At 71.4% G+C, this 57,288-nt stretch carries 52 protein-coding genes and 5 pseudogenes (1 of these 57 cut by a window edge); 43 read left to right on the top strand and 14 right to left on the bottom strand.

Annotation, left to right across the window (positions count from 1 at the left end; translation table 11 throughout):
- From V2W30_RS09580 to V2W30_RS09545, 8 genes and pseudogenes are all read left to right on the top strand, one after another.
- On the top strand, positions 1-641 hold the 3' portion of the coding sequence (locus V2W30_RS09580; protein WP_338695299.1) for a DUF3616 domain-containing protein. 679 nt of this gene lie to the left of the window's left edge; the window shows 641 of its 1,320 coding nt (coding positions 680-1,320); the start codon falls outside the window, past its left edge; its stop codon occupies positions 639-641.
- A 112-nt stretch (positions 642-753) separates the two neighbouring features.
- Positions 754-915: pseudogene (locus tag V2W30_RS09575) on the top strand (sulfotransferase); the annotation flags it as partial.
- 139 nt (positions 916-1,054) lie between these two features.
- On the top strand, positions 1,055-1,375 hold the full coding sequence (locus V2W30_RS09570) for a multidrug efflux SMR transporter (RefSeq protein ID WP_338695298.1): 321 nt from the start codon (positions 1,055-1,057) through the stop codon (positions 1,373-1,375).
- Positions 1,375-1,911 carry a TetR/AcrR family transcriptional regulator gene (locus V2W30_RS09565; RefSeq protein WP_338695296.1) on the top strand — a complete coding sequence of 179 codons (537 nt, stop codon included), beginning with the start codon at positions 1,375-1,377 and terminating at the stop codon, positions 1,909-1,911. Before V2W30_RS09570 ends, V2W30_RS09565 begins: the two co-directional genes overlap by 1 nt.
- Before the next feature lie 60 nt (positions 1,912-1,971).
- Positions 1,972-2,130, top strand: a complete 159-nt coding sequence (locus tag V2W30_RS09560) for a hypothetical protein (protein ID WP_338695294.1) — start codon at positions 1,972-1,974, stop codon at positions 2,128-2,130.
- 92 nt (positions 2,131-2,222) lie between these two features.
- The gene (dapD, locus tag V2W30_RS09555; RefSeq protein ID WP_338695292.1) at positions 2,223-3,212 is read left to right on the top strand and encodes a 2,3,4,5-tetrahydropyridine-2,6-dicarboxylate N-succinyltransferase; all 990 of its coding nucleotides are present in this window, start codon (positions 2,223-2,225) and stop codon (positions 3,210-3,212) included.
- A gap of 166 nt (positions 3,213-3,378) precedes the next feature.
- On the top strand, positions 3,379-3,954 hold the full coding sequence (locus tag V2W30_RS09550; RefSeq protein ID WP_338695290.1) for a SigE family RNA polymerase sigma factor: 576 nt from the start codon (positions 3,379-3,381) through the stop codon (positions 3,952-3,954).
- Positions 3,951-5,171, top strand: coding sequence for a WD40 repeat domain-containing protein (locus V2W30_RS09545; RefSeq protein ID WP_338695288.1), 1,221 nt, complete (start codon positions 3,951-3,953; stop codon positions 5,169-5,171). Before V2W30_RS09550 ends, V2W30_RS09545 begins: the two co-directional genes overlap by 4 nt.
- On the opposite strand, the gene dapA is transcribed toward V2W30_RS09545, so the two are convergent.
- Positions 5,158-6,051 carry a 4-hydroxy-tetrahydrodipicolinate synthase gene (gene dapA, locus V2W30_RS09540; RefSeq protein ID WP_338695286.1) on the bottom strand — a complete coding sequence of 298 codons (894 nt, stop codon included), beginning with the start codon at positions 6,049-6,051 and terminating at the stop codon, positions 5,158-5,160. The genes V2W30_RS09545 and dapA overlap by 14 nt on opposite strands.
- Before the next feature lie 219 nt (positions 6,052-6,270).
- On the opposite strand from dapA, the gene V2W30_RS09535 reads away from it, so the two are divergent.
- The 6 genes and pseudogenes from V2W30_RS09535 (at position 6,271) to V2W30_RS09510 (ending at position 8,461) form a co-directional block, all read left to right on the top strand.
- Positions 6,271-6,591, top strand: coding sequence for a hypothetical protein (locus V2W30_RS09535; RefSeq protein WP_338695284.1), 321 nt, complete (start codon positions 6,271-6,273; stop codon positions 6,589-6,591).
- Positions 6,588-6,734, top strand: a complete 147-nt coding sequence (locus V2W30_RS09530) for a hypothetical protein (protein WP_338695282.1) — start codon at positions 6,588-6,590, stop codon at positions 6,732-6,734. Before V2W30_RS09535 ends, V2W30_RS09530 begins: the two co-directional genes overlap by 4 nt.
- Positions 6,731-7,410, top strand: a pseudogene (locus V2W30_RS09525) (hypothetical protein). Before V2W30_RS09530 ends, V2W30_RS09525 begins: the two are co-directional and overlap by 4 nt.
- 54 nt (positions 7,411-7,464) lie before the next feature.
- Positions 7,465-7,875, top strand: coding sequence for a phage holin family protein (locus tag V2W30_RS09520; protein WP_338695280.1), 411 nt, complete (start codon positions 7,465-7,467; stop codon positions 7,873-7,875).
- A complete protein-coding gene (locus tag V2W30_RS09515; RefSeq protein WP_338695278.1) occupies positions 7,872-8,195 on the top strand; it encodes a DUF3618 domain-containing protein in 324 nt (107 codons plus the stop codon). Before V2W30_RS09520 ends, V2W30_RS09515 begins: the two co-directional genes overlap by 4 nt.
- Entirely contained in the window at positions 8,192-8,461 is a 270-nt protein-coding gene (locus tag V2W30_RS09510; protein ID WP_338695277.1) for a DUF4235 domain-containing protein, read from the top strand. Before V2W30_RS09515 ends, V2W30_RS09510 begins: the two co-directional genes overlap by 4 nt.
- A gap of 107 nt (positions 8,462-8,568) precedes the next feature.
- Here V2W30_RS09510 and V2W30_RS09505 read toward each other — a convergent pair whose 3' ends face one another.
- Positions 8,569-10,392, bottom strand: coding sequence for an endonuclease/exonuclease/phosphatase family protein (locus tag V2W30_RS09505; RefSeq protein ID WP_338695275.1), 1,824 nt, complete (start codon positions 10,390-10,392; stop codon positions 8,569-8,571).
- Between the two features lie 371 nt (positions 10,393-10,763).
- Here V2W30_RS09505 and V2W30_RS09500 point away from each other — a divergent pair, with 371 nt between their 5' ends.
- Positions 10,764-12,194 carry a hypothetical protein gene (locus V2W30_RS09500; RefSeq protein WP_338695273.1) on the top strand — a complete coding sequence of 477 codons (1,431 nt, stop codon included), beginning with the start codon at positions 10,764-10,766 and terminating at the stop codon, positions 12,192-12,194.
- 121 nt (positions 12,195-12,315) lie between these two features.
- Here V2W30_RS09500 and V2W30_RS09495 read toward each other — a convergent pair whose 3' ends face one another.
- The 3 genes from V2W30_RS09495 to V2W30_RS09485 all read right to left on the bottom strand — a co-directional run bounded on the left by V2W30_RS09495 (position 12,316) and on the right by V2W30_RS09485 (position 14,245).
- Complete coding sequence (locus V2W30_RS09495) at positions 12,316-12,762, bottom strand: hypothetical protein (RefSeq protein ID WP_338695270.1); 447 nt, start codon at positions 12,760-12,762, stop codon at positions 12,316-12,318.
- 12 nt (positions 12,763-12,774) lie between these two features.
- On the bottom strand, positions 12,775-13,938 hold the full coding sequence (locus V2W30_RS09490; protein WP_338695268.1) for a hypothetical protein: 1,164 nt from the start codon (positions 13,936-13,938) through the stop codon (positions 12,775-12,777).
- Positions 13,939-13,999: 61 nt separating this feature from the next.
- The gene (locus V2W30_RS09485; RefSeq protein ID WP_338695266.1) at positions 14,000-14,245 is read right to left on the bottom strand and encodes a hypothetical protein; all 246 of its coding nucleotides are present in this window, start codon (positions 14,243-14,245) and stop codon (positions 14,000-14,002) included.
- A gap of 303 nt (positions 14,246-14,548) precedes the next feature.
- Here V2W30_RS09485 and V2W30_RS09480 point away from each other — a divergent pair, with 303 nt between their 5' ends.
- Positions 14,549-16,000 carry an alkaline phosphatase PhoX gene (locus tag V2W30_RS09480; RefSeq protein ID WP_338695264.1) on the top strand — a complete coding sequence of 484 codons (1,452 nt, stop codon included), beginning with the start codon at positions 14,549-14,551 and terminating at the stop codon, positions 15,998-16,000.
- 2 nt (positions 16,001-16,002) lie between these two features.
- Here the strand turns inward: V2W30_RS09480 and V2W30_RS09475 are convergent, their stop codons facing one another.
- Positions 16,003-17,502, bottom strand: coding sequence for an amino acid permease (locus V2W30_RS09475; protein WP_338695262.1), 1,500 nt, complete (start codon positions 17,500-17,502; stop codon positions 16,003-16,005).
- A gap of 221 nt (positions 17,503-17,723) precedes the next feature.
- Between V2W30_RS09475 and V2W30_RS41535 the strand changes: the two genes are divergently transcribed.
- Entirely contained in the window at positions 17,724-17,897 is a 174-nt protein-coding gene (locus V2W30_RS41535) for an LAGLIDADG family homing endonuclease (protein ID WP_425244513.1), read from the top strand.
- A gap of 258 nt (positions 17,898-18,155) precedes the next feature.
- Here V2W30_RS41535 and V2W30_RS09470 read toward each other — a convergent pair whose 3' ends face one another.
- Positions 18,156-19,592 carry an MFS transporter gene (locus V2W30_RS09470; RefSeq protein ID WP_338695260.1) on the bottom strand — a complete coding sequence of 479 codons (1,437 nt, stop codon included), beginning with the start codon at positions 19,590-19,592 and terminating at the stop codon, positions 18,156-18,158.
- Positions 19,593-19,742: 150 nt separating this feature from the next.
- Between V2W30_RS09470 and V2W30_RS09465 the strand changes: the two genes are divergently transcribed.
- The 3 genes and pseudogenes from V2W30_RS09465 to V2W30_RS09455 all read left to right on the top strand — a co-directional run bounded on the left by V2W30_RS09465 (position 19,743) and on the right by V2W30_RS09455 (position 23,005).
- Positions 19,743-20,333, top strand: coding sequence for a TetR/AcrR family transcriptional regulator (locus V2W30_RS09465; protein WP_338695259.1), 591 nt, complete (start codon positions 19,743-19,745; stop codon positions 20,331-20,333).
- A gap of 95 nt (positions 20,334-20,428) precedes the next feature.
- A pseudogene (locus V2W30_RS09460) lies at positions 20,429-21,657 on the top strand (TerD family protein).
- A gap of 85 nt (positions 21,658-21,742) precedes the next feature.
- Positions 21,743-23,005 (top strand): amidohydrolase, encoded by a 1,263-nt coding sequence (locus V2W30_RS09455; RefSeq protein WP_338695258.1) that lies wholly within the window; start codon positions 21,743-21,745, stop codon positions 23,003-23,005.
- Positions 23,006-23,094: 89 nt separating this feature from the next.
- Here the strand turns inward: V2W30_RS09455 and V2W30_RS09450 are convergent, their stop codons facing one another.
- Positions 23,095-23,943 carry an NAD(P)-dependent oxidoreductase gene (locus tag V2W30_RS09450; RefSeq protein ID WP_338695256.1) on the bottom strand — a complete coding sequence of 283 codons (849 nt, stop codon included), beginning with the start codon at positions 23,941-23,943 and terminating at the stop codon, positions 23,095-23,097.
- 217 nt (positions 23,944-24,160) lie between these two features.
- Between V2W30_RS09450 and V2W30_RS09445 the strand changes: the two are divergent.
- The 21 genes and pseudogenes from V2W30_RS09445 to V2W30_RS09345 all read left to right on the top strand — a co-directional run bounded on the left by V2W30_RS09445 (position 24,161) and on the right by V2W30_RS09345 (position 49,467).
- Positions 24,161-25,125: pseudogene (locus tag V2W30_RS09445) on the top strand (5-dehydro-4-deoxyglucarate dehydratase).
- Positions 25,122-26,282 (top strand): hypothetical protein, encoded by a 1,161-nt coding sequence (locus V2W30_RS09440; RefSeq protein WP_338695254.1) that lies wholly within the window; start codon positions 25,122-25,124, stop codon positions 26,280-26,282. The pseudogene V2W30_RS09445 and the gene V2W30_RS09440 overlap by 4 nt, the downstream one beginning before the upstream one ends.
- A 79-nt stretch (positions 26,283-26,361) precedes the next feature.
- Positions 26,362-26,940, top strand: coding sequence for a TIGR03086 family metal-binding protein (locus V2W30_RS09435; protein WP_338695252.1), 579 nt, complete (start codon positions 26,362-26,364; stop codon positions 26,938-26,940).
- Positions 26,941-27,312: 372 nt separating this feature from the next.
- On the top strand, positions 27,313-27,984 hold the full coding sequence (locus tag V2W30_RS09430) for a GntR family transcriptional regulator (RefSeq protein ID WP_338695250.1): 672 nt from the start codon (positions 27,313-27,315) through the stop codon (positions 27,982-27,984).
- Positions 27,981-28,910 (top strand): dihydrodipicolinate synthase family protein, encoded by a 930-nt coding sequence (locus tag V2W30_RS09425; protein WP_338695248.1) that lies wholly within the window; start codon positions 27,981-27,983, stop codon positions 28,908-28,910. The genes V2W30_RS09430 and V2W30_RS09425 overlap by 4 nt, the downstream gene beginning before the upstream one ends.
- Positions 28,907-30,643 (top strand): L-arabinonate dehydratase, encoded by a 1,737-nt coding sequence (gene araD / locus V2W30_RS09420; protein WP_338695247.1) that lies wholly within the window; start codon positions 28,907-28,909, stop codon positions 30,641-30,643. The genes V2W30_RS09425 and araD overlap by 4 nt, the downstream gene beginning before the upstream one ends.
- Positions 30,644-30,786: 143 nt before the next feature.
- A complete protein-coding gene (locus V2W30_RS09415; protein WP_338695245.1) occupies positions 30,787-31,734 on the top strand; it encodes a sugar ABC transporter permease in 948 nt (315 codons plus the stop codon).
- 20 nt (positions 31,735-31,754) lie between these two features.
- Complete coding sequence (locus V2W30_RS09410; protein WP_338695243.1) at positions 31,755-32,657, top strand: carbohydrate ABC transporter permease; 903 nt, start codon at positions 31,755-31,757, stop codon at positions 32,655-32,657.
- A 5-nt stretch (positions 32,658-32,662) separates the two neighbouring features.
- Entirely contained in the window at positions 32,663-33,988 is a 1,326-nt protein-coding gene (locus V2W30_RS09405; RefSeq protein WP_425244512.1) for a pectate lyase family protein, read from the top strand.
- Entirely contained in the window at positions 33,985-35,178 is a 1,194-nt protein-coding gene (locus V2W30_RS09400) for a Gfo/Idh/MocA family oxidoreductase (RefSeq protein ID WP_338695239.1), read from the top strand. The genes V2W30_RS09405 and V2W30_RS09400 overlap by 4 nt, the downstream gene beginning before the upstream one ends.
- Positions 35,175-36,093: pseudogene (locus V2W30_RS09395) on the top strand (PmoA family protein). The gene V2W30_RS09400 and the pseudogene V2W30_RS09395 overlap by 4 nt, the downstream one beginning before the upstream one ends.
- Entirely contained in the window at positions 36,090-37,640 is a 1,551-nt protein-coding gene (locus tag V2W30_RS09390; RefSeq protein WP_338695237.1) for a glycoside hydrolase family 43 protein, read from the top strand. The pseudogene V2W30_RS09395 and the gene V2W30_RS09390 overlap by 4 nt, the downstream one beginning before the upstream one ends.
- Positions 37,641-37,672: 32 nt before the next feature.
- On the top strand, positions 37,673-39,640 hold the full coding sequence (locus tag V2W30_RS09385) for a pectinesterase family protein (protein ID WP_338695235.1): 1,968 nt from the start codon (positions 37,673-37,675) through the stop codon (positions 39,638-39,640).
- A 114-nt stretch (positions 39,641-39,754) separates the two neighbouring features.
- A complete protein-coding gene (locus V2W30_RS09380) occupies positions 39,755-41,098 on the top strand; it encodes a sugar ABC transporter substrate-binding protein (RefSeq protein ID WP_338695233.1) in 1,344 nt (447 codons plus the stop codon).
- A gap of 130 nt (positions 41,099-41,228) precedes the next feature.
- A complete protein-coding gene (locus V2W30_RS09375) occupies positions 41,229-42,050 on the top strand; it encodes a rhamnogalacturonan acetylesterase (RefSeq protein WP_338695231.1) in 822 nt (273 codons plus the stop codon).
- Between the two features lie 34 nt (positions 42,051-42,084).
- Positions 42,085-43,380 (top strand): polysaccharide lyase family 1 protein, encoded by a 1,296-nt coding sequence (locus V2W30_RS09370; protein WP_338695229.1) that lies wholly within the window; start codon positions 42,085-42,087, stop codon positions 43,378-43,380.
- Positions 43,381-43,633: 253 nt separating this feature from the next.
- Positions 43,634-44,776, top strand: a complete 1,143-nt coding sequence (locus V2W30_RS09365; RefSeq protein WP_338695227.1) for a pectinesterase family protein — start codon at positions 43,634-43,636, stop codon at positions 44,774-44,776.
- A 37-nt stretch (positions 44,777-44,813) separates the two neighbouring features.
- A complete protein-coding gene (locus tag V2W30_RS09360) occupies positions 44,814-45,800 on the top strand; it encodes a pectinesterase family protein (RefSeq protein ID WP_425244669.1) in 987 nt (328 codons plus the stop codon).
- Positions 45,793-46,953, top strand: a complete 1,161-nt coding sequence (locus V2W30_RS09355; RefSeq protein WP_338695225.1) for a dienelactone hydrolase family protein — start codon at positions 45,793-45,795, stop codon at positions 46,951-46,953. Before V2W30_RS09360 ends, V2W30_RS09355 begins: the two co-directional genes overlap by 8 nt.
- A 45-nt stretch (positions 46,954-46,998) precedes the next feature.
- Positions 46,999-48,333 (top strand): pectate lyase, encoded by a 1,335-nt coding sequence (locus V2W30_RS09350; RefSeq protein ID WP_338695223.1) that lies wholly within the window; start codon positions 46,999-47,001, stop codon positions 48,331-48,333.
- A gap of 18 nt (positions 48,334-48,351) precedes the next feature.
- Positions 48,352-49,467 carry a right-handed parallel beta-helix repeat-containing protein gene (locus V2W30_RS09345; RefSeq protein ID WP_338695221.1) on the top strand — a complete coding sequence of 372 codons (1,116 nt, stop codon included), beginning with the start codon at positions 48,352-48,354 and terminating at the stop codon, positions 49,465-49,467.
- Positions 49,468-49,536: 69 nt separating this feature from the next.
- Here the strand turns inward: V2W30_RS09345 and V2W30_RS09340 are convergent, their stop codons facing one another.
- Positions 49,537-49,743: a hypothetical protein gene (locus V2W30_RS09340; protein ID WP_338695219.1), complete on the bottom strand. Its 207-nt coding sequence runs from the start codon at positions 49,741-49,743 to the stop codon at positions 49,537-49,539.
- 237 nt (positions 49,744-49,980) lie between these two features.
- On the opposite strand from V2W30_RS09340, the gene V2W30_RS09335 reads away from it, so the two are divergent.
- Together V2W30_RS09335 and V2W30_RS09330 are read left to right on the top strand one after the other, a co-directional pair.
- Entirely contained in the window at positions 49,981-50,784 is an 804-nt protein-coding gene (locus V2W30_RS09335; RefSeq protein WP_338695217.1) for an HAD family acid phosphatase, read from the top strand.
- A gap of 176 nt (positions 50,785-50,960) precedes the next feature.
- Entirely contained in the window at positions 50,961-52,109 is a 1,149-nt protein-coding gene (locus tag V2W30_RS09330; protein ID WP_338695214.1) for a right-handed parallel beta-helix repeat-containing protein, read from the top strand.
- A gap of 180 nt (positions 52,110-52,289) precedes the next feature.
- On the opposite strand, the gene V2W30_RS09325 is transcribed toward V2W30_RS09330, so the two are convergent.
- The 5 genes from V2W30_RS09325 to V2W30_RS09305 form a co-directional block, all read right to left on the bottom strand.
- Positions 52,290-53,120, bottom strand: a complete 831-nt coding sequence (locus V2W30_RS09325) for a pectate lyase (RefSeq protein WP_338695212.1) — start codon at positions 53,118-53,120, stop codon at positions 52,290-52,292.
- A 180-nt stretch (positions 53,121-53,300) separates the two neighbouring features.
- A complete protein-coding gene (locus V2W30_RS09320; protein ID WP_338695210.1) occupies positions 53,301-54,134 on the bottom strand; it encodes a hypothetical protein in 834 nt (277 codons plus the stop codon).
- On the bottom strand, positions 54,131-54,709 hold the full coding sequence (locus tag V2W30_RS09315; protein ID WP_338695208.1) for a SigE family RNA polymerase sigma factor: 579 nt from the start codon (positions 54,707-54,709) through the stop codon (positions 54,131-54,133). The genes V2W30_RS09320 and V2W30_RS09315 overlap by 4 nt, the downstream gene beginning before the upstream one ends.
- A gap of 145 nt (positions 54,710-54,854) precedes the next feature.
- Entirely contained in the window at positions 54,855-56,315 is a 1,461-nt protein-coding gene (locus V2W30_RS09310) for a penicillin-binding transpeptidase domain-containing protein (RefSeq protein WP_338695206.1), read from the bottom strand.
- 95 nt (positions 56,316-56,410) lie between these two features.
- On the bottom strand, positions 56,411-57,193 hold the full coding sequence (locus tag V2W30_RS09305; protein WP_338695203.1) for an IclR family transcriptional regulator: 783 nt from the start codon (positions 57,191-57,193) through the stop codon (positions 56,411-56,413).
- Positions 57,194-57,288: the final 95 nt, after the last annotated feature.

Here is a 57,288-nt window from a genome sequence, read left to right as displayed (position 1 = left end):
ACGCGCACTCCTACAAGAAGCTGCGCGACCAGCTCGTCGCGTGGGACGAGGCCAACGGCGACCGGTACGGGTTCGCCGCGGGTACCGCCGACGGCGAGGCGCCCAAGCAGATCGACGGGTTCAACGTCGAGGGCCTCGAATTCGCGCCGGGGTCCACGTCCACCGCGTACATCGGGTTCCGGGCGCCGCTGGTGCCGCCGAAGGACGGGGGCAAGGCGCTGATCGTGCCCGTCACCAACTTCGACAAGGTCCTGTCGAGCGGTTCGGCCCCCGTCTTCGGCACGGCGATCGAGCTGGACCTGGGCGGCCTGTCGGTCCGCGACCTCCGCAAGAACTCCGCCGACCAGTACCTGATCCTGGCCGGCAGCTGGGCCGCCGACGACAACAGCGACCCGTACGCCCTGTACGAGTGGGACGGCGTCGCCGGGCACGCGCCCGTCAAGCGCGCCGACCTGCCGACGAGCGACCCGGGCGGCTGGGAGTCCGTCGTCGCCGTGCCCGACCTGTCCGTCCCCGGGCAGCGGGTGCAGCTGATCACCGACAGCGGCTCCGCCGACCTGTACGGCGACGGCACCGAGGCCAAGGACCTCACGCACGCCGAGTGGAAGAAGTCGCGGGCGGCCTGGTTCACGGTCTCGTAGCCACGCGCGTGCACCGGCACGGGTGGGGGATTCGTACGGGATTCTCAGGCCGCGACACGGGTCCGCCCAGCGGCGGGCCCGAGGACGGGCCCGCGTCGGCTCGCCGCTGCGGATGCCGTGGGGGCACAGCGGGTTCCACGAGGCCGTCGCCACCTGGGCGCAGGTGAGGCATCCGGCCGACAAGTGGCGCACCCGACCGAGGAGTTCGCGGTGGCGCGAGGTGCGGTTCGAGGACCTCGTCGCCGACCCGGAGACGCGGCTACGGGACATCTGCCGCTCCGTGGGCGAGGTTCCCCAGAGGTGCGAGCCGTATCGGCGCGCTCCAGGGCGTGACGCGGTCGGCCTGAAGGGCGGCATCAGGCCGACCCCGTCGTTGTGTACGGGTGTACGCAACGATATGTACCCTCGTACACATGGGATACGTACTGCTGGCCGGTGCCATCGCCGCCGAGGTGGCCGCCACCACGGCCATGAAGTACAGCGAGGGGTTCAGCAGGCTCTGGCCCTCGCTGATCACGGTCACCGGGTACGTGATCGCGTTCGTGCTCCTCGCGCAGACGCTGAAGACCGTCCAGATCGGCACCGCGTACGCGATCTGGGCGGGCACCGGCACCGCCGTCATCGCCGCGATCGGCATGATCTTCCTCGGTGAAGGGCTGACCGCGGCGAAGGTCGCGGGCATCGCCCTCGTCATCGGCGGCGTCGTCCTGCTGAACCTGGGCGGTGCCCACTGATGGCCCGGCGCTACGACCCCGACCGTCGCCGGCGCATCATCGACGCCGCGATCCGGGTGGTGGGCAGCAAGGGCATCGGCGGGCTCAGCCACCGCACCGTCGCGGCCGAGGCCGATGTGCCGCTGGGCTCGACGACGTACCACTTCGCGACCCTCGACGAGCTGATGGTGGCCGCGCTGCGGCAGGCCAACGAGGGGTTCGCCAAGATCGTCGCCGCGCGCGGCGCCTTCCGCGACCCGGACCGCGACCTCGCCGACGAACTGACGGCCGTGCTCGGCGAATGGCTCGCCGGGGACCGCGTCGGCGTGGAGCTGGAGTACGAGCTGTACCTCGCCGCGCTGCGCAGGCCGGCGCTGCGGCCCGTCGCCGCCGAGTGGTGCGAGGAACTGGCCGAGGCCGTGGCGGACCGCACCGATCCCGTCACCGCGCGCGCCCTGGTCGCTCTGATGGACGGCATCGCGCTCCAAGTCCTGCTCACCGGAGGAGAGTTCGACGCGCCGTACGCGCGGGAGATGCTGGCACGGCTGATCCCCTGAGCGCGTGAACCGCTGCGGCGGCTGCGGGGAACAAGGCGGCTGTGGGGAACAAGGGGTGACATGCTCGCGCCCGTCCGCGGACGGAGGACCCGTGACCGGACCACCACGAAGGTCGACGACGATCGCACGCCCGACCAGGTCCGGAAGGGGGGCGACCGCATGCTCCGGGACGCGCGGCTCGCCGCCGCCGTCGTCGATGGCAAGGGGCAGCGCCCGTGAGCCACGGAGAGGGAAACCGAGGGGGCCCGGCTGCTGAGACGGGCTCCCCGCCGGTTCGCTTCGGCGGGGGCCCGCCGATTAGGTTGGCCTCCATGACCGACACCATTGCTCCTCGTTCCACCGGCGCCGTCGCCGCAGGCCTTGCCACCGTCACCGCCGACGGCACCGTTCTCGACACCTGGTTCCCCGCGCCCGAGCTCGTCGCTGAGCCGGGCCCCGCCGGGACCGAGAAGCTCTCCGCCGAGAAGGCCGTCGAGCTGCTCGGCGAGGGGGCCGCCAAGGCGATCGGTCCCGACGCCCGGCGCGGTGTCGAGGTCGTGGCCGTGCGCACGGTCATCGCCTCCGTCGACGACAAGCCGCTGGACGCGCACGACGTGTACCTGCGTCTGCACCTGCTCTCCCACCGCCTGGTCAAGCCGCACGGCGTGAACCTGGACGGCCAGTTCGGCTTCCTCGCCAACGTCGCCTGGACCTCGCTCGGCCCGGTCGCCGTCGACGACGTCGAGAAGGTCCGCCTGAACGCCCGCGCCGAGGGCCTGCACCTCCAGGTGACGTCCATCGACAAGTTCCCGCGCATGACCGACTACGTCGCCCCCAAGGGCGTGCGCATCGCCGACGCCGACCGCGTCCGCCTCGGCGCGCACCTCGCCGAGGGCACCACGGTGATGCACGAGGGCTTCGTGAACTTCAACGCCGGCACGCTCGGCACGTCGATGGTCGAGGGCCGCATCTCCGCGGGCGTCGTCGTCGGCGACGGCTCGGACATCGGCGGCGGCGCCTCCACCATGGGCACCCTCTCCGGTGGCGGCAACGTCCGCATCGTCATCGGCGAGCGCTGCCTGGTCGGCGCCGAGGCGGGCGTCGGCATCGCCCTCGGCGACGAGTGCGTCGTCGAGGCGGGCCTGTACGTCACCGCCGGTACGCGCGTGACCATGCCCGACGGCGAGATCGTCAAGGCCCGCGACCTGTCCGGCGCCTCGAACATCCTCTTCCGCCGCAACTCGGTGACCGGCACGGTCGAGGCCCGCCCGAACAACGCGGTCTGGGGCGGCCTGAACGAGATCCTGCACAGCCACAACTAGCGGTCCGCACCAGCGAGCGGCCCGCGCCGGGATCCCGGCGCGGGCCGCTCGTCCGTGTGCGCGGGAAAATCTTTCGGGGGCGCAGGCATAGCGGCGGTGGGGTGCGGTCGTCATGAGGGGAGAGAGCGGAAACAGCCGGGGGTGCCCGGGGGGAAGAGAGGTGGCGATGGATGCCGTACGCGAGGGGTTCGGCGAGAGCGCCGAGAGCTTCCGGGAGTTCGTGTCCGGGCGGTCGTCGGCGCTGTTGAAGACGGCCGTACTGCTGTGCGGCGGCGACCGGCACGCCGGTGAGGACCTGCTGCAGAGCGCGCTGATCAAGGTCGCCGGGCGCTGGAACCGCGTGGAGGACCCCGAGGCGTACGTGCGCCAGGTCCTCTACCGGCAGCAGGTCAGCCGCTGGCGGCTCAAGTGGCCGAGGCGGGAGGTGAGTTACGGGGACGTGCCCGACGCGGCCGGAGGTGACGGGGGTACTTCCGCCGCGGAACTGCGGGTCGTGCTGCGTGCCGCGCTGGCACGGCTCACCCCGCGCCAGCGCACCGTCCTCGTCCTGCGCTACTTCGAGGATCTGCCCGAGGCCGACGTGGCCCGGGTGCTCGGCTGCACGGTCGGCACCGTGCGCTCCACGACCCACCGTTCCCTGGCCAGGCTGCGCAGCCTCGCGCCGGAGCTGGGCGCGCTGGGCCTCGCCGACGGCGAACAGCCGCCGACCCGTGACTACGCGCCCGTGGAGGTGCGCCCGTGAACGTCGACGACATGCTCAAGGACGCACTGCTGGAGCAGGCCGACCGGGTCGAGCCCGCGCCCGCCGACCTCGCCGACCGGGTGCTCGCGGCCCGGCGCAGGCGGCGCGGGCGCGGTATCGCCGTCGCCGCGGTTGCGGTGACCGCCGTGGTCGCCGGAGCCGTCGTGGTGCCGCGGATCGGGGGCGGCGAGGACATCAGGCCCGCCGGTGTGACCGGTACGCAGGACGTCATCGCGCACCCGGACCAGTCGCCGCCCAAGGACGTGATCGCGGCGGGACGCACGGCGCTCGCGTCGTTCGCCACGTACAAGAACGTCGTGTACGAGAACGGTGACGGCCGGCTGGAGCGCACCTACGGCGTCATCGACCCGACGACCAAGCGGTACCGCAAGATCACCGAGTGGTCCTGGCTGACCGTCGCTCCCGGGCTGCGCACCGCCGCCGTGCTGGAGAAGAAGTGGCCCACCGACCGGATCGGGCTGCTCGACCTGGCCACGAACAAGGTGAAGCGGTGGATCCCGGTGAAGGAGGGGGTCGCCGGGGTCGAGTTCTCGCCGGACGGGAGCAAGCTGGTCGGCACGACCTACGCGAAGGACCCGGACCACCTGTACAAGAGGAACAGGGTCGACGACGGCAGCGGCAAGATCATGCCCGGCATGGACTACCAGTCGTCCAGGAACGGCTTCTCCGTCGTCGACGTCAGGACGGGGCACAGCGACTGGCACGAGGTCACGGACAACGAGGACATCAACGCCCGGCAGGACTTCTCGTTCAGCGGCACCGGCACCCTCGTGCACGCCGGTGTCATGACGGGCGGAGTCCCGGAGCAGTACTACGACCTCCAGGGACGCAAGGCGGCCGTGCCCGCCGCCGAGCGCCACGTGAGCTGGTTCGTCGAGGCGGGCCTCTCGCCCGACGGCGAACTCGTCGCCGGTGACTTCGCCGGCAAGGGCGACACGATCGCCGTCGCCGTGAACGACGCGCGGACCGGCAAGTTCGTCGAGAAGCTGCCCGCGCAGCAGCTCGTCGCCTGGGCCGACGACAAGCGCGTCGTCGCCTGGGGCTGCGCCCCGGGCAAGTGCAACGGCAAGGGCGAGTTCCGCAACCAGCTGCTGCTGATCACCCTCGGCACCCACAAGGTCGTCCCGCTCAGCGACTTCCGCAAGGCGTCGGCCGACTATCCCGGGCGCTGGTACCCGCAGTTCACGACGCGCTGACCAGCGCGTCGTACGCCGCCCGCAACCCGTCGACCGTGCTCCGGTCGGCGGGTCGCAGCGGTGCCCGGACCGGGCCGCCGCCCGGCAGGCCGAGGTCCGCGAGGAGCGCCTTCACCGTCACGGTGCCCGGCAGCCCCGCGTTCATCATCAACTCGGTGAGGGGGACGGTGAGTCGCTGGAGGCGGGCGGCCTCCTTCGTGTGTCCCGCGTCGTAGGCGTCGACGATCGCGCGGAACGCCGCCGGGACGCAGTTCGCCACCGTCGAGACGTAGCCCGCCCCGCCGAGCGCGTACAGGGCGAGGACGTACTCGTCGCAGCCCGTGTAGTACGCCAGGTCCGTCGCCGCCATGACCTTCTGGGTGCCGAGCAGGTCGTACGCGCAGTCCTTCACGGCGACGATCCGGGGGTGCTCCGCGAGCCGGATCATCGTGGCGGGCTCGATCCGGGTGCCGGTGCGGCCCGGGATGTCGTAGAGCATGACCGGCAGGTCCGTCGCGTCGGCAAGGTCGCGGAAGTGGGCCTCCACGGCGTCCTGCGGCGGGCGGCTGTAGTACGGGGTGACCGCCAACAGGCCGTCGGCGCCCGCCTGCTGGGCCTGCGCCGCGAGGGCGATCGTGTGCCGGGTGTCGGACGTGCCGATGCCCGCGACGATCGACGCGCGCCCGTCGGCCGCCGCCCGCACCGCCCGCACGAGGTCCGCCTTCTCGGCGTCCGTCGTGGTGGGGGACTCCCCGGTCGTGCCGGAGAGGACCAGGCCCTCGCAGCCCTCGCCGATCAGCCGGTCGGCCACCTTCTGGGCGGCGTCCAGGTCGACGGCGCCGTCGTCGGTGAAGGGCGTGACCATGGCGCACAGGGCGCGGCCGAAGTTCATTGAGCTCATGAGGGCAGTGTCGGCCGCCCGACGGTGAAGCTCCACTTAAATCTTCTACGAGGTGGGGCGGAGAGCTGCTGAAGAGTGTGAGGGTTAGGACACGCTTTCGGTCGTTCTCGGGCGATTTTGGCGTAGAGATGGTCTTCAGTCCGGCCGCCCGGAACCCGATGAACTGCACAGAGCACGTGAGTGTGTTGTTCGTTTCATACGGGTCTTGAGGGGTTTGTGGTGCGAGACGTGGTGATGGCCGTGGCCATGCCCGTGCTGATGTGCGCGAGCGGGATCTACGCGGCGGGCGCGGCCTGGTGGCGGCGCAGGTGCCCGGTGGTGCCGCCGTACTCGCAGACGGGGATGCGCCTCGCGGGCGAGCGCGCGGTCGCCGTGGCCGAGGCGGTGGTGGCCGACCAGTACGCGCTGCTCATGGGGGAGGCGGGCGACAGGGCGGGCGCCTGCGCGGGCACTGGTGCCAAAACGTCCGGGATGCGCCACCATGAGAAGTCGGCGGCCGACGACCGGGTCGCCGAAGGCCGTTCAGGGGAGGCAGCATGAGGCTCGGCAAAGCACTCGCCACCGGGATCGCCGAGGAGACACCGTACGAGGAGGCTCCGTACGAGGACGCCACTGAAGTAGCCCTGCAGGAGCCCGAGTTGACGGAGCCGGCGGAGCACGCCGAGGTCCCGGCCGTCCGATGAGGCTGCGGCTCCCCGAGGAACGCCCCACGGAGCCGCCCACCGGACACAAGATCGCCCACCCCGTGCTCGACGCGGACGGTGGGCGCGCCGGCTTCCTGGGCGTCTCGCTGGGCGCGGCCGCACCGTACCGGGTGCTCGACGACGCGCGCTGCGTCTACGGGCGCAGACACCGCGCCCCGCACCGCCGTTGCGACTGCGGCTTCCACTGCGTGCACGAACGCCGCGTCGCCGAGGGGCTGTTGACGAGCGCCGAACACCGTAAGGCCGTGCTTCTCGACGTGTCCGTGCTCGGCCCGTACATCCGCTTCGAGCAGGGGTTCCGCTACGGCAGGCAGCGGGTGCGGACCGCGACCGTGGGGCCCTGCCCGTGCGGCGCGCAGGCGTCCGTGCTCGCCGACTCCGGATGGGGCCGCGCGGGGCGCCGCGTCCTCGAAGCCGCGTGCGGCGGCTGCGTGGGCGGCAGGCCCCGCTGGACCCTCGCCACGTTCGCCCGCCTGGCCGGCGACGGTCTGCGGGTCGTGGCCGCGCCCGGCGCCGGCCCCCGTTCGGCGCGGCGCCCGGCATCGCGGAACTGGCCGCGGAGGCGACGCTGCTCCAGGCCAGGCTCGACTGGTTCCAGGGCCAGTTGGGGCGGCTCGGCCGGGCGATGGGACGCGGCCGCGACGCGGAAGGATAGCGCGGCCTTCGGCGGGTACCCGGCCCCTCCACGCACGGAAGGAGGCGGGACACGGTGACCGGGACCACCGACCAGTACACGGAGCGACGCTCCGTCAGTGAACTCGTCGAGCGGGCGACCGAACAGCTCTCCACGCTCGTACGGCAGGAAATGGCGCTCGCGCGCTGGGAGTTGACCGAGAAGGGCCGCCGCGCCGGACGCGGCGGCGGACTGCTCGGCGCCGCCGGCGCCGTCGCCTACGTGGGATTCATGGTCCTCGCGGGGGCCGGGATCGCCGCTCTGGCCCTGGTGCTGCCCGTCTGGGCGAGCGCCCTGATCGTGTCGGGCGTGCTGTTCGTCGTGGCCGCGGTGCTCGGCACGCTCGGGCGCCGCGAACTGAAGCAGGCCGCCCCACCGGTGCCCAGCGAGGCCCTGGCGGGCATCAAGCACGACGTCGACGAGATCAAGGGAAGGGCGCACCGATGAGCCGTACGCACGACACGCCCGGGACCAAGGGGCCCGAGGAACTGCGCCGCGACATCGCGCACAGTCGCGGCGAACTCGCCGACACGGTCGGCGAGTTGGCCGAGCGGGCCGATGTGAAGGGCCGGGCGCGCGAGAAGGCCGTCCAGGTCGCCCACCGCGTCCAGGACGGCACACCGCGCCCCGTACGGCAGGCGACGTCGACCGTCGTCCGGGCCGGCCGCGACCACCGCCGCCCGGTGCTCGCCGCGGCCGCCGCTGCCGGGGCCGCCGCGGCCGTCGTCGTGGTGCGCCACCGCGTCCGGGCGGGGCGTCGCCGATGAGCCGCGCGGTCAAGATCGTCTACCGCCCGCTGGGCATGGCCACCGGCCTCGCGGGCGGCCTGCTCGCCCGCGCGGTCTTCAACCGGACGTGGAAGGTGCTGTTCGGCGAGGACGACGCCCCCGACGCCATGGACGAGGAGCGCGGCTGGGGCGAGGTGCTCGGCGCGGCCGTCGTCCAGGGCGCGATCTTCGCCGTGGTGAAGGCCGCGGTGGACCGCGGTGGCGCGGTCGGCGTGCGCCGGGTGACCGGAGTCTGGCCCGGCTGAGCGCCGGGCCCACCGGCGCGGGCGGCGGTCCGAGGGCGGTGCCCGTACCGGACCGCCGCCGCGTGAGCCCGCCGGGCGGGGAGTGCGGCCCCCGCCCGGCGGCCCCGTCACGGCCGGAAGCGCAGGACCTGCGGGTCGTGGTCGCTGATCTGGTCGTGGAACTCGCTGTTGATGTGCACGCTGTCGTACGCGAACCCGCCCTTGCGGATCGACGGACTCACCAGGATCTGGTCGAGGACCTGGCTGTTGCCCTGGTAGACGTACGTGTAACGCTCCTTCTTCGGCAGCGACTTGATGCCCGAGTACAGGTCGCCGTCGCCTTCGAGGATCTTCGCGGTGTCGGAGAACTCGAAGTCGTTGATGTCACCGAGGGCGATGACGTCCGCGTTCTTCTGGGCCGCGTAGACGCTCTTGACGAAGGTGTTGACAGCCGTCGCCTGTGCGTGGCGCTGGGTCTCCGAGCTGCGCGGCACCGGCTGGTACTGCGCGGTCAGCGCGTAGTCGCCGCCCTTGGAGTTCAGGTGGTTGGCGATGACGAAGACCGTCCGGCCGCGGAAGACGAACTCCCCGGCCAGCGGCTTGCGGCTGGCGTCCCACGCCGTGTTCGTGGGGTCGACACGGCCGGGCGACGCCGTCAGGTGCGCCTTTCCGCCGACCTTGGTGACTCCGACGGCCGTCGTGGCGTCGCCGCCGGCGCGGTCGGTGAACGACACCCGCTCCGGGTTGAACAGGAACACCTGGCGGATGTTGCCGCCGGGCTCGCCGCCGTCCTTGCCGTCGGCCGGGTCGATCGAGCGCCAGTCGTAGGCCGGGCCGCCCGCCGCGACGATCGCGTCGATCAGCTTGCTCATCGTGACGTCGGCGGCGACCGTGCCGTCGTTCTTCGCGCCGTTGTTGTCCTGGATCTCCTCCAGCGACACGATGTCGGGCGACCGCAGGTTGTTCACGATGGCGCTCGCGTGGTCGGCGAACGTGGTGTCGGACGGGTCGAGGTTCTCGACGTTGTACGTCGCCACCGCCAGTTCGTGCGCCGACGGCGCCTTCGTCGTCTCGCGCTCGATGCCGCCCGGCGTGGCCGTGCCGATGGTGGACGCGGAGATCGTGTAGCCGCCGTACGAGTTGAAGTCGAGCGGGCCCTCGGTGGTGCCGGTGAGGCGGTCACCGACGTCGGCGACCGGGAACTCCTGCGTCGAGTTGAGCGGCATGACCTGGAGACGGCCGGTGTTCTGGTCGTCGTAGGAGCGGTAGAGGGAGCCGCCGCGCGCGGTTCTGTTCTCGTGCGGCTTCACCGTCACCCACAGCTCGTCGTACGCGTTCGAGGCGGTGACCACGCGCGACGAGCCGATCGCGACGCTCATGCCTTCGAGGGATTCGTAGTAGTCGAGGGCGTACGCCGACGGCTGGAGCGTGAGTCCGTTGACGGAGTTGCCGGCGGCGGGGTCGCCGGCCGGGGTGTACGCGTCTGGGACCGACTTGGCGTCGATCACCGTGGCGGCGGGCAGCGCGTTGCCGGACGAGACGACCGTCACCGTCGGCCTGCTGATCTCGGTCAGCGACTGGTTGCCGGTGCTCACCACGTACTCGGTGACGGTGCCGGAGACCGTCACCGCGTCGCCGACGGCGACCTTCGGCGCGGAGCCGGTGTAGACGAAGACGCCCTCACTGGTGGCGGGGTCGTCGTCCGGGTTCGGGTCCTGGATCCAGAAGCCCTTGGAGGAGCCGGTCGTACGGACGGCCGTGACGATGCCCGCGACATCGGTGACCGCCTGGCCCTTGTACGGGGATATCCGGGTGGTGCCCTGGATGTCGTGGACGGCGACCGTGGCGGCGTGCGCGGTGCCGGTCAGGGCGACGGCGTACGTCGCGCAACTGGCGGTGGCGACGGCGAGCGCCGCGATACGGGAGCGGCGGTGAGTGGACTTGCTCGGCAAGGGTTCCCTCCGGGGACGTGCGTGTGGTCGGGCGGGACCGAGGAGGTGCGGGTTCCGTCGGCCCCGCCTGGCGCCGGGACGAGGGTGGAGCAGGGCGTACGCGGCGGGCGGGCGGTGGGGCGCGTCCCGGCCGGCGTACGGGTCGAACTCGGTGCTTCTACGCGCGTAAATCTCTTGTGTGGACAGGGGAGTTGTCAAGGTTTCGCGGGTGTCCGTGAGCCGAGCGGAAACCGACGAGTGCATGAACCGATCAAAAGGGGCGCCCTGAAGGGCTCGGGTAGGCTGGTGGCGGGCGACGGGAGGGCGGGTCGAATCCGTCTAGGCTGAGCGGTCGCAAAGCCAGGCTCACAGCCCCTGAGGAGAACCAGCCGATGTCAGACAGCTCCCCCCTGCCGCCGGTGCGGCTGCCCGCCGAAGCGGAGCTGGCGCGGGACGCCCTTGCCACCCCCCTCCTGTCGCGCGCGGTGCGGCTCGCCCGCTGGGCCGGGCCCGACACCCGCGTCGGCGCGGGAGGCGAACTCGTCGACGAGCAACTGCCCGGCGCCGCAGCCGAACTGGGGCTGAGCGACGACGAGGACGGCGTCGCGTACGCGAGCGAGGCCTGGCGCGTCGCCGTCGACACCGGCCTGGTCGACGTGGTGGACGAGGAGGCGGGGACGGTCACCGTGGGCGAGGAGCTCGGCACCGTGACCTCCGGCGGCCCCGCGGACGTGCTCGCGCTCTGGCTCGGCGCGCTCGACACGGTCCTGGCCGACGCGACCGTGCCCGATCTCGACGACCTGGTCGACGCCATGGAGGACGGCGGCGAGATCGACTTCTCGCAGCTCGACTGGGACCCCGAGGCGGAGGCCGAGTTCCTGGAGGGCGTGCTCGGCAACCTCTACCTGCTGACCGTCAGCGAGGGCGGCGCGGGCGAGGGCCCGGTGCCGCTGCCCGCGCTCGCCGCGTCGATGATCGTGCCCGACGACATGGGCGAGCCGACCGACGACGTCCTGGAACAGGTGTCGGACGCGATGATGCGCCTCGACGACCAGTTCCGGCTGCTCGACCCCATCGGCCTCGTGGAGTTCCAGCCGGTCGACGAGGCGCTGATGGCGGACATCGACGACCAGACCCCCGCCGAACCCTTCGACGAGTCCGACGTCTCCCGCTACGGCATGGTGCGGCTCACCCCGCTGGGCCTGTACGGGATCCGGGCGCGGATGCTCGACGCGGGCGTCGACGCGCCGGCCGTCGGCGACCTCGCCGGCAAGGGGGCCGACGTGCTGCTCGACAGCACGTCCGGGTTCCCGCAGGCGGCCGCGCAGGCCGAGATCGAGCAGTGGCTCGCGCGGCGCGAACCGCTGGGCGCGGCACGGGAGTTGCTCGGCGCCGCACGCGGCGCCGACGCCGGGGCCCCGCTGCGGCGGCTCCGCTGCCAGCAGGCCCTGTCGCTGGTCGGCGCCGAGGCCGAGCCGGCCCTGCGCGAGGTCCTCGACGACCCCGAACTCGGCGGGCTCGCCCGGGTCTGGCTCGCCGAGCACGGCGCGGCGGACGTGCCGCCGCCCTCGCAGGACCTCGTCTTCTGGCTGACCGTCGACACGATCGCCGCGCAGCTCTCCCTGGAGGGCAACTCGGACGAGTTGCAGGCCCTGGTGGAGGGCCTCGCCGCGCAGCACAGCGGGTTCTTCGCCTCGGCGTGGCGGGTCGAACACCCCGCCACGGCCGACGTGCTCGAGGCCATGGGCCGCCTCCACCCGGACAAGAAGGTGGCCAAGGAGGCCCGCAAGGCGGCGTTCAAGGCACGTTCGGCGGCGCAGTAGCGGCCGCGCGCCCTGAGCCGCCGCACGAGGTGCGCGTCTCAGGGGCGCGGTGCCGCCCGCCGGCGGGTGCCGGTCCTGACGGCGGACGCCGCGTCCGGCACGGGCATGGGCGATCAGGCGGCTAGCAGAGATACCGCGTCGTGTGCTTGAACGACGACGTCGCTCCGTCGAACCCGTACGTCCCCCGGTACGACGGCGGGTTCTGGTACTCGCCGACCACGGTGATCGTGCTCGCGCACGACCCCTGACCGGCCCGCTTCGCGTCGAGCCGCAGCGAGTCGCCGATGAATCCACCCGTGATGTCCCACGGGGCCCCGCAGATGCCGGACGTGATCTGACCGCCGGTCACCACGTAGGGGTGCGTGTTCGGGTTGACCTTCGCGGTGATGGCGAAGGTCACCGAGCCGTTGTTCAGCTCCAGCGTGCACTCGACGGTCACCGCCTCCGCGGACACCTCGCGCGGCGCCGCGAACGCCTCGTCGCGCGTCTTGACCTCCGCGCCCTGCGGATTGTGGAAGCGGTGCTCGGCCTGCGACCGACTCTTCTGCTTGCGTGCCTGAGTGGTCATGACGTCACCTCCCTATGCCAGCTGCTCGGAGACCTCGACGCGCAGCAGCGCGCGGACGTTCTCGATGTGGTTGATGACCGTGACCTGCGACGAACCGGCGAACAGCAGACCGATCGCGACATCGTCGAGGGAGGTCACCAGCGACCCGGAGTCGCCGCCCGCCGACATGTTCGTGGTGAGGATCTGGTCCTTGAAGCGGGCCGTGCCCGCGGTGCCGTAGTTGACGTCGACCGTCGCGTCGACCGCGATGATCCGGCCGAAGGAGATGTTCGTCGTACGGCCCGACTTCTTGAGGTTGTCGCCGACCGCGACGTTCGCCTTGCGGCGCCAGGCGCGCGGCGCGCCGCTGAAGTACTGCTCGCGCGTGGCGTCCTGGAACGGGACCTCGGCGAGCGCGCAGTCGACCACGTTGTTGTGCTGGTCGAGCGGTGTCTGCGGGGCGAACTGGATGGTGATGAAGCGGGACAGGGTGGCGATCCGGTCCGTCGGGTCGGTGCCGCCGTCGAACCTGCCCGGTTGCAGCACCGAACTGCCCAGCTGCGCCCGGTTGGAGTCGGCGAGCACGTGGTTGTTGGACAGGACGTAGAACTTCGACGGGGTGCCGAGGCCGGGGCCCGGCGGGTCCACGGTGGCGCCCGGCAGGAAGTCGTAGACCACGCTGCCGAGGGTGCCCGCGGTGATGGCCACGTTGCCGACCGAGAAGCCCGAAGGGCACGGCCGCATCCGGTGGTTGAGGACCTGCGGCTCGAAGGACGGGGCGCCGCCGAAGTCCTCCACGAGGGGCTGGCCGAGGCCGGCCAGCTGCTGGGCGCTGCCGCCGTCGGGGCCGTAGGAGAGACCGCGCGATTCCTCGGGGCGGCCCGAGGAGGGCCGGGTCTGCCGCCGCTGGGCGGAGATCTGGCCGACGGCCACGATGTCGGTGGGGGTGCCGTCGTCCATCTGACGCGGAATCACATCCCGTTCGGGGAGCATCGATTCCGGCAGCTTCTGGGTGACGAAGACGACGACGGCCTGCTCGCCGGTGGGCTCCCCGTTCACCCATTTCACGCCGTGGCCGTAGCCGACCACGTTGGCCAGCGGCGACTCGCGCCGCAGGAAGTCGCTGGTCGCCTGCCGGCGGGAGCTGTCGCTGAGCTGCCCTCCGGCGGGTCCTCGCATCAATTCGGGTTGGCTCACGCCAGACCACCTCTTCCCCTGACTGTGGGGGTCCCCTCACAACCCGCGGGTCCGGCCGGGCCTATGAGTCCAACGGGTCGTCCTGGGCGCGGACTTCACCGATCGCGAGAACGCGCACCGGTACCCCGTCGAGTTCCTCGGGAACCACGTCTTGCGCGCGGAGCCGGTCGCGGGGCACCTTCCGGGAGACGAAGACGACGATCACGTCCGCCCCCGAGTGCTCGTCCCGTCCCGTGCCGACCCCGGTGACATTGGCCAGCTCCATGAGCCGGCTCTCATGGAGGGTGCGCGCCCGGTGTACGTCCACGCGGTTCGCCACCCCCTCGTCGGGTGATGCGGTGATGCAGGTAGGACTCTGTCTATTGCCGCGGGCCAGGGCGGTCAAGTCGTTCTGCGTGAAATCTTGGGTTTCCTTCCGAGCTGCCCTTGTTGACCTTCTTCACGAAGATTCTTCCCCGGTTCGTCCGGGAGAAGGTTCACGGAAGTCATGGAATCGGGCCCCCGGGCGTCGGACGGTGTTCAACCGCCGTTCAGGAGCGAGAGAGAACGTGTGGCCGAAAACAGGGTCAGCCCCCCGCACCGCCTTCACCTCAACCGGGAGACAGCCACCATGCCGCTCACTCGCAGGGACTTCGCCAGACGCTCCGCCGCCACCGGCGCGGGAGTCGCCCTGGCCGGCTCCGTCGGCGCCCTCGCCACCGCGCCGGGCGCCCTCGCGGCCACCGACGACAGCGCCACCGCCGACGCGCACGCCGAGGGCAAGGGCCACCGGCCCGGCGTCGGCTACGGACCGCTGGTGTCCGACCCCGCCGGCATCCTCGCGCTGCCCAAGGGCTTCTCGTACAAGGTCATCACGTACTGCGGCAGGACCAAGCTGGAGTCGGGCGAGTTCACCCCGTCCAACCACGACGGCACCTCCACCTTCGAGGGCCCGCGCGGCACCACCCTGCTCGTCAACAACCACGAGTTGGCCGGCGCCCGCGCCAACTGGCCGCACCCGGTGCCGCTCACCGAGGGCCTCGTCTACGACCCGATGGCGGCCGGCGGCTGCACCGTCGTCGAGGTGCGCCGTGGCGGCGAGGTCGCGGAGTGGGTCGGCATCGCCGGCACCGCCACCAATTGCGCCGGCGGCAACACCCCCTGGGGCACCTGGCTGACCTGCGAGGAGACCGAGGACAAGGCCGGCAAGAACGGCTTCACCAAGGACCACGGCTACGTCTTCGAGGTCGACCCGTACGACCGTCGCGCCAACCGCGCGCCGAAGCCCATCAAGGCGCTCGGCCGCTACGCCCACGAGGCCGTCGTCGTCGACCCCAAGCGCGGTCACCTGTACCTGACCGAGGACGCGTCGGGCCCCAACGGCCTGCTCTACCGCTGGACCCCGCCGCGCGGCTTCGAGCACGGCCGCGGCAAGCTCCGCACCCTCGCCGACGACGCCGGCACGTACGAGGCGTTCAAGTGCTTCGACTCCGGCGGCCGGTTCGTCGACGACCTCTCGCGCGCCACGAAGATCGGCACCGTGTACGGCGTCGACTGGATCGAGGTGCCGGACCGCGGCGCCAGGACGGTCTCCGTGCGCAAGCAGTTCGCGGAGGGCGAGATCACCCGCGCCCGCAAGCTGGAGGGCATGTGGTGGGGTGACGGCGGCGCGTACATCGTCGCCTCGTTCGCCCGTGCCGAGAGCCCCGTCCAGCACGACGGACAGGTCTGGTTCTACGACCCCAAGCGCCGCACCCTCACCCTGAAGGTGCTGCTCGGCGTGAACCCGGACCCGTCGGTCGACGGCGCCCTCGACGGACCGGACAACATCACCGTCTCGCCGTACGGCGGACTCGTCATCGCCGAGGACGGCGAGGGCGTCCAGCACCTGTTCGGCGCGACCGACGGCGGGCGCACGTACCCGATCGCCCGCAACGAGCTGAACATCGGCACCGCGGAGGAGCCGGAGTACAGCGAGTTCACGGGCGTGACCTTCTCGCCCGACGGCCGCACCCTGTTCGCCAACATCCAGACCCCCGGCATCATGCTCGCGATCACCGGGCCCTGGAAGCGCCAGAAGTAGGGCTACTGCAGCGGGTCCACCGGCGGAGCCTCCTGCTCGTCGGCGATGCGGTGGACCCGCCCGCGCACCGCGTACCAGCCGCCCGTCAGACACAGCGCGATCGGGATGAGCATCAGCACGGTGTCGCGGCCCGCGCCGTCCTTGTCGAACCACATCATCACGATCACGCCGAGCAGGAACGCGATCGTGATCAGCTCGATCCACGGCGACCACCACAGCCGGAACGACGGCCGGTGCACCAGGCCCTCCTTGGAGCGGCGCACGAACACCAGGTGACAGAGCATGATCATGCACCAGGTGGAGATGACGCCCAGCGAGGAGATGTTCGTGACGATCGCGAACGCGTCCTCCGGCAGCCACGCGTTCAGCGCGACACCGAACAGCGCCGCCGTCGCCGTCAGCAGGATGCCGCCGTACGGGACATGGCTGCCGCTCATCCGCGCCGTGAACGACGGCGCCGAGCCCGCCATCGACATCGAACGCAGGATGCGCCCGGTCGTGTAGAGGCCGGAGTTGAGCGACGACATCGCCGCGGTCAGCACCACCAGGTTCATGATGCCGCCGGCCGACGGCACGCCGATCTTCGACAGGACCGTCACGAACGGGCTCTGGTCCGCCGAGTACGCCGACCACGGCAGCAGCAGCGTCAGCATCACGACCGAGCCGACGTAGAAGATGCCGACCCGCCACATGATCGAGTTCACGGCCTTCGGGACGAGCACCTCCGGGTTCTCGGTCTCGCCCGCCGTCACCCCGACCATCTCGACCGCCGCGTACGCGAACACGACCGTCTGCGTGATCAGGACGACCGGCAGCACGCCCAGCGGGAAGAAGCCGCCGTTGTCACTGATCAGCGAGAAGCCCGGGTCGTTGCCGTCCACCTCGCGGCCCGTGGCCAGGAAGAAGATGCCGATCAGCAGGAACAGCACCAGCGCGGCCACCTTGACGATGGCGAACCAGAACTCCATCTCACCGAAGGTCTTCACGGAGATCAGGTTCACGGTCAGCACGACCGCCAGCGCGATCGCCGCGAGCACCCACTGCGGGATCGACGTGAACATCGACCAGTAGTGCACGTACAGCGCCACCGCCGTGATGTCGGCCATCCCGGCGGTCGACCAGTTCAGGACGTACATCCACCCGGCGATGAACGCACCCCGCTCGCCGAGGAACTCCCGCGCGTACGACACGAACGAACCGGACGACGGCCGGTGCACGACGAGTTCGCCCAGCGCCCGCACCACGAAGAACGCGAACATGCCACAGATGGCGTAGGCGAACGCGAGGGCGGGGCCCGCCTTGGCGAGGTTGCCGCCCGCGCCGAGGAAGAGTCCGGTGCCGATCGCGCCACCGATCGCGATCATGCTGATGTGGCGTGGTTTCAGGGACTTGGCATAGCCGAGGTCGCCGGCGTCGGCAACGCCTTCCGCGGTGAGCGGGTCGTCGAGTTGGAGTTCATGGTGCGGATGTTGGCCGGGGTTCTCGTCTTTGTGCAGGTTCACGCCGCGAACTCTGCCCGAGTTGGCCGCAAATACCATGCATCACACCGTGGTGCGCCCTTATCCGAGGGAGGGAAGCTCCTTTCGAGTGCGCTTCGTGCGAGTTTCCGCTGCACATTCCGGGAGTGAATGGCGTGTGTGCGTGTGTGCGTGCCACGGGATGTCGGACAGGCAGGGGAGACCAGGACTGCCTAGGCCCTGAAGCCCGGTTCAGCCAGGAATTTATGGCTGGGGGCCTGGCTGGGCTCATCGATACCGACGGCTGTGGGCGTCGTCGTGTCAACGCCAAGGGGACCGTGCACGGCTCTGTCGAATACGCGACGGAATCCTGTGAATTGGCGCGGCAGGTTTCCGACATGCTGCTCGAGTTCGGGGTCGTGAGTCTGATCCGTGTCTGATCCGTGAGTGTCGAAGGATGGGGGAGCGTGCTCGCGTTTCGAAGGCCGGATATGCGATCGTCCACAGGCGCCCGCTCTGTCGCGTCGAGGTCTCACGGGCCACCGCCTTGATCCGGCTGTCCGACATCCTGAAGTTGCGAATCAGCCCCAAGGCGGACCATTTGGCAGAGCTGGTGAGAAGAACGCGCCAGGTGAGGTGCCGGAGGTGGCGCGGCGGGTGCTGCCCGGTATGCGCCACCGGCGGCACGTTCCGCGCCGCTACTCGCTGGTCCGGGACCTGTAGCCCCGCAGCACCGTCACGATCACGGCGAGTGCGATCACGGCGATCCCGGCTCCCACCTCGAAGGCCCTCGTCGCGCCATGCACCAGGACGGCGTCCGCCGAGCCGTGCGCGCCGCGCGTCGCCGTGCCGTACACCGTGACCAGCACCGCGAGGCCCAGCGTGCCGCCGAGCCACTGGAAGGTCTGCAGCAGGCCCGAGGCCGCGCCCGCCTCGCGCGGGGTGACGCCCGCCAGGATCGTCGCGTTCAGCGGCATGAAGCTCAGGCCGACGCCCACACCGAGCAGCAGCATCGGGCCGAGCAGCCCGGTCGCGTAGCCGTCCCCGAGGTCGAGCCGGGAGAGCCAGCCGCCGGCGGCCACCATCAGGAGTGAACCGGTGAGCAGCAGCGGCTTCGCGCCGAAGCGGGCGAGCAGCCGTGGCACGACGCGCACCGTCGCGAACACACCGGCCGTCAGCGGCATGAAGGCGAACCCCGCCCGCAACGGGCTGTAGTCCAGGACCTGTTGGACGTACAGGGTGAGGAAGTAGAAGGCGCCGAAGTTCCCCGCGGGCAGCAGCAGGATCACCGCGTAGGCGGCCGCCCTGCCCCGGTCGCGGAAGAGGGTGAGCGGCGCGATGGGCTGCCGGGCGCGCGACTCGACGCGGAGGAAGCCGACGAGCAGCGCGGCCGCCGAGGCGAAGCAGGTGAGTGCGCGGGTGTCGGACCAGCCGCTGTCGGAGACCCGGATGAAGGCGTAGACGAGGAGGAACATCCCCGCGGTGCCGGTGATTGCTCCCACCGCGTCGAACCGCCCGGTGTGGCGGGGCGTCTCGCGGACCGCGCGGGGCAGGGCCGCGGCCAGGGCGACGCCGATCGGTACGTTGACGAGCAGCGCCCAGCGCCAGGACGCGAGGTCGGTGAGCGCGCCGCCCACGACGAGCCCGATGGAGGCGCCGATCCCGGCCATCGAGGAGTAGACGGCGAGGGCCCGGTGCCGGGCGGGTCCCTCGGCGAAGTGCGTGGTGATCAGGGCGAGGGTGCTGGGCGCGATGAGTGCGGCGCCGGCGCCCTGCACGGCTCGCGCGGCGAGCAACGGCCCGCTGTCGGCGGCGAGCCCGCCGGCCAGGGAGGCGGCGGCGAAGAGCAGGACGCCGATGGTGAGCGCCCTGCGCCGCCCGACGATGTCGCCGATCCGGCCGCCCAGCAGGAGCAGGCCGCCGAAGGCGAGGGTGTAGGCGTTGAGGACCCAGGACAGGCCGGTCGGCGAGAAGTGCAGGGTGCGCCGGATGTCGGGCAGGGCCACGTTCACGACGGTGGCGTCGAGGCCGACCATCAGATACGCGGTCACGATGAGGGTGAGGACGGTGCCGGGGCGCGCTACGGTGCGCCGTGAGGCCGAGGCGGACTCGGTGGCGGGCGGTGCGGAGGACATGCTCGACTCCCGTACGAGGACGGCGGGTTGAGGGAACGCGCGGGCAGCCCGGACTGCCCGCGAGATGAAGCGGGGACTGTCTCCGTTTAGCTCCGGATAACATACGGAGACCGTCCCCGGTTGTGCAAGGCGTTCTGGCAGGAGTGGTGAATGACCCAGGTGGGAGCGGGCCGCCCGGCGAAGCCGAAGCGGGCCGACGCGCGGCGCAACTACGAACGGCTCGTCCAGGAAGCCGGGTTGGCGTTCGCCGAGAAGGGCGCCGAGGCCTCCCTCGACGACATCGCCAAGCGGGCCGGTGTCGGCTCGGGCACGCTCTACCGGCACTTCCCGACACGGGAGGCCCTCATGGAGGCCGTCTACGTCGACCAGTTCGAGGAAATCGCCGGACGGGCGAAGGAGCTGGCGGACGCACTGCCGCCCGGCGAAGCCCTGTTCGCGTGGCTGGCCGACCTGGGGGAGCAGATCGTGCGGGTGCGCGCGCTCAAGACGCTGCTCGGCGCGGCCGTCGCCGAGGGCGGAGCCCCCGTCGTCGTCCAGTGCGGCGAGGTCCTCAAGGCCGCCGCCGCCGAGCTGCTCGCGGCGGCCCAGGCGTCGGGCGACGTCCGCGAGGACCTCACCCATCTGGAGCTGCTGCGGCTCAACCACGCCATGGTCACCGCGGCCCAGCTCGCGGGCGACGGACCCAAGGACATCCGCCGCTACCAGCAGCTCCTGCTCGACGGGGTGCGCGCGAAGCCCTGACGGCGCCCGCGTGCGGCCGGACGGGTGCTCATGAGAAAAGTCTTCGGTAAGGGAACGGTAAAGCGGAGCCGCTCGTTACCCCTGGCATGACAGCTATGACCCCCGGCTCGAACATCCCGCTCACGGCGCAGCGTGTGGCGGTGGACGTCTCGGCCCCCGTGCGGCTCGACGTATCGGGCCTGCTGCTCACCGCCGACGGCAAGGTGCGCTCGGACGACGACTTCATCTTCTACAACCAGCCCGCGGGCCCCGGTGTCACCTACGCGTCGGGCGGTGGCACCAGCCCCGACTCGATCACGGTGGACACCGGCGCGGTCCCGCCCGGCATCGAGAAGATCGTCGTCACCGCGAGCCCGGACGCCGCGGGGCAGACGTTCCAGGGCATCGAGCCCACGGCCACGATCCGCAACGCGGACGACGGCTCGGTCCTCGCCACGTTCACCCCGCCGCAGCTCGGCACCGAGACGGCCCTGGTGGTCATGGAGGTGTACCTGCGCAACGGCGCGTGGAAGGCGCGCGCCGTGGGCCAGGGCTATGCGAACGGGCTGGCGGGCATCGCCACCGACTTCGGCGTGAGCGTCGAGGAGCCGGCCGCCCCCGCCGCCACGCCCGCTCCCGCCGCGGCCCCGGTCGCGCCGCCCGCCGCCATGCCCGCGCCGACCACGCCCCCGGTCGACCCGCGCATCGCCCCGCCCCCGCCGCCGGCCGCGGCCCCGCCGCGCCCGCCGCCCCGGCCCCCGGCGCCGGCAAGATCAACCTGGACAAGGGGCGCGTCTCCCTCCAGAAGAACCAGACGGTGTCCCTGGTCAAGGGCGGCAAGCCGCTGCTCAGCCAGGTCAAGATGGGCCTCGGCTGGGAGCCCGCGTTCCGCGGCAAGGACATCGACCTGGACGCGTCGGTCATCGCGTACGGGCCGCAGCGCAACCACATCGACACCTGCTACTTCGGCAAGCTGTCGATCGTGAACGGCGCGATCAAGCACTCCGGCGACAACCTCACGGGCGAGGGCGGCGGCGACGACGAGGTCATCGTCGTCGACCTCGGCCGGCTCCCGCAGGACGTCACGGGCCTGGTCTTCACGGTGAACTCGTTCTCCGGCCAGAAGTTCACCGAGGTCGCCAAGGCGTACTGCCGCCTGCTCGACGCGGCCACCGGCGAGGAGCTGGTCCGCTTCGACCTCACGAACGCGGAGGCGCAGACCGGCGTCATGATGGCCAAGCTCATCAAGCAGTTCTCCGGCGAGTGGGAGATGACCGCGATGGGTGACTTCGTGAAGTCCCGCACCGCGCGCGGCATGGTCAAGCCGGCGGCGCAGGCCCTGTAGCCGCCACCGGTCCGGCCCTCGTGGCCGGGCCGGACGCCCGGCCCGGAGGTACCGTGCCCGCAAGGGACACGAGGAGGGCCGGGCCATGGCGCAGCCGCAGGTGCAGTCGGTGATCGACGGACTCGCGGGCATCCGCGACGATCTCGCCGCGTTCTACCGGGACCTGCACCGGCATCCGGAGCTGTCCCTCCAGGAGACCCGCACCGCCGGCCTGCTGGCCCGACGGCTGCGCGACGCCGGCTGCGACGAGGTCGTCGAGGGCGTCGGCACCACCGGCGTCGTCGGCGTCCTGCGCAACGGCGAGGGGCCCGTGGTCATGCTCCGCGCCGACTTCGACGCGCTGCCCGTCGAGGAGAAGACCGGACTGCCCTACGCGTCCACGGAGCGCGGCGTCGACCAGGACGGCCGCGACGTCCCCGTCATGCACGCCTGCGGCCACGACATGCACGCCACCTGCCTCGTCGGCGCGGCCACCCTGTTCGCACGGGCCCGCGACGCCTGGTCCGGCACGCTCCTGATCGTCTTCCAGCCCGCCGAGGAACTCGTCGTCGGCGCCCAGGGGATGATCGACGACGGCCTCTTCGAGCGGTTCCCCGTGCCCGGCATCGTCCTCGGCCAGCACGTCGGCCCGCTGCCCGCCGGGTTCCTCGCGTACGGCACCGGACCGGTCATGGCGGCCTCCGACTCGCTGCACGTCACCCTGCACGGGCGCGGCGGCCACGGCTCACGCCCGGAGTCGACCGTCGACCCGGTCGTGATGGCCGCGCACGTCGTGACCCGGCTCCAGGGCATCGTCGCCCGCGAGGTCCCCCCGGCCGAGCCCGCCGTCGTCACCGTCGGGCGGCTCCAGGCGGGCACCAAGGACAACGTCATTCCCGACAGCGCCGAGCTCGGGATCAACATCCGTACGTACACCCCGCAGATCCGCGACCTGGTCCGCACCGCCGTCGAGCGCGTCGTACGCGCCGAGTCGGCGGCCGGCGGTGCCGTCGCCGAACCCGACCTGACCTGGTCGGGCGCCGCGCCCGCGCTGGTCAGCGACCCCGCGGCGACCGAGACGACGGTCGCCGCGTTCGCCGGGCACTTCGGGGAGCAGCGCATCCGGACGCTGCCGCTCGTCACCGCCAGCGAGGACGTCGGCCTGTTCGGCGAGGTGCTCAAGGTGCCCACCGTCTTCTGGTTCTGGGGCGGCCTCGACCCGGAGCCGACCGTCGCCGCCTTCCTGGCCGGCCGCGTGGACGACCTCCCCGGCAACCACTCCCCGCACTTCGCCCCGGTCGTCGAGCCCACGCTCAGCACGGGCGTGGAGGCGCTGGTGGTCGCCGCCCACACCTGGCTGAGCCGCTGACGGCTACGGCACGTCGACGGTCCTCAGGTCGTCGTCCAGCGGCAGCCCGTCGCTGATGCGCGCGCCGGGGCCGGGTCCGTGAGGCGGTGTCAGTACGGCCAGACCGGCGGATCGTTGACGAAGCGGCCGCCCATGTGGAGGTGCGCCGGGTCGGTGTCGCTGAGCGGGCCGAACTCGGCGAGGAGCTTCTCCGCGTACTCCTCCGAGTCGTCCTGCGGCTCGTAGCCGAGGGCGCGGGCGGTCGAAAGGTCCCACCACAGGCGGGTGTTGGCGGACGAGCCGTAGACGACGGTGTGGCCCACGTCCCGCGCGCTCAGCGCCGCGTGGAAGAGGCGGGCGCCGTCGGCCGGGCTCATCCACACCGACATCATGCGGACGTCGGTGGGCTCCTTGAAGCAGGAGCCGATGCGGACCGAGACCGTCTCCAGGCCGTGCTTGTCCCAGTAGAACTGGGCGAGATCCTCGCCGAACGACTTCGACAGGCCGTAGAAGGTGTCGGGGCGGCGCGGCGTCCCGACCGGGACGAGCGGGTCGCCGTCCTCCACGCGCGGGCGCGGCGTGTAGCCGATCGCGTGGTTGGAGGAGGCGAAGACGACCCGGGGCGCCGTGCCGTCCGCGCGCGAGGCGGCCTCCGCGCGCACCGCCTCGTACAGCTGGTAGGTCCCCTTGATGTTCGACTCCAGGATCTTGTCGAACGTCGACTCCAGGGAGATCCCGGCCAGGTGCAGTACGCCGTCGACGCCGCGCACGGCCTCGCGCAGCGCCTCCGTGTCGTTGAGGTCGGCGACGATGGCGTCCGGCGCGCCCTCGACCGGGCGCACGTCGAGCAGCCGGAGCGCGTAGCCGTGCCGGGGCAGCAGCTCACGCATCAGGGTGCCGAGGCCGCCGGCGGCGCCGGTGAGCAGGATCGTGCGAGGCCCAGAGGGGGCTGCTGACATGTACGTCGTCTCCGTGTCCGTGAGCTGCATTCACATGCGTGGATGCGCGGGGCCACGCTAAGGAGGAGTCGTCCGGGCCGTCAAGAGTCCCGCGAATGCAGCGAGTTCGGGCGCTTGACCGTCCCCTTTGGGGCGGCTTACGGTGAGCGCGTTCAGAAATATAGACGCAGATCAGAAACATGTACATGTCTCAGTGTCTCAGGGAGAGCCCGTGACGATGCCCCCTCTTGGCCCCCTCGCCGACCGGCTCCGCATCCCCAGCGGGCCGCTGTTCTTTCCCGTCACCGCGTACGGGCCCGACGGCGCCGTCGACCTGGACACCTACCGCACCCATGTGCGGCGCGGCGTCGAGGCCGGGGCCGCCGCCGTGTTCGCCTGCTGCGGCACGGGCGAGTTCCACGCGCTCACGCCCGAGGAGTTCGAGGACTGCGTCGCCGCCGCCGTCGAGGCCACCGAGGGCGCGTCCCCGTCGTCGCGGGCGCCGGATACGGCACCGCGCTCGCCGTCCGCTACGCGCGCGCGGCCGAACGCGCGGGCGCGGACGGCCTGTTGGCGATGCCGCCCTACCTCGTGATCGCCGGGCAGGAAGGGCTTCTGCGGCACTACACCGAGCTGGCCGACGCCACCTCCCTCGACCTCATCGTCTACCAGCGCGACAACGCCGTGTTCACCCCCGAGACCGCCGTCGCCCTCGCCCGCCACCCCAAGGTCCTCGGGCTCAAGGACGGCCTCGGCGACCTCGACCTGATGCAGCGCATCGTCAGCGCCGTGCGCGCCGAAGTGGGCGACGACTTCCTCTACTTCAACGGCCTGCCGACCGCCGAACTGACCGGCCTCGCCTACCGCGGCATCGGCGTCACCCTCTACTCCTCCGCCGTCTTCTGCTTCGCGCCCGACATCGCGCAGGCCTTCCACCGGGCGCTGAACACGGGTGACGACACGACGGTGAACCGGCTGATCGACGGCTTCTACCGGCCGCTCGTCGAACTCCGCAACCAGGGCCGCGGCTACGCCGTGTCCCTGGTGAAGGCCGGCGTACGGCTGCGCGGGCTCGACGTCGGCGAGGTCCGCCCGCCGCTGCACGAGCCCACCGGGGAACACGTCAAGCAGCTCGCCGAACTCGTCGAACGCGGGCGGGCGTTGCTCGAAGGCCCCACGGGCAGCGAGGATGACGCCGCATGAAGACCTCCGCCTTCGTCTATCCCTGGGACGTCAACGGCGACCCGGACGCCGCCCGCCGCATCGCCGACCTCGGCGTCCAGCAGGTCACCCTCGCCGCCGCCTACCACTCCACCCGGGCCCTCACGCCCCGCCACCCGCGCCACCGCGTCGTCACCGCCGAACACGCCGCCGTGCTCTACCCGGCCGACGAACAGCGTTGGCAGGGGCGGGAGTTGCGGCCCTACTCGGCAGGGGGCTGGGCCCCCGGGGACGCCTACGGCGAGGCCGCCACCGCGCTCGCCGACGCCGGACTCGACGTCCACACCTGGGTCGTGCTCGCCCACAACTCCCGGCTCGGCGCCGAGCACCCGGACACCTCCGTCGTCAACGCCTACGGCGACCGCTACCCCTGGGCCCCCTGCATCGCACAGCCCGCCACCCGCGCGTACCTCGTCGACCTCGCCGCCGAGGCCGCCACCCGGCCCGGCGCGCACGGCACCGAACTCGAATCCCTCGGCTGGTACGGCCTCGCGCATCTGCACGCCCACGACAAGACGGCCGGCGTCGGCCTCGGCGAGGCCGGGCAGTACCTGATGTCCCTGTGCTTCTGCGCCGACTGCCGCGCCGGATACGGACAACACGGCCTGGACGCCGATGAGTTGGCGCGCGCGGTGCGGGCCGCCCTGGAACCCGTATGGCGAGGGGAGGCGACGGACGACGGCTGGCCGACGGTCGAGAAACTGCTCGGCGCCGACCCGGCCGCAGCCACCCGCGCCCACCGCGACGCCACGGCCCGCTCCCTCCAGGAAGCGGCCGTCGCGGCGGTACGGGAAGCGGCCCCGGCCGGCTTCCAGGTGCTGCTCCACGCCGACCCGGTCTCCTACCACTGCGGAGCCAACGCCGGCGTCGACCCCGCGCACATCCTCTCCGTCGCCGACGGCGTCGTCGTGCCCTGCACGGGCGGCGCGGCTCCCGTACGCCCCTTCGCCGAACAGGGCACCGGGATCGTCGCCGCGAACCTCACCGTCGTACGGGGGATGGGCGGCAGCCCGCACACCCTCGCGGCGGACGCGCGCGCCGCTCGCGAGCTGGGCGCCACCGAGCTGCGGCTCTACCACGCGGGCCTCGCGTCGGACGCCGACCTCGACGCCGTACGGGAGGCCCTCGCGCACGTGTGACCCGCGGCACCGATGAGTTTCGGGCGGCGGGCCGGTCCACCGGTGACAGGGACATCCACCCGAACCGGAAAGGTCACCCATGAGTGACGCGACAGTGGACATCGGCCCGCAGGCCCGCATCGTGGCACGCCTCGCCCACGGCGTGCGCGAGGACCAGCTGGACCTGCCCACCCCCTGCCCCGACTACGCGGTACGCCATCTCCTCGGGCACGTCGCGGGGCTCGCCGTCGCCCTGCGCGGTGCCGCGCTCAAGGAGACCGGGGAGCGGACCGCGACCGACCCCGGCAGCGCGCTGCCCGACCTCGCGCCCGACTGGCGCTGCACCCTGCCCGGCACCCTGGACGCGCTCGCCCGCGCCTGGGAGGACCCCGCGGCCTGGGAAGGCATGACGCAGGCGGGCGGCCTCGACCTGCCCGGTTCCGTCGCCGGCCTGGTCACCGCCGACGAACTCGTCGTCCACGGCTGGGACCTCGCCCGCGCGACGGGCCAGGACTACACCGCCGACGAGCCCGCGCTGGGGGCCGCCCACGCGCTGCTCTCCCCGTCCGAGGAGGGGCCCGACGGACTGTTCGGCCCGGTCGTACCGGTCCCGGACGAGGCCCCGTTCCTCGACCGGGTCATCGGGCTGAGCGGCCGCGACCCGCACTGGAAGCCGTAGCCACCGTCGTCACCCGCGCCGCGCGCACTCTCGTGCCCGGCCCTGCCCCGCCGTACCGGCGGTGTGCGGGGCCGGGCACGTGCTTTTTGTCCTGCTGTGGTCCGGCTGGTGTTCGGCCGGTCGACCAGGCGGGCCAACTCGCTTGCAGAACAACGGACTTCTTTTGTCGGAAGCGTTGACGAAACATGCCGGTGCTTCTAGCTTCAACGCGTCGTACTTCGTACGTCATATATGAGACGCGATACGAGATACGACAGACATCAGACGCCAGACACCAGACATCAGACGTCAGATATCAGAGGTCGGAGAGCAGTGATCAGACCTCATGGACCGGACGCCGGATGCCACCCCACGCCCGACCGAGAGGCGCGCATGACCTCTGTGCCCACGCCGATCCCCTCCCGTACCCAGTACGTCCAGGAGGAGATCAAGCACCGCATCCTGACCGGCCAGTTGAGGCCAGGGCAGGCCCTGGTGGAGACCGACCTCGCCGCCCAGTTCGGCGTCTCCAAGACACCGGTGCGCGAGGCGCTCAAGACCCTGGCCGGGACCGGGCTCGTCGTGATGAACCAGTACAAGGGCGTCACGGTGCGCATGGTCGACGCGGACATGGCGCGCGAGGTCTACGACGTGCGCCTCCTCCTCGAACCGGAGGCGCTGCGCCGCACCGTGCGCCGCCGGGCCTCCCTCGACGCGGCCCGCGACGCCCTGCAACGAGCCGCCACCGCGACCGACACGGCCCAACGCTCCCTCGCCAACCGGGAGTTCCACCGCGCCCTGTACGTACCGTGCGGCAACCCGCTGCTCGGCAAGATGCTCGACGAGGTCCGCGACCAGGCCGCGCTGGTCTCCGCGGTGGCCTGGGCCGCCGACCCGTCCTGGGAGCGGGAGGCCACCGAGCACCGGGAGATCCTGGAGCTCGCCCTCGCCGGTGACGCCCAGGGCGCCTCGCGCGCCCTGCGCGACCACATCGCGTCGTTCGTGCGGCGGGCCTTCCCCGAAACCTCGCAGGCCCTGGAAGAAACGGGTGAGCAGGACTCATGACAGCCCCCACGCCCCCCACGGCGTCCTCCTTCGAGAATCAGCGGGCCGCGCTCGCCGACGTCGTCGCGATCCCGGTGACCCCGTTCGCCGCCGACGGATCCGTCGACGAGCCGGCGCTGCGCTCGCTGCTGAGGCGTCTGCTCGACGGCGGCGTCCGCGTCCTCACGCCGAACGGCAACACCGGCGAGTTCTACGCCCTCAGCCCCCAGGAGCGGATCCTGGTCACCGAGGTGACCCTCGCCGAGGCGGGGGAGCGGGCCGCGATCCTCGTCGGCGTCGGCCACGACCTGCCGACCGCGATCGACACCGCGCGGCACGCCCGCGACCACGGCGCCCACATGGTGATGGTGCACCAGCCCGTGCACCCGTACGTCTCCGAGGGCGGCTGGGTCGACTACCACCGCGCGATCGCCGAGGCCGTCCCGGAGATCGGCGTCGTGCCCTACATCAAGAACGCCACGCTGTCCGGTGCCCGGCTCGCCGAACTCGGCGCCGCCTGCCCGAACGTCATCGGCGTGAAGTACGCCGTCCCGGACGCCGCGCGCTTCGCGGGCTTCGCCCGGGACGCGGGCCTCGACCGGTTCGTGTGGGTCGCGGGCCTCGCCGAGCCGTACGCGCCCTCGTACTTCTCGGCCGGCGCCACCGGCTTCACCTCCGGACTCGTGAACGTCGAACCGGGCATCTCGCTGTCCATGATCGAAGCGCTTCGATCCGGCGACTACCCGGCCGCCATGAAGGTCTGGGAGCAGATCCGCCGCTTCGAGGAGCTGCGCGGCGCGGACGCCTCCGCCAACAACGTCACCGTCGTCAAGGAGGCCCTCGCCTCCCTCGGCCTGTGCCGCCGCGAAGTCCGCCCGCCCAGCGCGGAATTGCCCGAGGCGGAGCGCGCCGAGGTCGCCCGGATCGCGGCGGGGTGGTCCCTGTGACGGCCCGCCGCAGACTCGCCCCCGAAGAGCTCCGCTCCCACCTGTGGTACGGCGTCGAGGGCGCCCTGCGCACCTGGTCGCACAACGCCCGGATGCGTCAACTCGGCTACGAGGACGAGGAGTACCGGGGCCGCCCGGTGATCGCCGTCCTCAACACCTGGTCCGACATCAACCCCTGCCACGTCCATCTGCGCGAGCGCGCCGAGGCCGTCAAGCGGGGCGTGTGGCAGGCGGGCGGCTTCCCGCTCGAATTCCCCGTCTCCACGCTCTCGGAGACGTACCAGAAGCCGACCCCGATGCTCTACCGCAACCTCCTCGCCATGGAGACGGAGGAGCTGCTCCGCTCCTACCCCGTCGACGCGGCGGTGCTGCTCGGCGGCTGCGACAAGTCGACCCCGGCGCTGCTCATGGGCGCCACCTCCGCCGACGTGCCGTCGGTCTTCGTCCCCGCCGGGCCGATGCTCCCCGGGCACTGGCGCGGCGAGACCCTCGGCTCCGGCACCGACATGTGGAAGTACTGGGACGAGCACCGCGCGGGCAACCTGACCGACTGCGAACTGCGGGAGCTGCAGGGCGGGTTGGCCCGCTCACCCGGTCACTGCATGACCATGGGCACGGCGTCCACGATGACCGCGGCGGCCGAGGCCCTCGGCATGACGCTGCCGGGCGCGTCCTCCGTCCTCGCCGTCGACTCCGCGCACGAGCGGATGGCCGCCGCCTCCGGGCGCCGCGCCGTCGAACTCGCCTGGACCGCGCTCAAGCCCTCCGAGATCCTCACCCCCGACGCCTTCGAGGACGCCGTCACCACGGTCCTCGGGCTCGGCGGCTCCACCAACGCCGTCATCCACCTGATCGCGATGGCCGGACGCGCCCGCGTGCCCCTGTCCCTCGACGACTTCGACCGTATCGCCCGTACCGTCCCGGTCCTCGCGAACGTACGCCCCGGCGGACAGACGTACCTCATGGAGGACTTCTACTTCGCCGGCGGACTGCCCGCCTTCCTCTCCCGGATCACCGACCTGCTGCACCTGGAACGGCCCACGGTGAACGGGACGCTCGGCGAGCAGCTCGAAGGCGCCGTCGTGCACGACGACGACGTGATCCGCCCCCGCGAGAACCCGGTCGCGGCGGAGGGCGGCGTCGCCGTCCTGCGCGGCAACCTCTGCCCCGACGGCGCCGTCATCAAGCACATCGCCGCCGAGCAGCACCTGCTCAAGCACACCGGACCCGCCGTCGTCTTCGACGACTACAGGACGATGCAACGCACCATCGACGACCCGGAGTCGGGCATCACCGCCGACAGCGTCCTGGTGCTGCGCAACGCCGGCCCCAAGGGCGGCCCCGGCATGCCCGAGTACGGCATGCTCCCCATCCCCGACCACCTGCTCAAGCAGGGCGTACGCGACATGGTCCGGATCTCCGACGCCCGGATGAGCGGCACGAGTTACGGGACGTGCGTGCTGCACGTGGCCCCCGAGTCGTACGTCGGCGGACCCCTCGCCCTGGTCCGCACCGGCGACAGCATCACCCTCGACGTCGGCTCGCGCACCCTGCGACTCAACGTGGACGACGAGGAGTTGGAGCTCCGCAGGAGCGCGTGGACGGCGCCGCCCGAGCGGTTCGAGCGCGGGTACGGGGCGCTCTACAACGACCAGATCACCCAGGCCGACACCGGCTGCGACTTCGAGTTCCTGGCCCGGCCGGGCAAGGCCGCCGACCCGTACGCGAGCTGACCGCAAGGGCACCGGACCGTCCCGGCGCCCCCTGTCCGACATCTCGAACGACTTTCGGGGATGGGGGCGGGACCTTCACCCCCTGCACGCGCACACCACCCGACCTCCCCTCCGCCCCACCCCGTACGAACGGAGAGCCGACCATGGCAACGACCACCGCCGTGGCCAAAGCACCAAGGCCCGAGGGACCGCCGAACGCGCGCAAGCGCCGCTCGGCCACACCGAAGAAGCTGCCCTACCTGCTCATCGCGCCGGCCGGGCTCCTCATGCTCGGCTTCATCGCGTATCCCGTACTGAACGTCTTCTACACGGCGTTCCAGAACGAGAACCCGACCAAGCCCTGGCGCAACGGATTCGCCGGCTGGGACAACTTCACCCGGATCTTCACCGAGGACGACCAGTTCTGGTCCACGCTCGCCTTCAGCGGCAAGTGGGTCGTCGTCGAGGTCGGCCTCCAGCTGCTCTTCGGCCTCGCGCTCGCCCTCATCGTCAACCAGACGTTCGTCGGCCGCGCCCTGTCGCGCGCCATGGTGTTCTCACCCTGGGCCGTCTCCGGCGTCCTCACCAGCGCCATCTGGGTGCTGCTCTACAACTCCCAGACCGGCATCACCCGTTACCTCGCGGACATGGGCCTCGCCGAGTACGGCTCCAGCTGGCTCTCCGACCCGAACACCGTCTTCTCCGCGGCCGTCGTCGCGGACCTGTGGCGCGGTGTCCCCTTCTTCGCGATCCTCATCCTCGCCGACCTGCAAACGGTCTCGAAGGACCTGTACGAGGCCGCCGAGGTCGACGGCGCCTCGCGCCTCCAGCAGTTCTTCCACATCACGCTGCCGCACCTGAAGGACGCGATCGTCCTCGCCACGCTGCTGCGCATGGTGTGGGAGTTCAACAACGTCGACCTGCTCTACACCCTCACCGGCGGCGGCCCCGCGGGACAGACCACGACACTCCCGCTGTACATCGCCAACATCTCCGTCGACGCACACGACTTCGGCTACGCCTCGGCCCTGACCACCGTGGCCTTCGTGATCCTCCTCTTCTGTTCGATCCTCTACCTCCGGCTCAGCAAGTTCGGGGGCGACGACAAGTGACCACCGCCCAGGAGGCACCCGTGGCCGTCACCGACAAGCCGCAGGCCGCGCACACCGGCACCCCCGCGGGACCGGGCGGCACGCCCGCCCGGACCCGCAAGGAACGCCGCGCCTGGGACGAGGCGCCCCGCTGGCAGATCTACCTGCCGCTCGGCGTGTACCTCGTCTTCACGCTCGTCCCGTTCTACTGGATGATCCTCTTCGCCCTGCGCCCCGCGGGCACCACCGGCATGCTGCCCTGGCCGATCACCCTCGACCACTTCGAGAAGGTGTGGACCGAGCGAAGCTTCGGCGTCTTCTTCCAGAACAGCCTCATCGTCGGCGTCGTCACGCTGTTCATGACGACCCTCGTCTCGCTGGCCGGCGGCTACGCCCTCGCCCGCTTCAACTTCAGGATCAAGCGGGGCTTCATGCTCGCGCTGCTGTGCTCCCAGTTCGTCCCGGGCGCCCTGCTGCTCGTCCCGCTGTTCAAGGTGTTCGCCGGCATCCAGATGATCAACTCGCTGGGCAGCGTGATCATCGCCGAGACCGTCTTCCAGCTGCCGCTCTCGATGATCCTGCTCAGCAACTTCATCAAGAACGTGCCGTACTCCCTGGAGGAGGCCGCCTGGGTCGACGGCTGCGGACGCTTCCGCGCCTTCTGCGCGATCGTCCTGCCGATGCTGCGGCCCGGCCTCGTCGCCGTCGGCTCCTTCGCCTTCGTGCACAGCTGGAACCACTTCCTGTTCGCCCTGATGTTCCTGTCCAAGCAGGACCTCCAGACCATCCCGGTCGGCCTGAACACCCTGCTCTCCGCCGACTCCGTGGACCTCGGGGCGCTCGCCGCCGGCGGCGTCATCGCCGCGCTCCCCGTCGTGATCGTGTTCGCGTTCATCCAGAAGTACCTCGTCACGGGCTTCAGCGCCGGGGCGGTGAAGGGATGAGAACCATGCCGGTATCCGTACGCAACCGCCCCCTCCAGGCCGCCCTCGCCTGCGCCTTGCTGGCCCTCGGGCTCGGCGCCTCCGGATCGGCGGGCGCGCAGGGCCGCGACATCAGCCGTGACGTCCTGGCCGCCGACGACGGCTGGGCCGCGGCCGACGGCGGCACCACCGGCGGCGCCGCGGCCGACGACGCCCACGTCACCACCGTCACCGACCGCGCCGGACTGCTCCGCGCCCTCGACGGCGGCAGCGCCACCCCGAAGATCATCAAGATCGCGGGCACCCTCGACGCCAACGTCGACGACCGCGGCAGGCACCTGTCCTGCGCCGACTACGCCACCGACGGCTACGACCTCAAGAAGTACCTGGCCGCCTACGACCCCCGCACCTGGGGCGGCGCGGGACCGGCCGGCCCCCAGGAGGAGGCCCGCGCCGCGTCCGCCGCACGGCAGGCCGAACGCGTCACCTTCAAGGTCGGCTCCAACACCACGCTCGTCGGCCTGGGCGCGGGCGCCGTGCTCAAGGGCGCGAGCCTCCAGGTCGCCAACGCCGACAACGTCATCGTCCGCAACCTCGACCTGCGCGACGCCTACGACTGCTTCCCCGTCTGGCAGCCCAACACCGGCGGCCTCGGTGACTGGAAGACCGCCTACGACACGCTGTGGCTCAAGGGCGCCACCCACGTGTGGGTCGACCACGTCACCGCCTCCGACGAAGGCCACCCGGACGAGGACGAGCCCACCTACTTCGGCCGCAACTACCTGCGCCACGACGGCCTCATCGACATCACCAACGGCTCCGACCTGGTCACCGTCTCCTGGAGCCGGCTCGTCGGCCACGACAAGGCGATGCTCATCGGCAACGGCGACGGTGTCACCGGCGACCGCGGCAAGCTCCGCGTCACCCTGCACCACAACGCGTTCGAGGGCATCGTGCAGCGCGCCCCGCGCGTCCGCTTCGGCCAGGTCCACCTCTACAACAACCGGTACGTCGTCCCGGCCGACGCCCACGACCACCGCTACAGCGTCGGCGTCTCCACCGAGTCGCGGATCCACGCCGAGAACAACGCCTTCACCACGCCCTCGTACGTCGAGGCCGCCGACCTCGTCAAGAGCTGGAACGGCACCGCGCTGCACGCCGAGGGCACCCTCTTCAACGGCTACCCCGTCGACCTGGTGACCATCTACAACGCCTACAACTCCGGCAGCGAGCGCGATCTGACGACGGACGTCGGCTGGACCCCGTCACCCTCGCTGCACGGCCCGATCAGCAGCGCCGCGCAGGCCGACAAGGACGTGGCGCGCGGCGCGGGGACGGGGAGGATCCGATGAGTACGCCCGTCACCGGAGCCGGCACCGCACCCGTCCCGGTCGTCCTCGCCGGCGCCCGCGGACACGGCCGCTGGCACCTCGCCAACCTCCGCCGCCTCGCCGACGCGGGCCGCGTCACGCTCGCCGGCGTGTGCGAGCTGACGCCGCTGACCGACGAGGAGTCGGCCGGCTTCACCGGCGTCGCCCAGTCCGCCGACCTCGGCGCGCTCCTCGACACCACCGGCGCCCGCGTCGCGATCGTCTGCACCCCGATCCCCACCCACACCGACCTGGCCCTGATCGCCGCGGAGCGCGGCGTCCACCTGCTCCTGGAGAAGCCGCCCGCCCCCTCGTACGGGGAGTACCGGCGGATGGCCGACGGGGTGGCCGCGGCGGGGATCGCCTGCCAGATCGGCTTCCAGTCCCTCGGCTCGCACGCCGTGCCCCACATCCGGGCCCTCGTGCGCGACGGCCTCATCGGCGAGCCGCTCGGCATCGGCGCCGCCGGAGCCTGGGCCCGCGACGAGGCCTACTACCGGCGCGCCCCCTGGGCCGGGCGCCGCCGCTTCGACGACGGCAGCGACGTCCTCGACGGCGTGCTCACCAACCCCCTCGCCCACGCCGTCGCCACCGCCCTCGCCCTCGACGGGGCGACCGGCGCCGACGACCTCACCGACATCCGCACCGAACTGTTCCGTGCCAACGCCATCGAGGCCGACGACACCTCGTACGTCGAACTCGGCACGCGCCACGGCTCCCGGATCACCGTCGCCGCCACGCTGTGCGCCGAGCGGCCCGACGAGCCGTACGTCGTCGTGCACGGCAGCCGCGGCCGGATCACCTTCTGGTACAAGCAGGACCGCGTCCTCGTGCAGCGCGCCGGACACGGCCCCGAGGAGACCGTCCACGGGCGCACGGACCTCCTGGAGAACCTCCTCGACCACCTCGCCACCGACGGCGCGACACCGCTCCTCGTCACCCCCGCCACGACCGGCGCCTTCATGCGGGTCGTCGAAGCGATTCGACGCGCCCCCGACCCGCTCGCGCTGCCGGCCGAGGCGTGGAGCGCGCTGCCCGGCGACCGGGACGGCACCGTCCGCCGCGTCGTGCACGGCATCGACGGACTCGTCGCCGCCAGCGCCGACACCCTCACCGGCTACACCGGGCTCGGAGCGTTCTGGGCCCGGCAAGGACTGGAGGCCGCATCGTGAACCGCCTCGCCACCGCACCCCTGACCCTGAGCTGCGCCGGCCGCCCCGTCGCCCGCTACGAGATCCCCGCGCACGCCGACGAAGCCGCGCTCCGGCTGTCGCCGCGCCCCTACCTCCACCCGGTCACCACCCTGGCCGGCACCCCCGTCACCGAGTTCGCCCCCGCCGACCACCGGCACCACCTCGGGGTGAGCGTCGCCGTGCCGGACGTCGCCGGACACAACTTCTGGGGCGGCCGCACCTACGTCCGCGACCAGGGCCCCACCGAGCTCGACAACCACGGGGAGCAGCGCCACCGCGAGTTCAAGCTGTGCGATCCGGACGGGTTCGTCGAGGACCTGGAGTGGATCGCCGACGGACGGCTGCTGCTGCGGGAGCGCCGCACCGTCGCCGCGACCCGGCTCACCGACGACGCCTGGGCGTTGGACCTCACCTTCGCGCTCACCAACCCGGCGGCCGAGGAGCTGACCATCGGCAGCCCGGCCACCAACGGCAGGCCCGGCGCCGCCTACGGCGGGTTCTTCTGGCGCGCCCCCAAGGAGACCGCGCCCCCGACGGTCTTCAGCGCGAACGGACCGGCCGACGGCCGGGAGCCCGGAGGCCGTCCCCGGGAGCGGACGGCACGGCCGCCGCCGCGGGTGAGCCCGCCGCGCACGGCCGTACCGCCGCCTGGCTCGCGATGGCGGGGAGACCTGGACCCTGGTCTTCGCCGGCGCCACCGCCGAGACCCGCCGCGACCCGTGGTTCGTGCGCACCGGCGAGTACCCGGGCGTCGGCTCCTCCCTCGCCTCCGCGGACCGCCTGGCGATCGGCCCCGGCGACACCGCCGTACGCCGTCTCGTCACGGTCGTCGCCGACGGCCGGCTCGACCGGGCCCGCGCCGAGACCCTCGTACGCAAGGCGGTGACCGCATGACCACGGCCCACAGGACAGGTGACCTGGGCGACGGGACCTACCGCAACCCGATCCTGCCCGCCGACTGGTCCGACCCCGACGTGGTCCGCGTCGGCGACGACTTCTACCTCACCGCGTCCAGCTTCGGCCGGGTGCCGGGGCTGCCGCTCCTGCACTCCCGCGACCTCGTCAACTGGACGCTGATCGGGCACGCCCTGGACCGCCTCGAGCCCGCCGAGGCGTTCGCGAGCCCGCGCCACGACTGCGGCGTGTGGGCACCGTCGATCCGCCACCACGACGGCCGGTTCTGGATCTTCTGGGGCGACCCCGACCACGGCGTCTTCCAGATCAACTCCCCCTCCATCAGGGGCCCGTGGACGGCGCCGCACCTCGTCAAGGCGGGCAAGGGCCTCATCGACGCCTGCCCGCTGTGGGACGAGGAGAGCGGCGAGGCGTACCTCGTGCACGCCTGGGCCAGGTCCCGCTCCGGCGTCAAGAACCGGCTCACCGGCCACCGGATGAGCGCCGACGGACGCGAACTCCTCGACGAGGGAAGGCTGTTGATCGACGGGGACCGCATCCTCGGCTGGTTCACCCTCGAAGGACCCAAGCTGTACCGGCACGACGGCTGGTTCTGGATCCTCGCCCCCGCCGGGAGCGTGGAGAGCGGCTGGCAGGGCGCGTTCCGCTCCCGCTCGTTCTTCGGCCCCTACGAGGAACGGGTCGTGCTCGAACAGGGCGACACCGCCGTCAACGGCCCCCACCAGGGCGGCTGGGTGCGCACTCCTCAGGCCGACGGAATCACGGACTGGTTCCTGCACTTCCAGCAGCGCGGCCCGTACGGACGCGTCGTGCACCTCCAGCCGATGCGGTGGGACGCCGCGGGCTGGCCGGTGATGGGCGACGACGGCAGCCCGGTGACCGTGCACACCAAGCCCGCGCTGCCGCCGCAGCCGCCCACCGCCCCCGCCACCGACGACGACTTCCCCGGCGGCCGGCACGGCAGGCAGTGGCAGTGGACCGCCAACCCACGTGACGGGTGGTCGAGTTCGCACGGCGGGGACGGACTCCGGCTGGCCTGCGTGCGCTCCGCCGACGGGGTGCGCGACCTGCGCCGCGTCCCGCACCTGCTCACCCAGCGCCTCCCCCTGCTGCCGTCCCGCGTCGAGGTCGACCTCCGGCTGACCGGCACCGCACCCGGCGCCAGGGCCGGGTTGACCGTGCTCGGCGACGCGTACTCCTGGATCGGTCTGGAGCGCGGCACCGACGGCAGCACCCACCTGGTGCACCGGTTCGCCGAACTCACCGCCGAACAGGAACGCGACGCCGCCCACTCGCGCGAGGCGCCCCACGGGACGGCGCGCCTGCGCATCGACATCGCCGACGGAGCCCGCTGCCGCTTCTCCGCCGACACCGGCGACGGATTCCGGCCCTCGGGCCAGGTGTTCACGGCACTGCCGTGGCGCTGGGTCGGCGCGCTGCTCGGCCTGTTCGCCGCCGCGCCGACCGGTGAGTCGCAGGCCGGTACCGCCCTGTTCACGCACTTCCGGATCAGCACCGACAACTGACTCCACCCGCACGCCTGTTGGGAGCCGCAACGATGCACCTCCACCGCAACAAGCGCCACAGAACCCGCGCCGTCCTTCTCGCGCTCGGTACCGCCGTCGGACTCGGGATCGCCGGACCCGCCCCCGCCGGGCACGCCGCGCAGCCCGCCGCGCCGCCCGACCGGCTCTCCGCCACCCCGCACGGTTTCGCCGCGCTCGCCGGAGGCACCACCGGCGGGGCCGGCGGCAAGGTGGTCACGGTCACCACCCAGGCCGACCTGGAGAAGTACGCCGCCGCCCCGGAGCCGTACATCATCCGGGTGGCCGCCACGATCACGGCCGAGCCGTTCGGCGCGAACGTCGTCGTGGCCTCGGACAAGACGATCGTCGGCGTCGGCACCCGGGGCGAACTCGTCCAGGGCGAACTGCACCTGAACCCCGGCACGAGCAACGTCATCATCCGCAACCTGACGATCCGCGACTCGGCGGTCGCGGGCAACTGGGACTGCAAGGACACCGACTTCGACGGCGTCCAGATGGACACCGCCGACCACGTCTGGATCGACCACAACCGCTTCTCGAACATCTGCGACGGCCAGCTCGACATCCGCAAGGACAGCGACTACATCACCGTCTCCGACAACCGCTTCGAGAACAACAACAAGACGTTCGGCATCGGCTGGACCCCGAACGTCGTCACGAAGATCACCATCGACCACAACTGGTTCAGCGGCACGAAACAGCGCAACCCGTCCGCCGACAACTGCGCCTACGCACACCTCTACAACAACTATCTGACGGCCCAGGCCGACCCCGGCGACCCCGTATGGACGTACGGGAACTGGTCCCGCGGCAAGACCAAGATGGTCATCGAGAACAGCTACTACGACAGCGTCCAGCACCCCTACCAGGCCGACGCCACGGCCGAGTTGGTGCAGCGCGGCTCCATCCTGAAGAACACCACCGGGCGCACCGACGCCTGGGGGACGGCGTTCGCGCCGCGGGACTTCTACGCGTACCGCCTGGACCCGGCGGCGGCCGTGCCCGCGCTGGTCGAGCGGTTCTCGGGGCCGCAGCGGACGATCGGCACGAGCACGACCCTGAGCGTCCCCGGCGACTACCCGACGGTGCAGGCGGCGATCGACGCCGTCCCCGAGGGCAACGACGGGCGGATCACCGTGGCCGTCGCCCCGGGCACGTACCGCGAGAAGGTCTACATCCCCGCGTCGAAGCCGAAAATTGATCTGCGCGGGACTGGACACGACCGGTCCGACACCGTCATCGTCTTCGACACACCGGCCGCGTACGGAGGCTCCACGGGGAGCGCCACGGTCCGGATCGCCGCGAACGACGTGACGGCGCGCCACCTCACCTTCAGCAACGACTTCGACGAGGCGGCGCACGAACTCAGCGGCGAGCAGGCCCTCGCCATGAAGACGACCGGCGACCGCATCGTCTTCGAGGACACGGCCTTCCTGGGCAACCAGGACACCCTGATGACCGACAGCCCCAAGCTGAAGCAGATCGCGCGCGTCTACGTCCGCGACGCGTACATCGAAGGCGACGTCGACTTCATCTACGGCCGCGCCACCACGGTGATCGAGCGCTCCGTGATCAAGGCGCTCAGCCGCGGCTCGGACACCAACAACGGCTACATCACGGCCGCTTCGACCTGGAAGGAGAACCCGTACGGCTTTCTGATCACCGACTCCCGCATCGTGAGCGACGCGCCCGCCGGGACCTTCCACCTCGGCCGGCCCTGGCACCCCGGCGGCGATCCCGACGCCGTCGCCCAGGTCCTGATCCGGGACACCGAACTCCCCGCCGCGATCAAGGCGTCGCCGTGGACCGACATGAGCGGTTTCTCCTGGCGCGACGCCCGCTTCAGCGAGTACCGCACCTCGGGCCCCGGCGCCGACGTCACCGCCGACCGGCCGCAGCTGAGCGACGCGGACGCGGCCGGCCACACCGTCGCCGACTACCTGGGCGGCACCGACGGCTGGGCCCCGCAGCGCCACTGACGCGCCCCGCTCCCGCCTCTTCCGTACAGCTCCATCGCGTAGCCGCCCATCCCGTACAGCCCCATCCCGTACAGCCCCATCCCCATCACACCGAGCAACAGAGAGCCGACCATCATGAACAAGCAGCGCAGCCGCCGTCTCGTCGCGGCGATCTCCCTGGTGTCCGCCCTGGCCCTGACCGCGACCGCCTGCGGTGACGACGGCTCCTCGAAGGGCGGCGACGAGGGCGGCAAGGGATCCGGCAAGGGCAAGATCGTCTTCTGGGACAACAACGGTGGTGTCCGCACCGCCGTGTGGAAGGAGATCATCGCCGACTTCGAGAAGGCGAACCCGGACATCGACGTCGAGTACGTCGGCGTCTCCGCCACCGAGTACCAGTCGAAGGTCGAGACCGCCCTCCAGGGCGGCGGCCTGCCGGACGTCGGCGGTGTCGGCACCACCATGGTCTCCGCGCTCAACCTCCAGGGCGCCCTGGAACCGCTCTCCGCGCGCTACGAGAAGTCGCCGCTCAAGGGCAAGCTCAACGAGGGCTTCGTCGAGTCGGTCAAGGCCGCGGCCGGCGGCGGCGACGAGATGTACACGATCCCCACCTCCGCCAACAACGGCACCCTGTACTACCGCAAGGACCTGTTCGACAAGGCGAACCTGCCCGAGCCGATCACCTGGGACGCGTTCTACAAGGCGGCCGACAAGCTGACGAACGCCAAGAAGAACGAGTTCGGGTACACGATCCGCGGCGGCGCGGGCTCGGTCGCGCAGGCCTTCGACGCGATGTACGGACAGTCGGGCCTCACGTCGTTCTGGGACGCCTCCGGCAAGAAGACGACGCTCAACGACGCCAAGAACGTCGCCGCGCTGGAGAAGTACGCCGCCCTGTACAAGAAGGTCACGCCCTCGGCCGACCTCAACAACGACTTCACCAAGATGGTCGCCCAGTGGGACTCGGGCACCATCGGCATGCTCAACCACAACCTGGGCTCCTACCAGGACCACGTGAAGGCCCTCGGCGCGGACAAGTTCCGCGGCATCCCGCAGCCCACCGGCCCCGGCGGCAAGCGCGTCCAGGTCTCCAACCCGGTCGACGGCGTCGGCATCTTCAAGGCATCCAAGAACAAGGACGCCGCCTGGAAGTTCGTCCAGTACGCCGCCTCGCACGAGGCCAACTCGAAGTGGAACGAGTCGGCGGGCTCGATCCCCGCGAACAACGACGCCGCCAAGGACGCCTGGATCTCCAAGGCCGAGCCGACCAAGCTCGCCGCCGCGGCCCTCACCGACGGCTCGACCACGATCCTCCAGCTCCCGTACTACCTGCCGGACTGGAACACGATCACGAAGACCGACGCCGAGCCCGACTTCCAGAAGCTGCTCCTCGGCAAGACCAGCGCCAAGGACTTCCTCGACAAGATGGCCGACGCGTTCAACAAGGCGCAGGCCGAGTGGGACGAGCAGAAGAAGTAGCAGCCTGACGGCCCCCGTACCGGGGCGGGGCTTTCGAGGGGAGGGCCCCGCCCCCCTGCTCCACCATCCGTCCGACGCCACGCGTCGCGACGTCACGCGTCCCGCGTTCACGAAAGGACGGCACACCGACGTGTCGACCAGAAGAACCGCTCTCGCCGCACTCGCCGCCGTGCCGCTCGCCGCGGCCGTCGCGGGCCCGGCCGCCGCCCGCCCCGCCCGCGACACCGGGCGGACCCTGTTCATCGCCGGCGACTCCACCGCCGCCCAGAAGTACGTCGACGCCAAGCCCGAGACCGGCTGGGGCATGGCCCTCCCGTTCTTCCTCGCCGACCGCGTCAGGGTGGCCAACCACGCGGTCAACGGGCGCAGTTCGAAGAGCTTCCTCGACGAGGGCCGGCTCGAACCGATCCTCGCCGCGATCCGCCCCGGCGACCTGCTGCTCGTCCAGTTCGCGCACAACGACGAGAAGAGCGCCGACCCCACCCGCTACACCGAGCCCTGGTCCACGTACCAGGACTGTCTGCGGCGCTACCTCGACGGGGCCCGCGCGAAGGGCGCCCGCCCGGTCCTCGCCACCTCCGTCGAGCGCAGGAAGTTCGACGCGAGCGGCAACGCGCTGCCCACCCACGGCGACTACCCGGCGGCGATGCGCGCCCTCGCCGACGAGGAGGGCGTCGCGCTCCTCGACATCCAGGCGCTGTCCCTCGCGCTGTGGCAGCAGCTCGGCGTCGAGGAGACGAAGGTCTACTTCAACTGGACCGCCACCGAGCAGGACAACACCCACGCGAACCCGCCCGGCGCCATCGCCGTGGCCCGGCTCGTCGCCGCCGAGCTGCTGCGTACGCGCGTGCTGCCGGCCCGTGACGTGCGCCGCCTCGGCGACGAGATCGACGAGCTGTCCGCGGTGTGGGCCTCCCGGCTGACGTGGCTGTCCGGCACCACTCCCGCCTGACCCCGATGAGTTCACCCGCTTGAGGAGCCGTACAGTGAAGACACAGAAATGTCATGGGCGCGTCATTACCGGGCTGGTCGGCTGCACTGCCCTCGCCCTCGCCGTCACCGGCACGACCGCCGCGCAGGCGCACGGCCGCGACACCGCCCGCCAGACGCTGGCCGCCGGCGACGGCTGGGCCTCGGCGACCACCGGCACCACGGGCGGCGCCGCCGCCGACGCCGCGCACGTCTACACCGTCACCACCTGGGCCGAACTGAAGGCCGCCTTCGCCGACGGCGGCACCGCCCCGAAGATCATCAAGGTCCGGGGCACGCTCGACGCGGACGGCGACACCTGCGCCGACTTCGCCGCCGACGGCTACGACTTCGACCAGTACCTCGCCGACTACGACCCGGCCGTCTGGGGCTACGAGAACGAGGTGACCGGCGAGCAGGAGAGCCTGCGGGCCGCCTCCGCCACCGCCCAGGCCAAGGCCATCAAGGCGAGCGTCCCGGCCAACACCACGCTCGTGGGCGTCGGCAAGAACCCGGGGATCGTCGGCGGCAGCCTCCAGATCACCGGCGTCGACAACGTCATCGTCCGCGGCCTCACGCTGGAGTCCCCCCTCGACTGCTTCCCGCAGTGGGACCCGACCGACGGCGCCACCGGTAACTGGAACTCCGAGTACGACGCGGCCGTCGTCTACGGATCCACGCACGTCTGGCTCGACCACAACACGTTCACCGACGGCGACCACCCCGACTCGACGCTGCCCACGTACTACGGGCGGATCTACCAGCAGCACGACGGCGAGCTCGACATCGTCAGGGGCGCCGACTACGTCACCGCGTCCTGGAACGTCTTCGCCGACCACGACAAGACCCTCATGATCGGCAACAGCGACAGCGCCGCCGCCACGGACGAGGGCAAGCTGCGCGTCACCCTGCACCACAACCTGTTCAAGAACATCGTCGAGCGGGCCCCGCGCGTGCGGTTCGGGCAGGTCGACGCGTACAACAACTCGTACGTCGGCAACGCCGACCACGTGTACTCCTTCGGTATCGGCTTCAAGTCCCAACTGGTCGCGGAGAACAACGCGTTCACGCTCCCGGAGGGCATCGGCGCCGCGTCGATCCTGCACCGGTGGAACGACTATCCGCTGACCGCGAAGGGCAACGTCGTCAACGGCGTGCCGACGGACATCATCGCGGCGTACAACGCGGCCAACGCGAGCACTCCGTTGCGGACCGGGGCCGGGTGGACGCCCGAACTCCGGCGCACGGTCGACCCGGCGAAGTCCGTCGGCCGGGTCGTCGCCCGCGGCGCCGGGGCGCATCAGCTCCGCTGACCCCGGGTTCGCGTCCGCCCGGTCGATCGTCGTCGCGGGGCGCGGGTTCGGTGGGTGGTCGCTCGCGCGGTTCCGCGAGCCCCTGAAGGTCCGCGGCTTCGCCGCTCAGCCCTCGTCGGGGAATCGCGGCGGCGCGCAGCGCCCGCGTCTCAGGGGCGCGGGGAACCGCGCGACCAGCCCCCACCGAGCCCGCACCCGCGACGGATCGCCCCCACCCACTCCCGCACGCCGCACGCGAAGGAGCCGCACCCCCATGCCCATCCCGCACCGCCAACTCCCGGTTTCCAGACGCCAGTTCCTGGCGGCCGGCGCAAGCGCGAGCGTCGGCGTCGCGCTCGCCCTGGGCCTCACCCCCACCCCCGCCCGCGCCGGAGGAAGGCACCCCTTCGGCCCCTACGGATCGCCGACGTCCCGCCTCACCGAACGCACCCTCTACGTGGACCGGCACGGCGCCGGCGACCACACCACGATCCAGGCCGCGGTCACCGCGGCGAGCGGCGCCGGCCACACCCTCGTCATCGCCGCCGGTGTCTACCGCGAGACCACCACCGTCAGCGCCGCCCGCACCGACATGACGTGGATCGGCGCGACCGGGCAGCCCAAGGACGTCGTCATCGTGTACGACAACGCCGCGGGCACCACCAAGCCCGACGGCTCCGGCACCTACGGGACCACCGGCTCCGCCACCACCACCGTGCAGGCCGCCGGGTTCACCGCGCACGCCCTCACCTTCGCCAACGACTGGCTGCGTGCCGACCACCCCGGGATCAGCGGGACGCAGGCCGTCGCGATCAAGGTGCAGGGCGACCGTTCGGCGTTCCTGCGCTGCCGGTTCCTCGGCCACCAGGACACCCTGTACGCCGACTCGACGGCCCTGACCGCCTTCGCCCGCCAGTACTTCCGCGACTGTTACGTCGAGGGCGACGTCGACTTCGTCTTCGGCCGCGCCACCGCCGTCTTCGAGCACTGCCACTTCCGGACCCTGGACCGCACCGACCTGGCCTCGGCCCCGTACGGCTTCGTGTTCGCGCCGTCCACCGCCGGTGCCAACCCGCGCGGCTACCTCGTGTCCCGCTCCCGCGTCACCAGCACCGCTCCCGACGCGTCCTACAAGCTGGCCCGCCCCTGGGTGCCCAGCTCGGACACGACGGCCCGGCCCGCGCTCATCGTGCGCGACACGCGTCTCGGCGCCGGCATCGACGCGGCGGCGCCCTACGCGAACATGTCGGACAGCTTCCCCTGGCAGAACCAGCGGTTCGCCGAACACCACAACACGGGACCGGGCGCCGCGATCACCGATCCCGCCGACCGCCCCCAACTGACCCGCGCCGAGGCCGAGTCGGCGACCCGCGCCGCCTACCTCGGCGACTGGACACCGGGCGGGGTGACCCCGTGATGCGCCGCCGCACGCTGCTCGCCGCCGCCGGGGAGCGCTGGCCACGACCACGCTCGCCGCGACCCCGGCCCGCCCGCGCACCCTGCACGTCCGCCCCGGTGACTCGGTCCAGGCCGCGGTCGACGCCGTCGACGGACCGGGCCGCACGATCGTCGTCCACCCGGGCGTCCACCGCGAGGTCGTCCACGTCCCCGCATCCCTGGAGGACCTGACGATCCGCGGCGTCGAGGGCCAGGACCCCCGCGCCGCCGTCATCGTCCACGACCACGCCAACGGCACGCCGCTGCCCGACGGTTCGGGCACCTACGGCACCGCCGGTTCCGCGACCTTCACCTCCGCCGCCCCCGGCCTCACCGTCCGCGGCCTCACCCTCGCCAACGACTGGCTGCGCGCCGACCACCCCGAGACCACCGGCACCCAGGCCGTCGCCGCGTACGTGACGGGCGACCGCACCCTCTTCCACCGGGTACGCCTCCTCGGCCACCAGGACACCCTCTTCGCCGACACCACCGCCCTGACCGCCTTCGACCGGCAGTACTTCCGCGACTGTTACGTCGAGGGCGACGTCGACTTCGTCTTCGGGCGGGCCACCGCCGTCTTCGAACGCTGCCACTTCCGCACCCTCGCCCGCGACGTCGACTTCACCCCCAAGGGCATGGTCTTCGCCCCGGCCACCGCCCGCGCCAACCCGCACGGATTCCTCGCCACGCGCTGCCGGTTCACCTCCGGCGCCGAGGACGGGGCGTACGAACTGGCCCGCCCCTGGGTCCCCTCGTACGAGACGACGGCCTGGCCCTCCCTCGTCGTACGGGACTCCTGGCTCGGCCCCGGCATCGACCCGGTCACCCCGTACACGAACATGCGCGACGCCTACCCGTGGCAGACGATGCGGTTCGCCGAGCACGCCAACTCCGGCCCTGGAGCGGTCATTTCGGTCCCCGAGAACCGGCCGCAGCTCACCGCCGCGCAGGCTGCCGAGCACACCCGCGCGACCTACCTCGGCGACTGGCGGCCCGATGCGTGACCACGGCATCGGGCGCCGCCGGTTCGTGACGGGAGCCGCCGCCGCGGCCCTCGCCGCCGGCGCCACCGGCGAGCAGGCCGCCGCGGCCGAACCGATCGGCGGCAACCTCCCCGACTTCCACCCCCTCCTCAAGGCCGAGCTGGACTTCCCCCTCGCCTGGGGCCGCTCCCCGATCCGCGACTTCACGGCATGGCGCCGCGCCGCCCGCGCCCAGGTCGAGGAACTCCTCCTCGTCGATGCCCAGAAAGACGTCCCGTACGAGCCCGCCCACACCGACCACGCCCAAGGAGACGGCTACACAAGGGAGTTGGTGACCCTCTCCCTGACCCGGTACGAGCGGGTGCGCGGCGCGCTGCTCACCCCCGACGGCCCCGGACCGTTCCCCGCGGTGCTCCTCCTGCACGACCACGGCGCCAAGTTCGACATCGGCAAGGAGAAGTTCGTCCGGCCCTGGTACGACGACACGCGCCTGGCCTCCGCACAGGCCTGGGCGGACAAGCTGCTCAGCGGACGCTTCGTCGGCGACGAACTCGCCCGCCGCGGCTACGTCGTGCTCTGCCTCGACGCGCTCGGCTGGGGCGACCGCGGACCCGTCGCCTACGAACAGCAACAGGCCCTGGCGAGCAACTTCTACAACCTCGGCTCGTCCCTCGCCGGACTCATGGCCCGCGAGGACGCCCGCGCCGCCGGCTTCCTCGCCGGCCTCGACCGCGTCGACCCGGGCCGCGTCGCCGCCGTCGGCTTCTCCATGGGCGCCTACCGCGCCTGGCAGACAGCCGCCCTCAGCGACCACGTCGCCGCCGCGGCGAGCGTCTGCTGGATGACCGGCCTCAGAGAAATGATGGTGCCCGGCAACAACACCCTGCGCGGTCAGTCCGCCTACTACATGCTCCACCCCGGCCTCGCCCGGCACCTCGACATCCCCGACGTCGCGAGCATCGCCGCGCCCCAGCCCCTGTACTTCCTCGACGGCGCCGACGACACCCTCTTCACCGCCGAGGGCGTCGAGGCCGCGTACGACCGGATGCGGACCGTGTGGCGCTCCCGCCGGGCCGATGACCGGCTGCGCACCGAGATCTGGCCCGGCCTCGGCCATGTCTTCACCGACCGCATGCAGGACGCGGTCCTCGACTGGCTGGACGACGTCCTGTAGCGCCGGGCGGCCCCACCCCCCCACCGACGAAAGGACCCGCACGTCATGTTTCGTCGTACGACCGGCACCACACTCGTCGCCCTCGCCTGGGCCGCACTGCTCGGCTGCGGCGCCGCAGCCGTCCCCGCCCAGGCCTCCGCACCCCACCCGGCCGTCGAGGGCTGGGCGGGCGCCGACGGCGGCACCGTCACCGGCGGCGCGGACGCCGACCCGGCCTCCGTCTGGACCGTGCGCACCCGCGCCGAACTCAAGGAAGCCCTCGCCAACCACGGCGACCCGACCGCGCCCAAGGTGATCCGGGTCGCGGTCGACATCGACGGCGCCGAGGCCGACGACGGCAGCGGCAGGCTCCTCGGCGAACAGGACTACGCGCCCGGCTACGACCGGACCAAGTACATGGCGTGCTTCGGCGAGGACGGCACCGCCTGGTCCGACACCCGCCACGACTACTGCAAGCAGCAGCGCACCCTGCGCCAGACCGGCTCCACGAGACAGAAGCTCCAGATCCAGCTGACCGTCCCCAGCAACACCACCCTCGAAGGCACCGGCGACCACGCCCGTCTCCTCGGTGTCTTCCTCACGGTCAACACCGGCAGCAACATCATCGTCCGCGACCTCCAACTGGAGGCACCCGTCGACCACTTCACCACCTGGTCCCCGGACGACGGCGACAGCGGCAACTGGAACGCCCGCTTCGACGCCATGACCGTCATCACCGGAAGCCGCGTCCTCGTCTCCCACTGCACCTTCACCGACGGCCGCTTCCCCGACTCCAAGGCCCCGGTCGGCTTTCACGGCAAACCCGTCCAGCGCCACGACGGACTCCTCGACATCGAGGACGGCTCGAACTTCATCACCGTCGCCGACAGCCGCTTCACCGACCACGACAAGGCGCTCCTCATCGGCTCCGGCGACGGACGCGCCGACCGCGACCGCGGCAAACTCAAGATCACGTTCGCCCGGAACTGGTTCCACGACATCGTGCAGCGCGCCCCCCGCGTCCGCTTCGGCCAGGTCCACGCCTACAACAACCTGTACACCGGCGCCCGGCCCCTCTACGCGCTCGGGGTCGGCCTGGAGTCCGCGCTCGTCAGCGAGAAGAACGTCTTCGCCTACGAGCCCGGAGCCGGCCGGCCGGTCGTGGTGGGCGCGATGGGCGGCACCGCCTTCCACGACAAGGGCTCCTGGATCGACGGCCGCCCCGCCCGGCTCGACGCCCAGGCGGCCGACCTCATCGGCGCCTCCTACACCTCCGACACGGGCTGGGACCCGGCCACCACCCCCGGATACGGGTACCGGCCGCTGCCCACCGTCGCGTCGGCCGAGCACCACGTCCGCCACCACGCGGGCCCGCACGCCTCCCCCCGGCGCACCCCCTGACGAAAGGACCCGCACGTCATGCTTCGTCGCACCGCCCGACTCGCCCTGTCCACCGCCGTCGCCGCGGCGGCCGCCGTGATCGTCCTGCCCGCGCAGGCGCACGCGGCCACCGTCGTCGTCGACACCACCGCCGAACTCGACGCGGCGATCTCCGGCGCCTCCGCCGGCACCGTCATCCAGGTCCGCGGCGGCACCTACTACCCGACCGAGACCCTCCAGTCGACGGCCGACGGCACGTCCTCGTCGCCGGTCACGCTGACCGCGTACGGCAGCGAGACGGTGAAGGTCGACGGCTCCTCGCTCCCCTCCGGCGACTGGATCTTCAAGCTGACCGCCGACTACTGGAACGTCTCGAACATCACCTTCCAGAACTCCCCGGACAGCGCGGTCGTCTGCCAGTCCTGCACGGGCACCAACTGGTCGAACATCAAGACCGTCAACGGCGGCGACTCCGGCTTCACCCTGACCGGCGACGGCACCGTGAACAACACGGTCAGGAACATCGACAGCTACGGGCACTACGACGCCGCGAACCACGGCGAGAACGCCGACGGCGTCGCGGTGAAGTTCGGCTCGGGGACCGGCAACCTGATCACCGGCGCCCGCCTCTACAACAACTCGGACGACGGCATCGACCTCTGGTCCTTCTCCTCACCCGTCACCATCGAGCACACCTGGTCCTTCGGCAACGGCAAGAACCGCTGGTCCGACTCGGCCTTCGCGGGCGACGGCAACGGCTACAAGCTCGGCGGCGACGGCGAGGTCGTCGCCCACGTCGTCAACAACTCGGCCGCCTGGGACGACGCCGGCAACGGCTTCACCGAGAACTCCAACCGGGGCGCCCTCGTCATCAACCGCACCACGGCCTACGCGAACGGCAAGTACGGCTACTACTTCGCGACCAACTCCGCCAAGCTCGGCAAGAACCTCGCGGTCTCCAACGGCTCGGCCGCTGTCTCCAAGGGCTCGTCGGTCACCTCGTCCGGCAACAACTGGGACGCGGGCGTCGCGACCCCGTCCTTCCGCTCGACGGACGCGACCACGACCTACAACGCCCGGTCCTCGTCCGGCACGCTGCCCGCCACGACGTTCCTCACGACGGGCTCGACCACGATCGGCGCGACGATGAACTGACCCGCCGCGCCCGCACCCCCGGCCCGCCGGCCCCGCACGACACCGGCGGGCCGTACGCGTGCACCTCGCTCAGCCCAACTGCCACAGCACATACGTCACCAGGACCAGCAGCACCCCGGCCAGCGCCATCACCGCGCCGAGCAACCGCAGAGTGCCGCGGATGTCCAGGGCCCAGTGCATCCCGGTCCAGAGCGCGACGAGGCCACCCACGAGGAAAGCACCCAGGAGCACGGGGGAGGGGCCGTGTCCCGTGGCGGCGAGGGGAGGTCCGGGCATCACGGTGGTTCGTCCTTGAACGTCGGGGCGTCAGACGCGGCTGTACATCTGTCCGCTGACCCTATGGGCCCGGATTCAACACCAGGTCAAGCGCAGTCCAGACCTGGGCAATGGCCATGAATCCCGCCCGGTCGATATCGATCGGGTAAAGGGTGTCGCGGGAATCCGTGTGATGCGCGTAGACATGCCTCCACCTGCACCGCATGCCCCCCCTGTCACTCAGCGAATGGAGTTCGCGTGCCGACTCTCCGCCCGTCCACCAAAGTCATCGGCATCGCCGCCGCTTGCGCCCTCGCCGCTGGTGTCGTCCACGGCACCGGCGCCGCGAGCGCCGACCGCCCGACCCGGCACACGACCGCCGAACCGCACAACATCGGCGAGCTCGTGACCGAGATCAAGAGCTACTACGGCGCCGCCCAGGACGCCGACGGTGTCTGGCAGGCATCCGCCGACAGCGCCTACGCCGACGACCTGGCCCGCATCGAGGCCGGCGCCAAGAAGGACATCGACAAGGCCGTCAAGAAGGCGAAGCGCCACGGCGAGAAGCCCGCCGTCGTCTTCGACATCGACGACACGCTGCTGCTCAGCCTCGACTACGAGATCAAGACCAACTACGTCTACAACAGCGCCAGTTGGGCCGCCTACGTCGCCAAGGCCGACCGCCCGGCCGTGCCCGGCACCCCTGACCTCATCGCGTACGCCACGAGGAAGGGCGTCGAGGTCTTCTACAACTCCGGCCTCAAGGAGACGCAGCGCGCCTCCGCCGTCGAGAACCTGAAGAAGGTCGGCGTCGACGTCAACCTCGACGCCGACCACGTCTTCCTGAAGGACACGGCGAACCCGCCCGCCTACCTGAGCGAGTGCGCCACCGCGGCCGCCTGGAACTGCACCACGGTCCAGTACAAGTCCGGCACCCGCAAGCACATCGAGGACCAGGGCTACGACATCGTCGGCAACTTCGGCGACCAGTACTCCGACCTCGAAGGCGGCTACGCCGACAAGACGTACAAGCTCCCGAACCCCACGTACTACGTGAGCTGACCGGACCTGCCGGACTTGCCGGACCGACCGGACCTGCCGGACCGACCGGACCGACCGGACCTGCCGGACCGACCGGGCCGACTGGTCTGACCTGGGGTCTTCTCGGGCTGCGGCAACCTTTCCCGGGGACGGTGACCACCTACGGGTGCGAGATCCCCCAGGAAAGGATCCCTTCCGTGCGCACCCCTGCACGTCACCGCCGCACCCGTGCCGTCCCGATCGCGATCGCCGTCGCGGTCGCGGCCGGCGCGGGCGGCGTCTGCCTCGGCCTCCGGCCGGGCGACGCGAACGCGGCCACCACGGTCACCGTCTCGTCCACGGCCCAGCTGGAGACGGCCGTGAAGAACGCCTCCGCCGGCACCACCATCCGGATCCGCGGCGGCACCTACTACCCGACCGCCACCCTCAAGTCCACGGCGAACGGCACGAGTGCGGACCGGATCACGCTCGCCGCGTACGGCGGCGAGCAGGTGAAGGTCGACGGCTCGAAGCTGCCCGACGGCTCCTGGCTCGCCGGGATCTACGGAGATCACTGGACCGTCCAGAACATCACCTGGCAGAACTCGCCCGCCCAGGGCTTCGTCGCCACCTCCTCCGTCGGCGGCGTCTTCAAGAACCTCGTCACCGCGAACAACGGCGACTCCGGCTTCACCTTGCGCGGCGACGGCACCACGAACAACCTCATCCAGAACCTGGACAGTCACGGCAACTACGACCCGGCGGGCCACGGCCGGAACGCGGACGGTCTCGCCGTGAAGTTCGGTTCCGGCACCGGCAACAAGGTCACCGGCGCCCGCCTCTCCGACAACTCCGACGACGGCATGGACCTCTGGCAGTTCTCGTCGCCGGTCACCATCGAGCACTCGTGGGCGTACGGCAACGGCAAGAACCGCTGGAACGACACCGCCTTCGAGGGCAACGGCAACGGGTTCAAGCTCGGTGGCGGCGGCGCCACGGCCGCCCACGTCGTGAACAACGACGCGGCCTGGAACAACAGCCTCCACGGCTTCACCGAGAACTCCAACACCGGAGCGATCCAGCTCGACCGCAACACGGCGTACGCCAACACCGCGTCCGGCTACTACGTCGCCACCGGTACGGCCCGCCTCGGCAAGAACCTCGCCGTGAAGAACGGCACGGGCCCGGCCGAGCTCGGCTCGTCGACCGTCTCCGCGGGCAACACCTGGGACAGCGGCATCGCGACCCCGTCCTTCACGTCGACCGACGCCACCACCGCGTACGGCGCCCGTCGGTCGAACGGTTCGCTGCCCGCGACGACGTTCCTGACGACCGGCTCGACCACGATCGGCTCGACCATGAACTGACGTCGCTCGCGGGCGAGTCGACGAAGAGCGCCCCCGCCGGGTCCCACCGGCGGGGGCGCTCCTCCTGGGGGTTCCCCCGTCCCCTGACCGGGGGGCGGTCAGGGGCATGTCCCCGGCCGGGGGGCCAACCGGGGACGAACGTGGCTCGGGCGAGGGGCAGTTGACGGATCAGTCGTCGGATCAGTCGTAGGTCAGATCGGAGGCGGTGTACCGGCAGTACGTCCCGTCGGGTCCGCTGCCCAGTTCCTTGGGCTCGGCCCCGGTGTCGTTCCCCTGGTACCGCACGCACGGCTTGATCTTCTTGCTGCTGTCGCCGTGGATACGGACGTTGCGCAGGGCGGCGGTGTCACCGTAGTTGGAGTTGATGCCGACGATCGACTTGCCGGGGGCGGTGATGTCGACGTCGTTGATGATGATGTTGCGGTTCTTGTACTGGGTCGAGCAGTTGCCGCAACTGCGCACCAGCTTGCCGAAGTTCGCCACCTGGAACTTGGTGACGACCAGCTTTCCGGCGCCGTTGAACTGGAACACCTTGTCGGAGGCCGACTTCGCGCCGCCCCCGTACACGGTGTAGACGGACGAGGTGGACTTGCCCTTGAAGGTGGCGGCGTCCTCGCCGACGTCCTCCCACCAGACGTTCTGGAGCGTGCAGGTTCCGGCGCAGTGCACGCCGTCGGCGGCGGGGGAGCCGATGATGACGTTCTTCAGGACGGCGCCGTCCTTCAAGTTGAAGATCGGGTCCTGGCCCTCGTCCTGGCCGTCGCCGCCCAGGTCGCCGGAGCCGTAGTAACGCTTGTAGCCCCCGTCGAGCGTGCCCGAGACGGAGATGGTGGAGGAGACGGCCTGGGTGCCCTTCGCCTCGGGCCACGTGGTGGCGGCACCGGCGGAGTTGAGCATCCCACTGGTGGCGACGGCGGCGCCGGTGAGCGTGAACGCGGCGAGCCCACCGAGGACGGCCCGCCGCCGGGTCACGCGGCGACGGTGGGAACGAGGGGGTTGGCTGTTGGTCATGCCCGTTGGTCGCCCCCCGGCGCGGAAAGGTTGCCGCGAAGTCGCCCCGTTCTCCCGCGCCCCGATTCTTCGCCGGCACACAGCCGGACCGGCGACGAGCAACGGGACCGGAACGGGACCGGCGGAAGGCGACCGGACCGTGGACGAGCAACCGGAGCGGCGAGAAGCAACCGGACCGGACTACTCGAAGTCCCCGCCCACGGAGGCGTCCCGGCCCGCGGTCGTCCGCCCCGTCACGGAGTACCGGTCGTCCGAGGCGTCCCGCCCCCCGGAGGCATGGTCGTACTGACCGGCGAACACGCTCTCCCCGGCCGGTACCGTCCGCCCGTCCTTCAGCACCCACCGGTACACGAGGAACCCGTCCTTCTCGTCGACGGACTCGGTGAAGTCGTCGGCGGGCAGGGAGCGCCAGTGGCCGGTGCTGGCGACCTTGCCGGTCTGCGCGACCCGCAGCTCGACGGTCAGCTCGGACAGCGGGTCCTTCGTCTTGAACGTGACGTTGCTCTGGCCCCAGTAGTCGTTCGACCCCGGGTCGACCGACCCGTCCGACCACAGGGGTCCGTCGGTGGTGTCGTTCACCGGCGGCTTCTCGTCCGAACCGCCGCCCGAACCGGCCGACGGCTTCGCGGGACCGGAGGAGGCGGAACGCTCCGGAGTCCGCGAGGGCTCGGCGGCGTTCCCGGAGGAGGTCGCGGTCGTGGAGGGCCGCGGCTCGCGCGAGGTGGCGTCCGGCGACGGCGCGGTCGTGGGCGTCGGCGAGACGGCGACCCGCTGCTGCGGGGTCTCGTCCTGGCGCAGGGCCGCGCCGACCGCGAACCCGCCGACGGCGAGCACCCCGGCGACCCCGGCGGTGACCCCGGCGATCCGCACCCAGCCGACGGCGGGCCGGTGCCGTTCGGGCCGCGCCGCGGGCTGTTCGTGCATAGCGCGCTCGATCCGGGCCAGCATCCGCTCCCGGTCGGGCCGGTGCGTGTCGGCGGCCTCGCGCAGCCGCTGCCGCAGGTCGTCGCTCATCGCCGACCTCCTTCCGTGGCATCGAGTGCCGCACCGACCGCCCGTACGCGCCGTGGCGTCTGCCCGTTCAGCTGCTCGTGGCCGAGCCGGCGTTCCAGTTCGGCCAGGCCCTTCGACGTCTGGCTCTTCACCGTACCGACCGAGATCCCCAGGGCGAGCGCGGTGTCCTTCTCCGACAGATCGAAGGCGTGCCGCAGCACGACACACGCGCGCTTGCGGAACGGCAGTTCCCGCAGCGCGTCCTGGACGTCGACGACGGCCGGCACATCGGGTCCGTCGGTGCGTTCCTGACGGCCCGACCAGAACAGGGCTACGCGCCGCCGCTCACGGATGGCGCTGCGGATCCGGGTGCGGGCGAGGTTGGCGACGACGCCGCGCGCGTACGCGACGGGATGCTCGGCCGCCCGGACCCGGTCCCAGCGGTGCCAGAGCGCGAGCAGCGCGTCCGCCGCGAGATCGTCGGCGGCGTCCGGCTCGCCCGTCAACAGGTGGGCGAGGCGGGCGAGTTCGGCGTGGTGCCGTTCGAAGAAGGCATGAAATTCGGCGGAGGCGGCATCGTCCACGACCGTGCTCACGCGGAACCCTCCCTCACTGTGCGGCCCGGCGGAGTGCGAGAGCGTACCAGCGTTTCGTACGGTGATTCGAAGGGCGTCCGTGATGCCGGACGCATCGGAGGGTGCCGTTCCGGCCATTCCGGACGGACCGGAACGGCCGGGTCGGTCAGTCGTCCAGCGCGGCCTTCATCATGGCCTTCGCGATCGGCGCCGCGAGCCCGTTGCCGCTCACCTCGGAGCGCTCCGCGTCGGACTGTTCGACGACCACCGCGACGGCGACCTCCTTGCCGGTCGCGTCGTCCTTCGCGTACGACGTGAACCAGGCGTACGGCGTCTGGCTGTTGTTCTCGCCGTGCTGTGCGGTGCCCGTCTTGCCGCCGACCGTCGCGCCGGAGATCTGGGCGTTGGTACCGGTGCCCTGGGACACCACGGTCTCCATGGCGGACCGCAACTGCGAGGCGGTCGACTCGCTCACGACACGGGTGTCGTCGCCGTCCGCGTAGCTCTTGATCGCGTCGCCGTCCGCGTCCGTCACCTGGGACACCATGTGCGGGGACGCCTGCTCGCCGCCGTTGGCGATCGTCGCGGACACCATCGCCATCTGCAACGGCGTCGCCGTGACGTCGAACTGGCCGATACCGGAGAGTCCGGTCTGCGCCTTGTCCATGCCGGACGGATACACGCTCTCGGCGGCCCGTACCGGGATGTCCAGCTCGTCGTCGTCGAAGCCGAACTTCTCGGCCATCGCCTTGAGCTTGTCCTGGCCGAGGTCGACCGCCATCTTCCCGAAGACGTTGTTGCAGGAGTACTGCAACGCGGTGCGGATCGTGGCGTCCTCGCAGGGCGCGGTCGAGCTCTCGTTCTTCAGGTACGTGCTCGTCCCGGGCAGCAGGTACGGGTTCGGCGACTCGGTCTTCTCGTCGACCGACGCGTACAGGCCGTCCTCCAGCGCGGCCGCGGCGACCACCAGCTTGAACGTCGACCCCGGCGGCAGCGCCTGCTTCAGGGCCCGGTTCGTGGTCGGCGCGTCCTTGTCCCCGGCCAGGGTCTTCCACGCCTTCGCGTCCGAGGAGCCCGAGCCGCTGATCGTCGACGGGTCGTACGACGGGGTCGACACCATGCCGAGGATCTTCCCGGTGTCCGGGTCGATCGCGACGGCGGCGCCCTTCTTGTCGCCGAGCGCCCGGTACGCCGCCTTCTGCACCGCCGGGTCGATGGTCGTGACCACGTCACCGGGATCGGAGTGCTTGCCGGTGAGCGTGTCCAGCGGGTTCTTCAGCCGGGTGTCCGTGCCGTCGAGCACGCCCTGATAGATGGACTCCAGCTGAGTGGAGCCGTACACCTGCGACGTGTAGCCGGTCACCGCCGAGTACAGCGAGCCGTCCGTGTAGGTCCGCTTGTACGCGAGGTCGCTCGAAGCCCCGGTCTTCGTGGAGCCTGTCACCGCCTTCCCGCCCACGATGATGTCGCCCAGCGGGTAGCCGTACTGCTCGATGGCCTTCCGCCGGTTCTTGTCACTGTCCGCGAGGGCCTGGCCTTCGTAGAACTGCACCCATGTCGCCCTGGCCAGCAGAACGAGTATGAGCAGCAGCGTGAAGACCGAGGCGCGCCTGATCGTCTTGTTCATCCCGCAGAGAAGACGAGCGGCCCGGAGCATTTCGTTCCGATCGTCCTGCTTTTCTCAGGAACCTCTCACGATCCGCGCCCGGCGGGGGAGGGGTCCTACAGGCGACGCGTGGCGAGGGTCAGCCGGTCCCTGGCGTCGAACAGGGCGTCCTTCACCATCTGCTCGTGCGCGGGTGTGAGCCGCGCCACCGGCACCGAGCACGAGATGGCGTCGCGGGCGGGGGTCCGGTAGGGGATCGCCACTCCGAAGCAGCGCAGCCCCAGCGTGTTCTCCTCCCGGTCCACGGCGAACCCCTGCTCCCGCACGAGGTGCAGCTCCTCGATGAGCTTCTCGCGGTCGGTGATCGTGTGCTCGGTCAGCGCGGGGAGCGTCTCGGGGAGCATCTTGCGGACCTGCTCGTCGGTGTGCGTGGCGAGCAGCGCCTTGCCGAGCGAGGTCGAGTGCGCGGGCAGCCGCCGTCCCACCCGCGTGAAAGGCCGCAGGTAGTGCTGCGACTGCCGGGTGGCGAGATAGACGACGTTCGTCCCGTCGAGCCGCGCGAGGTGGATGGTCTCGGTGGTGTCGTCGGAGAGCCGGTCGAGGGTGGGCCGGGCCGCGGCCACGACCTCGTCGCCGTCGATGTACGAGGTGCCCACGAGCAGGGCCCGCACTCCGATCCCGTACCGCGTCCCGGTCGCGTCGGTCTCCACCCAGCCGAGCTCGACGAGCGTACGAAGGAGCATGTAGAGGCTCGACTTCGGATACCCGACGGCCTCCTGCACCGCGGCCAGCGAGTGCATTCCGGGGCGGCCGGCGAAGTACTCGAGCAACTCCACCGTCCGTACCGCGGACTTCACCTGCGCACCGCCCGCAGCGGCCCCCGTCTCGCCAGCCGACATCGCCCTTGACCCCTTCGTTCGACGAGAAATAGTCTCCGTAGAGTTCATCATCAGAGACAGCGTTCAGTATATCGAACGACCCTCGGGGCTCGTCC

It is taken from the genome of Streptomyces sp. Q6 (assembly GCF_036967205.1).
Lineage (GTDB): Bacteria > Actinomycetota > Actinomycetes > Streptomycetales > Streptomycetaceae > Streptomyces > Streptomyces citrinus.
Note: the sequence above shows the minus strand (reverse complement) of the source record. Positions and strands in the feature narration are given on the sequence as shown.

Bases quoted from the DNA above. Each gene is read 5' to 3' on its own strand.
- V2W30_RS09305 (WP_338695203.1), bottom strand. From the start codon at position 57,193: ATGTCGGCTGGCGAGACGGGGGCCGCTGCGGGCGGTGCGCAGGTGAAG.
- V2W30_RS09450 (WP_338695256.1), bottom strand. From the start codon at position 23,943: ATGTCAGCAGCCCCCTCTGGGCCTCGCACGATCCTGCTCACCGGCGCC.
- V2W30_RS09565 (WP_338695296.1), top strand. From the start codon at position 1,375: ATGGCCCGGCGCTACGACCCCGACCGTCGCCGGCGCATCATCGACGCC.
- V2W30_RS09560 (WP_338695294.1), top strand. From the start codon at position 1,972: ATGCTCGCGCCCGTCCGCGGACGGAGGACCCGTGACCGGACCACCACG.
- V2W30_RS09465 (WP_338695259.1), top strand. From the start codon at position 19,743: ATGACCCAGGTGGGAGCGGGCCGCCCGGCGAAGCCGAAGCGGGCCGAC.
- V2W30_RS09440 (WP_338695254.1), top strand. From the start codon at position 25,122: ATGAAGACCTCCGCCTTCGTCTATCCCTGGGACGTCAACGGCGACCCG.
- V2W30_RS41535 (WP_425244513.1), top strand. From the start codon at position 17,724: ATGGCTGGGGGCCTGGCTGGGCTCATCGATACCGACGGCTGTGGGCGT.
- V2W30_RS09455 (WP_338695258.1), top strand. From the start codon at position 21,743: ATGGCGCAGCCGCAGGTGCAGTCGGTGATCGACGGACTCGCGGGCATC.
- V2W30_RS09310 (WP_338695206.1), bottom strand. From the start codon at position 56,315: ATGAACAAGACGATCAGGCGCGCCTCGGTCTTCACGCTGCTGCTCATA.
- V2W30_RS09380 (WP_338695233.1), top strand. From the start codon at position 39,755: ATGAACAAGCAGCGCAGCCGCCGTCTCGTCGCGGCGATCTCCCTGGTG.
- V2W30_RS09510 (WP_338695277.1), top strand. From the start codon at position 8,192: ATGAGCCGCGCGGTCAAGATCGTCTACCGCCCGCTGGGCATGGCCACC.
- V2W30_RS09415 (WP_338695245.1), top strand. From the start codon at position 30,787: ATGGCAACGACCACCGCCGTGGCCAAAGCACCAAGGCCCGAGGGACCG.
- V2W30_RS09350 (WP_338695223.1), top strand. From the start codon at position 46,999: ATGTTTCGTCGTACGACCGGCACCACACTCGTCGCCCTCGCCTGGGCC.
- V2W30_RS09500 (WP_338695273.1), top strand. From the start codon at position 10,764: ATGTCAGACAGCTCCCCCCTGCCGCCGGTGCGGCTGCCCGCCGAAGCG.
- V2W30_RS09400 (WP_338695239.1), top strand. From the start codon at position 33,985: ATGAGTACGCCCGTCACCGGAGCCGGCACCGCACCCGTCCCGGTCGTC.
- V2W30_RS09515 (WP_338695278.1), top strand. From the start codon at position 7,872: ATGAGCCGTACGCACGACACGCCCGGGACCAAGGGGCCCGAGGAACTG.
- V2W30_RS09405 (WP_425244512.1), top strand. From the start codon at position 32,663: ATGCCGGTATCCGTACGCAACCGCCCCCTCCAGGCCGCCCTCGCCTGC.
- dapD (WP_338695292.1), top strand. From the start codon at position 2,223: ATGACCGACACCATTGCTCCTCGTTCCACCGGCGCCGTCGCCGCAGGC.
- V2W30_RS09570 (WP_338695298.1), top strand. From the start codon at position 1,055: ATGGGATACGTACTGCTGGCCGGTGCCATCGCCGCCGAGGTGGCCGCC.
- V2W30_RS09355 (WP_338695225.1), top strand. From the start codon at position 45,793: ATGCGTGACCACGGCATCGGGCGCCGCCGGTTCGTGACGGGAGCCGCC.
- V2W30_RS09385 (WP_338695235.1), top strand. From the start codon at position 37,673: ATGCACCTCCACCGCAACAAGCGCCACAGAACCCGCGCCGTCCTTCTC.
- V2W30_RS09345 (WP_338695221.1), top strand. From the start codon at position 48,352: ATGCTTCGTCGCACCGCCCGACTCGCCCTGTCCACCGCCGTCGCCGCG.
- dapA (WP_338695286.1), bottom strand. From the start codon at position 6,051: ATGAGCTCAATGAACTTCGGCCGCGCCCTGTGCGCCATGGTCACGCCC.
- V2W30_RS09435 (WP_338695252.1), top strand. From the start codon at position 26,362: ATGAGTGACGCGACAGTGGACATCGGCCCGCAGGCCCGCATCGTGGCA.
- V2W30_RS09425 (WP_338695248.1), top strand. From the start codon at position 27,981: ATGACAGCCCCCACGCCCCCCACGGCGTCCTCCTTCGAGAATCAGCGG.
- V2W30_RS09480 (WP_338695264.1), top strand. From the start codon at position 14,549: ATGCCGCTCACTCGCAGGGACTTCGCCAGACGCTCCGCCGCCACCGGC.
- V2W30_RS09550 (WP_338695290.1), top strand. From the start codon at position 3,379: ATGGATGCCGTACGCGAGGGGTTCGGCGAGAGCGCCGAGAGCTTCCGG.
- V2W30_RS09320 (WP_338695210.1), bottom strand. From the start codon at position 54,134: ATGAGCGACGACCTGCGGCAGCGGCTGCGCGAGGCCGCCGACACGCAC.
- V2W30_RS09470 (WP_338695260.1), bottom strand. From the start codon at position 19,592: ATGTCCTCCGCACCGCCCGCCACCGAGTCCGCCTCGGCCTCACGGCGC.
- V2W30_RS09340 (WP_338695219.1), bottom strand. From the start codon at position 49,743: ATGCCCGGACCTCCCCTCGCCGCCACGGGACACGGCCCCTCCCCCGTG.
- V2W30_RS09495 (WP_338695270.1), bottom strand. From the start codon at position 12,762: ATGACCACTCAGGCACGCAAGCAGAAGAGTCGGTCGCAGGCCGAGCAC.
- V2W30_RS09325 (WP_338695212.1), bottom strand. From the start codon at position 53,120: ATGACCAACAGCCAACCCCCTCGTTCCCACCGTCGCCGCGTGACCCGG.
- V2W30_RS09530 (WP_338695282.1), top strand. From the start codon at position 6,588: ATGAGGCTCGGCAAAGCACTCGCCACCGGGATCGCCGAGGAGACACCG.
- V2W30_RS09430 (WP_338695250.1), top strand. From the start codon at position 27,313: ATGACCTCTGTGCCCACGCCGATCCCCTCCCGTACCCAGTACGTCCAG.
- V2W30_RS09390 (WP_338695237.1), top strand. From the start codon at position 36,090: ATGACCACGGCCCACAGGACAGGTGACCTGGGCGACGGGACCTACCGC.
- V2W30_RS09365 (WP_338695227.1), top strand. From the start codon at position 43,634: ATGCCCATCCCGCACCGCCAACTCCCGGTTTCCAGACGCCAGTTCCTG.